Genomic DNA, 57,671 nt, shown 5'->3' with positions numbered 1-57,671 from the left:
GCCTGGCCGACGGGCGGCAGCTTCAGGCGCTTCGCGCAGGCCGCGGCGAGTTCCGCGTCCAGCGGCGCGGCCGCGCTGATGACGTACTGCAGGGACGACAGGTCGTAGAGGGCGACCGCCGGGTGCTTGGCGAGGGCGAGGACGATCGGCGGGGCCACGTACAGGCCGGTGATGCGGTGGTTCTGGATGGCCGCGAGGAACGTCTCCAGGTCGAAGCGGGGCAGCACGACGACCGTGGCGCCCTGCCGCAGCGGCGCGTTCATCAGCGCGGTCAGGCCGTAGATGTGGAAGAAGGGCAGCACGGCGAGGATGCGGTCGCCGGGGCCCGCCCGCATCGCCGACCGGAGTTGGTCGAGGTTGGTGGCGATCTGCCGGTGGGTGAGCATCACGCCCTTGGGCACGCCGGTGGTACCGGAGGAGTACGGCAGGGCGGCCACATCGGCCACCGGGTCGATGTCCACCTGAGGCTCGGGGGCCGCCGAGGCGAGCATGTCGATCAGCGAGCGGTGCCCGGCCGCGCTGTCGCAGACGAAGATCTCCTCGATGCCGCCCGCGAGTTCGGCGGCCCGCCGGGCCGTCTGAAGCAGCGGGGAGACGGTGACGATCCAGCGGGCGGCCGAGTCGTCGAGCTGCTTGGCGAACTCCTCGGGCGTGGCCAGCGGATGCACGGTGGTGACGGTGGCCCCCGCACGCGTGGCCGCGTAGAACGCGATCGGGAACGCCACGGTGTTGGGGCTGTGCAGGGCCAGGACGTCGCCCTTGCGGACCCCGGCCTCGGCGAGCGCGGCGGCGACGCTCCGGTGGAACCGGTCCACCTGGTCGTACGTGAGGGTGGTGCCGTCCGTGCCGTCGATGAGCGCGGGCAGCTCGCCGAACTCCGCGGCACGGCCCAGGACGGCCTCGTGGATGGGAAGTTCGACTGGCGGGACGTCTGCGTACTCGCTGCGGAACATCGTTCCTCCAAGGCGGATCAGTACGACTTGGGCAGGCCCAGGGTCTGGTGGGAGACGTAGTTCAGAATCATCTCCCGGCTCACCGGGGCGATACGAGCCACGCGTGACGCCGTGATCAGCTTGGCGATCTTGAACTCGGTCGTGAGACCGTTGCCGCCGAGGGTGTGCACCGCCTGGTCGACGGCCCGCACACAGGCCTCCCCCGCCGCGTACTTCGCCATGTTGGCGGCCTCGCCCGCGCCCGTGTCGTCCCCCGCGTCGTACAGATGGGCCGCCTTCTGCATCATCAGGCGGGCCAGTTCGAGCTCGATGTGCGCCTGTGCGAGGGGGTGCGCGATGGCCTGGTGGGCGCCGATCGGGGTCTTCCAGACGGTGCGGTCCCGGGCGTACTCGATCGCGCGGGACAGCGCGTAGCGGCCCATGCCGATCGCGAACGCGGCCGTCATGATCCGCTCGGGGTTGAGGCCGGCGAAGAGCTGGAGCAGACCCGCGTCCTCGTCCCCGACGAGCGCCTCCGCCGGGAGCCGTACGTCGTCCAGGACCAGCTCGAACTGCTTCTCCGCGCCGTGCAGTTCCATGTCGATCCGGCGGCGGGTGAAGCCGGGCGCATCGCGCGGGACGATGAAGAGGCTGGGCCTGAGGCTGCCCGTGCGGGCGTCCTCGGTGCGGCCGACGATGAGGGTCGCGTCCGCGATGTCCACGCCGGAGACGAAGACCTTGCGGCCGGTCAGCAGCCAGTCGCCGGTTGCGCTGTCGCGGCGGGCGGTGGTGGTGATGCGGTGGCTGTTGGAGCCGGCGTCGGGCTCGGTGATGCCGAAGGCCATGAGGCGGCTGCCGTCCGCGAGCGCGGGGAGCCACTCCTGCTTCTGGGCCTCCGTGCCGAAGCGGGCGATCACCGTGCCGCAGATCGCCGGGGAGACGATCATCATGAGGAGCGGGTTGCCCGCGGCGCCGAGCTCTTCGAGGACGAGGCAGAGTTCGGTGATGCCGCCGCCGCCACCTCCGTAGGCCTCCGGGAGGTTGACGCCGATGTAGCCCAGCTTGGCGGCTTCCTGCCAGAGGCCCTCGGTGTCTGTGCGGCTCTTGGCGAAGGAGGAGACCGCTTCGCGGAGGGCCTTGTGCTCGTCGGATTCGATGAGGGTGGTCATTGTGCTCCTTCGGGTGCGGGTTCGTTGTGGCTGGTCGCGCTCACGCGGCGGAGCCGCATATCGATGCAGTCCCGCGCCCCTAAGGTCGGTCGGCCTTCACGACCGCCAAGACCTCGCCCATCTCCACTTGCTGTCCCTCCGTCACCGGCAACGCCGTCACCGTCCCCGTGGCCGGCGCGGAAATGCGGTGTTGCATCTTCATCGCTTCGAGCCACACGAGCGGTTCTCCCGCCTGGACACTCGATCCGGTGATGAGGCCGTCCGCGAGCTTGACGACCGTGCCGGGCATCGGGGCCAGCAGGGAGCCGGGGGCGTGCTGGATCTCGGGGGCGGGGAAGCGGGGCAGCGCCGTGAGGGTCGTCGCGCCCACATGGACTCGGTCGCCGTACCGGGCGACCTCGAAGCGACGGCGTACCCCGTCGATCTCCAGGACGACCAGGTGCGCGTCGGCGTGCACCACCCGGACGCCCTCGGCGGTCAGGCCGGTCCGTCCGTGCGCGTACCCGACCTCGATCTCCTCGCCGCCCGCCGCGTACCGCCTCGTCTGCGGCTGGGAGGGCAGGTTGCGCCAGCCGCCCCAGCGGGAGCCGGTGCGGGTCGCGTCCGCGAGGGCCGCGGCCAGGGGGGCGAGCGGATCGGCGGCCGGGGCGGTCAGCTCGGGCAGATGGCGGTCGTAGAAACCGGTGTCCATGCGGGCCGACGTGAACTCCTCGTGGCGCAGGGAGCGCACGAGGAGGTCCCGGTTGGTGGTCGGGCCGTGGACGGTCGCCTGTTCCAGCGCGCCCGCGAGTCTGCGGATCGCCTCCGCGCGCGTGGGGGCGTGGGCGACGACCTTGGCGAGCAGGGGGTCGTAGTGGACGCCGATCGGGTCGCCGTCCTCGAAGCCCGTGTCCAGGCGGACGCTCGTCGGGACGGTCAGTCGGTGCAGAACACCGGTCTGGGGGGTCCACTCCTTCGCCGGGTCCTCCGCGTAGAGGCGGGCCTCGACGGCGTGTCCACGCGCGTGTGGGGGTTCGGCGCCGAGCGCCCTGCCCTCCGCCACACGGATCTGCTCGGCCACCAGGTCCAGGCCGAAGACCGCCTCCGTGACGGGGTGTTCGACCTGGAGCCGGGTGTTCATCTCCAGGAAGTGCGCCCGGCCGTCGGCGACCAGGAACTCGACCGTGCCCGCGCCGACGTAGTCCACGGCGCGGGCGGCGCGTACGGCCAGCGTGCGCAGTTCGGAGTCCAGCTGCGGCGACAGACCGGGGGCCGGGGCCTCCTCGATCACCTTCTGGTGGCGGCGCTGCAGGGAGCAGTCGCGGGTGCCCAGCGCCCACACCGTGCCGTGGGCGTCGGCGAGGATCTGGACCTCGACATGGCGGCCGTCCTCGATGTACGGCTCGACGAACACCTCGCCGTCGCCGAAGGCGCTCGCCGCCTCCGCGCGGGCGGCCTCCAGGGCGGCGGCCAGGTCCTCCGGTCGGCGGACGACGCGCATGCCGCGCCCGCCGCCGCCCGCCGCCGCCTTCACCAGGACCGGCAGGTCGGCCTGTGTCACCGCATCCGGGGCCAGGGGCGCGAGGCCCATCAGCTCCTTCGCGCGCGTCTTGGACGCCATCGCCTCGATCGCCGCCGGCGGCGGGCCGATCCAGACCAGTCCCGCGTCCAGGACGGCGCGCGCGAACTCGGCGTTCTCGGAGAGGAAGCCGTAGCCGGGGTGCACGGCGTCCGCGCCCGCCTCGACGGCCGCCTTCACGATCAGGTCGCCGCGCAGGTAGGTGTCGGCGGAGGCCGCCCCCGGGAGTCGTACCGCCAGGTCGGCCACGCGCGCGTGGAGCGCGTTCTCGTCCGCGTCCGAGTGCACGGCGACCGTCCGGATGCCCGACTCGCCGCAGGTGCGGAAGATGCGGCAGGCGATCTCGCCGCGATTCGCCACCAGAACCGAAGTAATCATGAGCCTCACATCCGGAAGACGCCGAAGCCGCCGCGCGCACCTTCGTACGGCGCCGTGTGGATGGCTGACAGGCACAGTCCCAGGACCGTGCGGGTGTCGCGCGGGTCGATGACGCCGTCGTCGTAGAGCCGTCCCGACAGGAACATGGGCAGCGACTCCGACTCGATCTGCTGCTCCACCATGGCGCGCAGGGCGGCGTCGGCGTCCTCGTCGTAGGGCCGGCCCTTCGCCGCCGCCGACTGGCGGGCGACGATCGACAGGACGCCGGCGAGCTGCTGCGGGCCCATCACGGCCGACTTGGCGCTCGGCCAGGCGAAGAGGAAGCGCGGGTCGTAGGCGCGGCCGCACATGCCGTAGTGGCCGGCGCCGTACGACGCGCCCATGAGCACGGACAGATGCGGGACCCTCGAGTTGGAGACCGCGTTGATCATCATCGCGCCGTGCTTGATGATGCCGCCCTGCTCGTACTCCCTGCCGACCATGTAGCCGGTGGTGTTGTGCAGGAAGAGCAGCGGGATGTCGCGCTGGTTGGCGAGCTGGATGAACTGGGCGGCCTTCTGGGACTCCGCGGAGAAGAGCACTCCCTGGGCGTTCGCCAGGATGCCCACCGGATAGCCGTGCAGGGCCGCCCAGCCGGTCACCAGGCTGCTGCCGTACAGCGGCTTGAACTCGTCGAAGTCGGAGGCGTCGACGATCCGGGCGATGACCTCGCGCGGGTCGAAGGGAGTGCGCAGATCTCCGGGGACGATCCCCAGAAGCTCCTCCTCGTCATACTTGGGAGCTACGGCCGGGCCCGGATCCCGGTACGCCTTGCGGTGGTTGAGGCGGGCCACCACCCGCCGGGCCTGCCGCAGCGCGTCCCGCTCGTCGACGGCGAAGTAGTCGGCGAGACCCGACACACGCGCGTGCATCTCCGCGCCGCCCAGCGACTCGTCGTCGCTCTCCTCGCCGGTGGCCATCTTGACCAGCGGGGGCCCGCCGAGGAACACCTTCGCCCGCTCCTTGACCATGATCACGTGGTCGGACATGCCGGGGATGTACGCGCCGCCTGCGGTGGAGTTGCCGAAGACGACGGCGACGGTCGGGATGCCGGCGGCGGAGAGCCGGGTCAGGTCGCGGAAGACTGCGCCGCCCGGGATGAAGATCTCCTTCTGGGAGGGCAGGTCCGCGCCGCCCGACTCCACCAGGCTGATGAGGGGCAGCCGGTTGGCGAGGGCGATGTCGTTCGCGCGCAGGGCCTTCTTCAGGGACCAGGGGTTGCTGGCGCCGCCGCGCACGGTCGGGTCGTTGGCGGTGATCAGGCACTCGACGCCCTCGACGACCCCGATGCCGGTGACGAGGGACGCGCCCACCGTGTACTCGCTGCCCCAGGCCGCCAGCGGCGACAGCTCCAGGAACGGCGTGTCGGGGTCGAGGAGCAGCTCGATGCGCTCGCGCGCGAGGAGCTTGCCGCGTGCGCGGTGCCGGGCGACGTACTTCTCGCCGCCCCCCGCCAGCGCCTTCGCGTGTTCGGCGGTCAGGTCGGCGAGCTTGGCGAGCATGGCCTCGCGGTGCGCGCGGTGGTCGGGGCCGTGGGTGTCCAGGGTGGACGTGATGACCGTCACAGGAGGGCCTCCGGGATGTCCAGGCAGCGGGAGCGCAGCCATTCGCCGAGCGCCTTGGCCTGCGGGTCGAAGCGGTGCTGGGCGGCGACGCCGGCGCCGAGGACGCCCTCGACGACGAAGTTGAGGGCGCGCAGGTTCGGGAGGGCGTGGCGGGTGACGGTCAGCCCCTGGCTCTCAGGTATGAGCTGCTGGAACCTGGCGGCCGTCAGCTCGTGCGCGAGCCAGCGCCAGGCCTCGTCCGTGCGGACCCACACCCCCACGTTGGCGTTCCCGCCCTTGTCGCCGCTGCGGGCGCCGGCGACGAGCCCGAGGGGCGCGCGCCGCACGGGCCCCGGCGGCAGCGGATCCGGCAGTTCCGGTTCCGCCGCCGCTTCGAGCTCGCGGGTCTCGGCGGCCGGGGGCGCGGGGACGGGTTCCCGGCGCCCGTCGTCATGGACGGCGATGTGCTCGACGGCGTCCTGGGGGACGTACGCGGCCTCGAACACCCCGTAGGGGGAACCCTTCCCGGGCGGCGCGAGCACATGGAACCCGGGGTAGCTCGCAAGAGCCAGCTCCACGGCGGCTCCGCTCAACGCCCGCCCCACCATGGCCTGTTCCGGGTCCCGTACGACGAGGCGGAGCAGCGCGCTCGCCGTCTCCTCGGTGTCGGCGTCGGGTCGATCGGTGCGGACCAGCTCCCAACGCACCTCCTGTGGCCGGGACTTGGCGAACGCGTCCGCCATCTGCTCCCGCGCGAGGGCCGCCTTGGCCTCGATGTCGAGTCCGGTGAGCACGAAGACGACCTCGTTGCGGAAGCCGCCGAGGCGGGTGCGGCCGACCTTGAGGGTCGGGGGCGGGGCCTCGCCGCGCACGCCGTCGATCCGTACGCGGTCCGGGCCGTCCTGGGTGAGTCGTACGGTGTCCAGGCGGGCGGTGACGTCGGGGCCCGCGTACCGGGCGCCGCCCGTCTCGTACAGGAGCTGTGCGGTCACCGTGCCGACGTCGACGAAGCCGCCGGTGCCGGGGTGCTTGGCGATGACGCAGCTGCCGTCCTCATGGATCTCGGCGAGGGGGAAGCCGGGCCGCCGGAGGTCATGGCCGCCCGGCCGGTCTTCGGCGAAGAAGGCGTAGTTGCCGCCGGTGGCCTGTGTCCCGCACTCCAGGACGTGCCCGGCGACGACGGCCCCCGCGAGCCGGTCGTGGTCGCCCGGCCGCCAGCCGAAGTGGGCGGCGGCCGGCCCCATGACCAGCGCCGCGTCGGTGACACGTCCGGTGACGACGATGTCCGCGCCCTCCTGCAGACAGGCCGCGATACCGAAGCCGCCGAGGTAGGCGTGGGCGGTGAGACTGCCGGGGTGGCCGGGGCCGAGGTCGTCGCCCTCGACGTGTGCGACGCGCACGGGGACGCCGAGCCGGTCCGCCAACTGCCGTACGGCGTCGGCGAGTCCGGCCGGATTGAGGCCGCCCGCGTTGGTGACGATCCGGACGCGGCGGTCGTGGGCGAGGCCGAGGGACTCCTCCAGCTGCCGCAGAAAGGTGCGGGCGTATCCGGCGGACGGGTCCTTGAGCCGGTCCCGTCCCAGGATCAGCATGGTCAGTTCGGCGAGGTAGTCGCCGGTGAGGACGTCGAGTTCGCCGCCGGTGAGCATCTCGCGGACCGCGTCGAAGCGGTCGCCGTAGAAGCCGGAGGCGTTGCCGATGCGCAGGGGCGTCGCCGCAGGAGGGGCAGCCGGGGCCGTCACCGGGCGGTGCCCTTCGGCGGACGGCCCGCGCCGGGCGGGCCCGCGAAGGCCTGGGCGACGTCCAGCCAGCGGTCGGCGTCGGGGCCTTCGGCGTGCAGGGCGAGGTCGGCGCGGTGGGCGCGCCGGGTGACCAGGAGGCAGAAGTCGAGGGCGGGGCCGGTGACGCGGTCGTCGGCGTCCTCGGGCCCGTACACCCACGCATCGCCGGAGGGGCCGGTCAGTTCGACCCGGAACTCCTCGAACGGCACGGGCTGTCCGTGCAGGCCGAACGCGTAGTCGCGGGTGCGGACGCCGAGCCGGACGATGTGCCGCAGCCGGTCGGTGGGCGCGGGCGACGCGCCCAGCGCGTCCGCGACGTCCAGGCCGTGCGCCCAGGTCTCCATGAGCCGGGCGGTGGCCATCGAGGCGGCGGACATGGGCGGGCCGTACCAGGGGAAACGCGCTCCTGCGGGGGCCGCCCGCAGGGCGTTCTGCAGGGCCTCGCGCCCGGCCCGCCAGCCGCCGAGCAGCCGCACCGGCGGCTTCGCGGCGCCCTGCTCGGCTCCGTTGTCCACGAAGTCCCCGGGCTCGGCCAGCGCCTTCTCGACCTCACGGGCGAAGGCGACCTGGTCGGTCACGGCCAGCAGGGAGGAGTGGTCGGTCCAGGTGAGATGCGCGATCTGGTGCGCGACGGTCCAGCCGTCGGCCGGGGTCGGAAGCGCCCACTGATCCGGCCCCAACTCGGCGACGAGCCGGTCCAGTTCGTCGCTTTCGGCGCGGAGATCATCGAGCACGGGGGTCGGGTCGGCCATGGGGCGAGCTTGGCACCGACCCCAGAAACAATCAAGCATGCTTGCATTAATTTGGCCAAGCCGCTCAGCGGCCCAGGCGTTCACCGGCCTGAGCGGTCATCGGCCGAGGCGGTCACCGACCCAGGCGGTCATCGGCCCAGGCAGCCATCGGCAGAGGCGTTCATCGGCCCAGGCGCTCATCCCCGTCAGGCTTCCGGAACCGCCGCCCGCACGCGCTTCCCGCGCCCCACCTGCGTGCGCACCGCGCCCATGCTCGCCCCGACGACCAGGGCGATCGCCGCCGCCTGGGTGGTGGTCAGGGCCTGGTCGAGGATGAGGAAGCCCGCCGCCGCCGCGACGGCCGGTTCCAGGCTCATCAGGATCGCGAAGGTGGAGGCGGGCAGGCGGCGCAGGGCGAGGAGTTCGAGCGTGTACGGGAGGACCGAGGAGAGGACGGCCACCGCCGCGCCCAGGCCCAGCGTCACGGGGTCGGCCAGCTTCGTGCCCGACTCCGCGAGGCCCAGCGGGAGGAACAGCAGCGCGCCCACCGCCATCGCCAGGGCCAGACCGTCCGCCTGCGGGAAACGGCGGCCGGTGCGGGCGCTGAACACGATGTACGCGGCCCACATGGCCCCCGCACCCAGCGCGAACGCCACGCCCGTCGGGTCGAGGGCGCCGAAGCCCCCGCCTCCGTCGCCCCCGTGCCCCTCGCCGCCCCCTCCGGCGCTGAGCAGGAAGACGCCCGCGAGGGCCAGGCCCGCCCAGACCAGGTTCAGCGCGCGGCGCGAGGCGAAGACCGACAGCGCCAGCGGGCCCAGCACCTCCAGCGTCACCGCCGGGCCCAGCGGGATGCGGTCCACGGCCTGGTAGAAGAGGCCGTTCATCGCGGCCATCGTGACGCCGAAGGCGACGACCGTCCCCCAGTCCGTGCGCGAGTGTCCGCGCAGCCGCGGCCGGCAGACGACCAGCAGCACCACCGCCGCCACCAGCAGCCGCAGCGCCACCACGCCGAGCGCGCCCGCCCTCGGCATCAGCGTCACCGCCAGCGCGCCGCCGAACTGCACCGAGATCCCGCCGGCCAGCACCAGGCCGACCGGGCCGAGGGAGCCGAACCGGCCCGGGGCCGCCGAGAGCTGCGGTGAGGTGACGGCGGCGGTCGCGGCTGCTGTGTCGGGGGGTGTCACGGGCGGTCCAGGTGCTCGGCTCGGTTCGTTCATCACGATGTACTACCGAGTCCAGATTAATGGACTCCGTCAGGTGTGTGAACCGTTATTGCCGCTGTCTCGGGCTGTGAGACGCCTGCCGCCCCTCGGATCCCGGGCCAGGGCGTCCGGCGGCGCAGACGGGGAAGGGCTATCGGCGAGCCATGTACAGGTCCAGCGCCTTCTGCAGCACCCGGTTGAGCGGGAAGTCCCACTCGCCCACGTACTCCACGGCCTGACCGCCCGTGCCGACCTTGAAGCGCAGCAGGCCGAGCAGGTGGTTGGACTCCTCCAGGGTGTCCGTGATCCCCCGCAGGTCGTAGACGGCCGCGCCGAGTTCATGGGCGTCGGCCATCATGCGCCACTGCATGGCGTTGTTGGGCTGGACCTCGCGCTTGCGGCTGGTGGAGGCGCCGTAGGAGTACCAGACGTGCTCGCCGACGGTCAGCATGGTGGCGGCGGCGAGGATCTCGCCGTCGTGGTGGGCGAGGTACAGCCGCATACGGTCGGGGTGTTCGGCGTTCAGCGCGTTCCACATGCGCTGGAAGTAAGGCAGCGGGCGCGGGATGAAGCGGTCCCGCTCGGCGGTCTCGGTGTAGAGGCCGTAGAACGCCGGCAGGTCCTCGTAGCCGCCCCGGACGACCTTCACGCCCGCCTTCTCCGCCTTCTTGATGTTGCGCCGCCACTGCTGGTTGAGGCCGCCGTGCACCTCCTCCAGGGACCGGCCGGCGAACGGGACCTGGAAGACGTAGCGCGGCTGGCCGGCCGCGAACCCCTCCTCCCCCTCCGACTCGGTCTGCTGCCAGCCGGAGCGGCGCAGCCGGTCGACGACCTCGAAGGCGCGCGGATCGTACGAGCTCGGCTCCGCGTCCCGCAGCCGGTGGGCGGCGGGGTGGGCGATGGCCGCCTTGACGGCGTCGGCGCTCCAGCGTCGTACGGCGACGGGCGGGCCCAGCTTCACCGAGAACGCGCCCAGCGCCTGCAGATGCGCGAGCAGCGGATCCAGCCAGCGCTCGACCAGATCGGGCGCGTACCAGTCGATGACCGGCCCCTCGGGCAGATAGGCCAGGTACTTCTTCAGCTTCAGCCGGGGCAGCGGCCGCAGCAGCGCCAGCCCGGCCCCCACGAGCACCCCCGCCTCGTCGATCCACCCCAGGCTCTCCGCCCGCCAGTCCGGCTTGACCTCGCCCCACGAGGGGATCTGCATATGGCTGGCGGAGGGGCGGGCCGCGATGAACGCCAGGTGCTCGGCGCGACTGATGGACTGGACACGCAGGCTCGTACGACTCATACGCGGGGGCTCCTTCGAACGGTTGTGCAGACGAGCCAGCCTAGGAGTCGACCGCGGTCATCCCCGGGACCGAGGCCGTCGACCACCGCCGTGTCGGCCACACACGCGTGCAGATGGCCGACGCGCGTCACCCGTCCCGCAATCCCCCGTCCCGAAAGTCACCGTCCCGAAAGTCACCGTCCCGCAATTCCCGTCCCGCAAGTCACCCGTCCCGAAAGTCACCCATCCGGTCAGTCACCCGTCCGGTCAGTCACCCGCTTCCAACCCCTCCGCCAGCACCTCCGCAAGATGCCGCCCCCGCACCCCCGCCAGCTGCTCCAGCTGTGTCCGGCAGGAGAACCCGTCCGCGAGGACCACGGCCCCCTCCGGGGCGTCCCGCACGGCCGGCAGCAGCTGCTCCTCCGCGCACGCCGTGGACACCTCGAAGTGGCCTTTCTCGAAACCGAAGTTGCCGGCGAGGCCGCAGCACCCCCCGCTCAGCGCACCGGTGAGCCCCGCGGCCTCGCGGAGCCGCCGCTCGGCCGCGTCGCCCAGAACCGCATGCTGGTGGCAGTGGGTCTGACCGACCGCCGGACGGTCCAGCCGGGGCGGCGTCCAGCCGGGGGCATGGCGCTCCAGGGTCTCCGCGAAGGTGAGGACACGGGCGGCGAGACGGGCCGCGCGCGGGTCGTCGTGCAGCAGCTCGGGCAGGTCGGTGCGCAGGGCGGCCGCGCAGCTCGGCTCCAGGACGACGACCGGTGCGCCGCTCTCCAGCACCGGTTCCATCAGGTCGAGCGTGCGGCGCAGCACCACGCGCGCGTGGTCGAGCTGGCCGGTGGAGACGTAGGTCAGCCCGCAGCAGACCCGGCCCCGGCGGGCGGTCAGCAGCGCGGCCGCGTTCCTCGACCGGCCGTCGCCCACCGGCCGTCCCCGCAGCAGCAGGGTCGGCGGCAGCGCCACCCGCAGCCCCGCCGCCTCCAGGACGCGGACGGCGGCCCGGCCCACGGACGGCGCGAGGTGCTCGGTGAAGGTGTCGGGCCACAGGACGACCAGCTCACCGCCGTCTGCGTCGGCCCGGGGCTTTCGGCGTCGCCACCACGCGCCGAACGTCTCCCGCGCCAGCCGCGGAATCTCCCGCTCCGGTGCGATCCCGCCCAGCCGCTTGGCGGCGCCCGCGAGCAGACCGACGGCGGCGAGCGCGTTGAGCAGCGGGGCCGCCCGCACCCGGCTCGCCCACCGCAGCCAGACCGGCAGCCACCCCATGCTGTAGTGCGCGGCCGGGCGTCGCCGCCCCTCGTAGTGGTGGTGCAGGAACTCCGCCTTGTAGGTGGCCATGTCGACCTCGACCGGGCAGTCGGAGCGGCAGCCCTTGCAGGACAGGCACAGGTCGAGCGCGTCCCGCACCTCCGTGGAGCGCCAGCCGTCGGTCACCAGCTCACCGGCCAGCATCTCGTGCAGCAGCCGGGCACGCCCGCGCGTGGAGTGCTCCTCCCGCCCGGTCGCACGGAACGACGGACACATCACCCCCGCCCCGGCCGCGGACGTCGTCCGGCACTTGGCGACGCCCACACAGCGGCGCACCGCCGCCGAGAAGTCGCCGCCGTCGGACGGGTATCCGAAGGCCACGTCGACCGGCTCGCGCGGGAGGACGGCGAAGCGGAGATTGCCGTCGAGCGGCGCGGGACGGACCAGCATCCCCGGGTTGAGCAGATCGTCCGGGTCCCAGACGCCCTTCGCCCGCTCGAACAGCGCGACCATGTCGGACCCGTACATCCTGGGCAGCAGTTCGGCCCGGGCCTGCCCGTCGCCGTGCTCCCCGGACAGCGAGCCGCCGTGGGCCACGACCAGGTCGGCCAGCTCCTCGGAGAACCGCCGGAAGCGGGCGACCCCGGCCTGCGTCAGCAGATCGAAGTCGATCCGGACATGGATGCAGCCGTCCCCGAAGTGCCCGTAAGGGGTGCCGCGCAGGCCGTGCTGCCCGAGCAGCCCGCGGAACTCGCGCAGGTAGGCGCCGAGCCGGGCGGGCGGCACCGCGCAGTCCTCCCAGCCGGGCCAGGCCTCGGAGCCGTCCGGCATCCGGGTCGCCGTGCCGCTCGCGTCCTCGCGGATGCGCCACAGCGCCCGCTGCCCGGCGGGGTCGCGCACGATCCGCGCGTCCAGGACGTCCGCCGCGCGGACGATCGTCTCCGCACGCGCGTGTGCCTCGCTCGCCGACTCGCCGCCCGTCTCGACGAACAGCCAGGCCCCGCCCCGCGGCAGCCCCGCCCGGTCCCCGGCCGCAACCAGGTCGGCCGCCATGCCCTCCACGGTCAGCGGCCCGTACGGCAGCAGCCCGGCCGCGGCCTCGGCGGCGGCGCCCTCGTCGGCGTAGCCGAGAACCGCGAGCACACACGCGCGTGGAGCCTCGACGAGCTCGACGACAGCCTCCGTCACCACACCCAGGGTGCCCTCGCTGCCGCAGAAGGAGCGGGCGACGTCGACGCCGTTCTCCGGCAGCAGCGCGTCCAGCGCATACCCGGAGATACGGCGGGGCAGCTCGGGAAAGCCGGTCCGCAGCCGGGCCAGCTCGCCCTCCACGAGGTCCCGCAGCCCGTCCGGCGCGCCGGCCCACCCCTGGCCGAGCCGCAGCCGCCGCCCGCGCGCGGTGACGACGTCCAGCTCGCGCACGCTGTCCGCCGTCGTCCCCCACGCCACCGAGTGGGAGCCGCACGAGTTGTTGCCGATCATCCCGCCGAGCGTGCACCGGCTGTGCGTGGACGGATCCGGGCCGAAGCGCAGCCCGTGCGGAGCGGCGGCCTCCTGGAGCCGGTCGAGCACGAGCCCCGGCTGCACGACGGCGGTCCGCGCCTCGGGATCGAGAGAGACCACCCGGTTCATGTACCGGGTGAAGTCCAGCACGACCCCCGTCCCGGTCGCCTGCCCCGCGATCGAGGTCCCCCCGCCGCGCGCCACGACCGGCGTCCCCCGCCCCCGGCACACCTCCAGGACGGCCGCCACGTCGTCCGCGTCCCGAGGTGCGACGACCCCCAGGGGGACCCGCCGGTAGTTGGACGCGTCCATGGTCACCAGAGCCCGGTCCGTCACCCCGAACCCCACGTCCCCCCGGACGACCCGCCGCAGCGCACGTTCAAGACCGTCAGGACCGTCGGAGCTCTCGCCATGCGTCATACGTCCCAGCAAACCAAATACCTCGTCTCACCCGACGGACGATGTTGCGGCCAGGTTTCCTCCACCGGATACCCTCCCCTCGTGGCTGAGATCCAGATTCCTGCTGACATCAAGCCCGCCGACGGTCGTTTCGGCGCGGGCCCCTCCAAGGTGCGGGTGGAGGCGCTGGACGCCCTGGCCGCCACCGGTACGTCCCTCCTCGGCACCTCCCACCGCCAGGCCCCGGTCAAGAACCTGGTCGGCAAGGTGCGCGAGGGCATCTCCGAGCTGTTCTCCCTCCCCGAGGGCTACGAGGTCATCCTCGGCAACGGCGGGTCGACGGCCTTCTGGGACGTCGCGACGCACGGCCTGATCGAGAACAAGTCGCAGCACCTCACGTTCGGTGAGTTCAGCTCGAAGTTCGCGAAGGCCGCGAGGCTCGCCCCCTGGCTGGCCGAGCCGACCGTCATCTCCTCCGACCCGGGCACCCACCCCGAGGCGGCGGCCGAGGCGGGCGTCGACGTCTACGCGTTCACCCACAACGAGACCTCGACCGGTGTCGCCGCCCCGCTGAAGCGGGTCGCGGGCGCGGACGCCGGTTCGCTGGTCCTGGTGGACGCCACCTCCGGCGCCGGCGGCCTCCCGGTCGACATCGCCGAGACGGACGTCTACTACTTCGCCCCGCAGAAGTCCTTCGCCTCCGACGGCGGCCTGTGGATCGGCGTGTTCTCCCCGGCGGCGATCGAGCGCGCGGAACGCATCCACGCGAGCGGCCGCCACATCCCGGAGTTCTTCAGCCTCCCCACGGCGATCGACAACTCCCGCAAGAACCAGACGTACAACACCCCGGCGCTCGCCACCCTCTTCCTGCTGAACGAGCAGCTGGAGTGGATCAACGGCCAGGGCGGTCTGTCCTTCTCCGCCGGCCGCACCAAGGACTCGTCGACGCGCCTGTACACCTGGGCCGAGGAGTCGAAGCACGCCACGCCGTTCGTCACCGACCCGGCCAAGCGCTCCCAGGTCATCGGCACGATCGACTTCGCGGACGAGATCGACGCCGCCGCGATCGCCAAGGTGCTGCGCGCCAACGGCATCGTCGACACCGAGCCCTACCGCAAGCTCGGCCGCAACCAGCTGCGCGTGGCGATGTTCCCGGCGATCGACCCGGCGGACGTCGAGGCGCTCACGAACTGCATCGACTACGTGATCGAGAAGCTCTGATCACTGCGGTACGACGATGAAGGGCGCCCGACGCGACACCGCGTCGGGCGCCTTCGTCGTCCGAGGGGGGCGGGGGGTCAGGGGGTCCGGAGGTACCCGGCCGGCTTGCCGCGGAGGCGGGGTCGGCGAAGGCGAAGTCCCTCGTCCGCCACAGCAAGGCCCCTCACGGCACATGGGGACGGCCCCGGGAGCGGTATCCGGCTCCCGAGGCCTGTTGTGCCACCCATTTGCGCACACCGGCGGCGTTTAAGAGTCGCGGATCATTCTGAGGTCGACGCGTTCTGCCTTTGAACTACCGTGCCACGGAAGGAAATGAAGAGGTGGAGAGAAGGAGAGGCACAGAGGGGACTTGAACCCCTATTCGTCGACGATCGTCCGCGCTCGGTCGATCCGGCGTTCGGTGGCGAATACTGAGACTGGAGCGAGAATCTGAGATTCATGGGGCCGCCTCTGCCATTTGGGCCACCCCGGCCTGTGTGCCGGGGGAGGGATTCGAACCCCCAACTGTCACCCCTGGTTCAGCTTCAACATCAGTTTCAGCTTGCGCTCTTCGCGCACCCCTCGCTCGCACGAGGGGCATTCAGGGGGCTACCGGAACAGGTAGCCGAACACCGCGTCACCCACCCTCTGTTCGGTGACCTCGATGCCGTTGGCCTCCTCGCGGGCGTACTTCACGGCCTGCTGCAGCTTCTCGACCCGGTCGATCAGCTCGTTGACCCTGCGGGCCGGCAGCGCGCCGGAGAACTTGACCGTGGTCCAGTAACCCACGGGCACATCCTCGTAGTACACCTCGACCTGGGCCGGATGCTTCTCCGTGGCCTCGGCCTTCACATGGTTGCGCGGGACCTTCTTCGTACGGATGGTCCGTACCGCCTCCGTCTTCCACCCGTCCGTCGACGGATCGAACGTCCACGACTCGGAGGCGTCCAGCACCGGCAGCTTGCGCACGAAGGTGTTCAGATCCGTGAGCTGCTTCTCCAGGAACAGGAGATACGGCACCGGGACGGCGGACAGCAGCACGGTGCCGTCGACGACCACGTCGGCGACCGCCGTACGGTTCGCCCAGTCCTTCGCCGCCGTCACGTCGAACAGCCGGGTGAGCGTCGCGGCCGCGGACCGCAGCACGTCCTCCGCCTTGACCTGGACCCGCGTGGACTCCGGCGGCAACTGCTCGCCCTCTTCGTCCTTCGCCTGGTACGTGCGGGAGATTCCCGCCAGCAACGCGGGCTTCTGCACATCGTGATGGGCCTGCGTGAGTTCCTGCAGGGACTTCGACTTGACGCCCTTTTCCACGGCGATGATCTGGTTCAGCTTCGGCACGCGAGGAAGCTACCAAAACGCCACACCGACACGCATTCGATTTACGAGAGACGGCCCGGCGCAGCGCCTCGATCGCTTTCGAACGGCTCGCCCACGACCGGGTCTCGTACGCGCGCTCGTGAGTGAAGCGCCCGGCACCGACGCCAGGCGCTCCTCCTCCACCAGCCGGAAACCTCACGCCGCCGTGCAGCTCACCGCCGGCACACCCCCGCCCCCCGGCGCGCCCCCGAACCCGAAGCTCGCCGAACCGCCCGCCGGCACCGCCCCGTTGTGGGAGGCGTTCACGGCGGTCACCGTGGCGCCGCTCTGGGTGTACGAGGCGTTCCACATGCTCGTCACCTGCTGTGCGCCGCTCCAGGTCCAGGTGACCTTCCAGGACGAGAGGGCCGTCGTCCCGCTGTTGGTGACCTTGACCTCCGCGTTGAAGCCGCCGCCCCAGTCGCTGCTGACGGCGTAGGCGGCCGTGCAGGACGCCGTGGTCCCGCCGCCGCCCCCGCCCCCGCCCCCGCCGCCCGTGCTCGGGAAGCCCGGAGCCTTGACGCTCGCCAGATACCCGTCCTTCACCGTGTCCACCGTCACCCAGTCGTCCTTCAGGATCCCGCCCGTGTCACCGGAGTTGGGGTTCCAGGACCAGAAGGTCCAGTGGAAGGAGTCCGCGCCGTACGTCGAGGTCGGCCGGAGGTAGCTCACCAGCGCCGCCAGCCACTTCTGGTCCACCGTCGAGGCGAGCGTCGTGCCGAACTCGCCCACCCACACGGGCGCGATGTTCTGCTTGAAGATGTAGCCCCAGTACTTGTCCCAGATCCCCGGCATGTTGGCGGGGAAGGTCGGGTCGCTGAACCAGCTCTGTTGCGCGACGCTGGTGGCGTAGTCGTGGGCGGAGTACACCACCCGGTCGGCCACGCTCAGCTGCACCGGGTACTGGGCCACGCCCATCAGGTTGCCGCCCCACCATCCCGAGACGCCGTTGAAGGTCTGCACGCCCTCTACGAAGATCAGCAGCTCGGGGTTGACGGACAGGACCGCGTTGCCCGCGCGCTGGGCGGCCAGTCGCCAGTCCGTGGCCGTGTCGCCGCAGCCCCAACAGGCGGGATCGTGGGGCTCGTTGTGCAGGTCGATGCCGACGACCGTGGACTGGCCGACGTAACGGGCCGCCAGGGAGCGGAGGTTGGCGATCCACGTCGACTCGGGGACCGCGGCCGTGTACCAGAGCGCGGACTGGCCGCCGGCGTCCGGGCGGTGGCGGTCGAGGATGACCTTCAGGCCGTCCTGGCCCGCGTACGCGACGATCTTGTCCAACACGCCGAGCGGGCCGAGTCCCTGCAGGTCGGCGTTCTTGCCGCTGCTGAAGTCGATGCTGTTGGGGACCGTGGAGCTCTTGAAGATGTCGTCGCTGAACGGGATGCGGATCGTGTTGTAGCCCAGCGACTTCATCTGGTCGATCATGCTCTTGTAGTCCCGGGACCAGAGGCCGTGGACGACGTAGTTGCCGGTCTCGAAGCCGAACCAGTTGATCCCGGCGATCCGGACCGGCTGCCCGGCGGCGTCCAGGATCTGGCGGCCGCTGGTGTGCCAGTAGCCGGCTCCCGGCACCGCGGCGGCATCCGCCGCATTCGCCGCATCCGCCGTGTGGACTCCGGCCAGCGGTATCAGCAACGCGGCGGCAACCGTGCACAGCACTCTTCGCAAGCTGCGGAACATCTCGCTGCTTCCTCTCGGGTGGCGCGGGACCGGAACAGAATGGGAGCGCTCCCACACGCCGCGCACCACCCAGGAAACTGACACACCATGAACCCGTCAAGACGCGCGGCAACGGCGGCGCCGGAAAAGGGGTGCCGCCGCTGCGGAAAGACCCGGATGCCCGTCAGACGCTGACGTCGGGGCCCTCTTCGACTTCGAGACGTGCCACGGCCCGCACCGTGGCGCCGGAAGCGCCCCTCACCGGCCGAGCCGCTGGAACCTCCGTACGGCCAGCGGCAGGAAGACGGCCGTGAGCACCAGCGGCCACACCCCCGCCATCAGCAGCGCGTGCTGCTCCACCCATGAGTCGCCGCTCCCGACCGGCGTCCCGAACAGATCGCGGGCGGCCGCCGCGGTGGACGAGATCGGATTCCACGCGGCGACGAAGCCCAGCCAGTCGGGCATGAGTTGGGGGGCGACGAAGATGCTGGAGATCATCGTCAGCGGGAAGGCGACCGCGAACAGCCCGCCCGCCGCCTCCGGGTTGGGGACCAGCAGGCCCAGCCACACGCCGATCCAGATCAGCGCGAACCGCAGCCACAGCAGCAGCCCGAACGCGGCGAGGAAGCGCCAGCCGCCGTCCGGCCGCCAGCCCATGGCCAGCGCGGTGAGCATCATGATGCACAGCTCCGCGCAGGCGACGACCAGATCGTTCACCCCGCGGCCGGCGACCACGGCCGAGGATGCCATCGGCATGGACCGGAAGCGGTCGATGACGCCCTTGGTGGAGTCGTGGACCACGACCGTCGCCGTGTTGATGAAGCCGAACGCCATCGTCATCGCGAACATCCCCGGCATCAGGAAGTCCTTGTAGTCCCCGCCGCCGGGCACCTGCAGCGCGCTGCCGAAGACATAGCCGTACAGCAGCACGGACAGGATCGGGAAGCCCAACTGCCAGGCGATGTTGACGGGTTGGCGCTGGTAGTGGGTGAGCCCGCGGCGGACCACGTTCCAGCAGTCGGAGAGCAGCCAGTACGTCCGGCCGTGCCGCGCACCGATGTCCAGGGCGCTCATGCGGCAGCCTCCTTCGGCTCCGTGCGGTGTCCGGTCAGGCTCAGGAAGACGTCGTCGAGGCTGGGCCTGCGCAGCCCGATGTCCTCCACACGGACGCCCTCGTCCCGCAGGGTCCGGGTCACGTCCGTGAGCGCGGCGACCCGGTCGGTCACCGGGGCGTGCACGCGCAGCTCCGCCTCGTCCGCCTCGGGTTCGCCGTCCGAGACCCGGGCGACGGCCTTCACCACGCGGGGGATCTCGGACCGCTCGGCGACCACGACCTCGATGCGGTCGCCGCCGATGCGGTTCTTCAGCCCGTCCGGGGTGTCGTCGGCGATGGCGCGCCCCTGGTCGATGACGGTGATCCGCGCGGCGAGCCGGTCGGCCTCCTCCAGATACTGCGTGGTCAGCAGCACGGTCGTGCCGCCCGCCACCAACGCCCGTACGGAGTCCCAGACTTCGCCGCGACTGCGCGGGTCGAGCCCGGTCGTGGGCTCGTCCAGGAAGAGGACCGCCGGAGCCAGGATCATCGACGCGGCGAGGTCGAGGCGGCGGCGCATCCCGCCGCTGTAGCCGCCGACGCCCAGGTCGGCGGCGTCGGCGAGGTCGAAGCGGTCGAGCAGTTCGGCGGCGCGCACCTTGGCCCGCCGGCCGCCCAGATGGAACAGGCGCCCGAACATCTCCAGGTTCTGCCGGCCGGTGAGCACCTCGTCCACGGCCGCGTACTGCCCGGTGAGGCCGATCCGCGCCCGCACCTCGCGCGGGCGCAGGCCCACGTCCAGCCCCGCCACCGTCGCCCGGCCGCCGTCCAGCCGGACGAGTGTGGACAGGATGCGCACGGCGGTGGTCTTGCCGGCCCCGTTCGGCCCCAGCAGTCCGTGCACGGTGCCCTCCCGGACGGCCAGATCGAAGCCGTCGAGGGCGTGCTTGTCGCCGTAGCGCTTCTCCAGCCCCTCGGCGAGCACGGCATGTCCGTCGCTCATCGGGTCCCCCTTCCCCAAATGGTCTCCCCAGGGCCGTCTCCCCGGGTCACCCCATTAACCGAGTACACCGTACCCGATTACGCGTACGGTGTACTCGGTTTTTCGGCGGCGAACTAAGCTGCGCCCATGACGAGCAGCACGGAGACCAGCGGCAGCGGCGACATCACCCGCACCCTCGAACTGCTGTGGGACACCGGCAAGCGCCCGAGCCGCGGACCCAAGCCGGGCCTGACGCTGGACCTGATCGTGGAGCGAGCCGTCGAGATCGCGGACCGGGACGGACTCCCCGGGGTCTCGATGCGCCGGATCGCCACGGAGCTGGGAACGGGCGCGATGTCCCTCTACCGCTACGTCCCCGGCAAGGCCGAGCTGCTCGACCTGATGCTGGACCGCGTCCAGCGCCCCTCCGAGAACCCGGCCGACCTCGGCGACGGCACCTGGCGCTCCGCCCTGGAGGCCATGGCCCACGCCACCCTCGCCCTCTACCGCGGCCACCCCTGGCTACTGGAGGTCAACCAGACCCGCCCGCTGCTGGGCCCGAGCGCGCTGGACGGCATGGAGAAGGTGCTCACCCTCATCCGGCCGATGGGCCTGACCGACCCCGAACTCGTCTCGGCGATCATCATGGTCGACGGCTATGTCGTCGGTGCCGCGCGCACACAGGTCTACCAGGAGGCGGCCGAGCGCACGTCGGGCATGACGACCGCCGACTTCTACTCGGCCCAGGCGCCGTTCCTCGAAAGGGTCATGGCCACCGGCCGCTACCCCGTCCTCGCCACCTTGGCCGAGGACACCTGGGGCCCCGGCTTCGACCACTTCACGTTCGGCCTGCAACGGATCCTGGACGGGCTGGAGCTCCTGGTCGCCCAGCGAAAGCCATGAGCGTGACGCTCAGTGCGGTCGGTGCGGTCGGTGCGCTCAATGCGCTGGTCGGTGCGGTCGGTGCGCTCAGCCGCGGCGCCGCAGTCGGCGGAGGCCGAAGAAGACGGCGCAGACCGCGGCGACGGCCAGCGCGCCGAACTTGACGCTGCCGGAGGCCGAGGAGCCGTCGCCGCCGTCGCCCGACGCGCTCGAACCACCGCCGCCCGAGGGAGACTTGGAGCCGGAAGCCGCCGCACCGTCGGGCGCGTCCTCCGCCTCCACCTCGCTCCCGGACCCCTCGGTCCCGTACATGAGCTTGGTGCCGTCGGCGGAGTAGCTGACGGACTCCCCCTGCCGCTGCAGGGGCACGTCGAGCCGCCCCTTGCGCTCGATCTTCCCGCCGTTCCAGTCGTAGTAGATGCCCCCGAAGTAGCCGCGGACGGCGAGCTGGGAACCGTCCGGGGAGAAAGCGGCGTCGGTGGCCCACAGCTCCACGGGGACGGTGGGCTTGAAGACGTTCTCGCCGGACGTGGAGAGCTTCGCGGGCCCCTCGTACAGATGCCCCCCGTCCTCGTGCTTGTCGATGATGTACACGCGGCCGGTCTTGGGATGGACGATCAGGGACTCGGCGTCGCGGGTGCCGTCCGTGTACTTCACGACGTACTGCTTGGCCCGGACGCTCTGGTCCTTGAGCTCCTTGGGCTCGGGGAGCTGATAGATCCAGACGTAGGGCCAGGTCACCCCGTCGTTGTCGCCGATGTCACCGACCCAGAGCTGGTTGTCGGGACCCATCGCGATGGCCTCTACGTCACGCGGGGTGCCCACGCCGGTCAGGGTGATCGTGGCGACGGTCTTTCCGGTGCCGCTGTCCACGGCGTAGAGGCAGGCGCAGGTGTCCTGGTCGTTGTGCGTCCAGTAGACGCCCGGGTGCTGACGGGACGCCGCCAGGCCGCTGGACTCGGTGATCCGGGGGTCGGTGATGGTGAACCCCTTGTCGCCGTCGGCGGCGGTCGCGGGCGCGGCGAGCACCCCCGTGAGGAGGACCGCGGCAAGGAACGCAAGCAAGCGACGCATGCGCCAAGCCTGCCATCCCGGCCGAGGTTTCACGGCGCGTGGCCCGTCTCACACCCCCGCCCGTCCCCTCCCTCCCGCCGATCCCCGATGATGAGCGGATGCTCAGGTTCATGCCCGTCGGCGATTCCCAGACGATCGGAAGCGCCGGCGAACACACATGGCGCTATCGGATGTGGCAACACCTGCGCACGACGTACGGCGGCCCGTTCGCCGTCGTCGGACCGCGCGAGACGCTGTACGACAAGGCGACGGAAGCGCCCACCTCCTACGAGTACGCCGATCCGGACTTCCCCCGCGCCCATCTGGCCGGCTGGGGCGAGGGCTGGCTGCACATGGCCCCCCTGATCGGCGGGGCGGTCCGCGCGCACCGGGCCGATGTGCTGCTGGTCGCCCTCGGCCTCATCGACCTGGGCTTCTACACGAACGCGGGGCAAACCGCCGCCAATGTACGGACGTTCGTGGCCGAGGCACGGGCGGCCAACCCCCGGGTGGGGATCGTCGCCCTGCCGGTGATCCCGAACGTCCGCGCGCAGACCGAGCCCGACTTCGCCGCCGAGGTCGCCGCCTTCAACGAACTCCTCGCCAAGGCCCTCGCCGACCTCGACGAGCCCCGCTCACCCCTCCTGCTGGCGTCACCCCCGCCCGGCTACGAGACGCACCTCGACACCTACGACGGCACGCACCCCAACGCGAGCGGCGAACACAAGATCGCGGAGGCCTTCGCGGAGGCGCTGTACCAGGGCTGGGAGCTGGGCGGGGAGTACGAACGCTCGGCGTGAGGTCGCCCGTGACATGGTCACCGTGCGTATCGTTGTACTGCGCGGCGGCACTCGTGCATGGGGTCGCCGGGGAGGAGCGCCACGATGACCGTCACTGAGGACAGGATCACGATGGCCGAGGAGAGCGGCGAGCTGTCTCTGGACGTCATGTTCGAGTTGCTCGAGAAGATGCCCATCCCCGAGGGAACGAAGGTTGAGATCGTCGGGGGAAACATCTTCATGTCACCGCAACGGCAGAATCACTGGGAGATCATCTCGGCCGTCTTCGAGCAGTTGCGGAGCAAGTATCCCCGCAAGCGGCTCGCATCCGACGTACGCATCGACTTCCCTGGTCATCTGAACGGCTTCGCATGCGACATGGCGGCCATGGCAGACCGCTCGGTGAAAGACAGCAAGGGGCGCTGGCGCTACCAGGACGTCGAGTTCGTGGCCGAGGTCATCTCCAAGGACACGGCAGCGAACGACTACGGGCCGAAGAAGCTCGCCTACGCCACCGCCGAGGTCCCGGTCTACCTCATCGCCGACCCCTACAAGGGCCGCTGCTACCTCTACACCCACCCCAAAGAAGGCGACTACGCCACGCGGACGAAGATCGACTTCGGCGACGACATCGACCTCACCGGCACCGTCGTCGACCTGACCCTCAAGACCGACGACTTCCCCCGCGACTGACCGAACCCCCCTTGCCTGGAGCGCACTCGAAGCCGTTGGCTTGAGTTCCATGGAGTACACGCAGCTCGGACGCACCGGACTCAAGGTCAGCCGCCTCGTCCTCGGCACCATGAACTTCGGCCCGCAGACGGACGAAGCCGACAGCCACGCGATCATGGACGCGGCGCTCGGCGCGGGCATCAACTTCTTCGACACCGCGAACGTGTACGGCTGGGGTGAGAACAAGGGCCGTACCGAGGAGATCATCGGCAACTGGTTCGCGAAGGGCGGCGAGCGCCGCGACAAGGTCGTCCTCGCCACCAAGGTGTACGGGAACATGGCCGGCGACGGCCCCTCATGGCCGAACCACGACAAGCTCTCCGCCCTCAACATCCGACGGGCCGTCGACGCGTCGCTGAAGCGGCTGCAGACCGACTACATCGATGTCTACCAGTTCCATCACGTCGACCGCAGCACTCCCTTCGAGGAGATCTGGCAGGCGATCGACGTCCTCGTCCAGCAGGGCAAGATCCTCTACGTGGGGTCCAGCAACTTCCCCGGCTACAAGATCGCCCAGGCGAACGAGATCGCGGCCCGCCGCTCCGGGACCATCGGCCTCGTCAGCGAGCAGTGCCTCTACAACCTCGCCGAGCGGCGCGCCGAGATGGAGGTCATCCCGGCCGCGCAGGAGTACGGGCTCGGGGTCATCCCGTGGTCCCCGCTGCAGGGCGGTCTGCTGGGCGGGGTCATCAAGAAGCAGGTCGAGGGCGGTCGCCGGGCGAGTGGCCGGGCCGCCGACACGCTCGCCGACCCCACCGCACGCGCCCAGATCCAGGCCTACGAGGACCTGCTCGACAAGCACGGCCTGGAGCCTGGCGAGGCCGCGCTGGCCTGGCTGCTCACCCGTCCCGGCGTGACCGGCCCGATCGTCGGTCCGCGCACCGCCGAGCAGCTCGACTCCGCACTGCGCGCGGTCGAGCTGGAGCTGAGCGAGGAGCTGCTGACGGGGCTCGACGAGATCTTCCCGGGTCCGGGCCCGTCGCCGGAGGCATTCGCCTGGTAAGGCCGCCGACAACGCCCATGGGCGGGCATGGCACGGCGGCGGCCGTCGTCGCGTCGGCTACTTTCCGACGGCCGCCGCCACCGCCACCACGACGAACATCAGCACAAGCGCACCGGCCATGATCCGGTTCCGGGTCTTCGGGTCCACGCGTCGAGCCTAACCGGCCCCGCCGAGCGGCCAACGCCCGACCGGCTCGTAACGGGGCTGCGCCCCGGGAACGCCGGACTTCGGCAGGTTGCTGCACACCAGCACCAGCTCCCCCACCGTCCAGGTACGGCCCACGAAGGTGTCCAGCGCCTCGACGTACGGCCGGACGTCCAGCGCGTCCCGGCTGCGGGCCAGCGTCAGGTGGGCCTTGTAGCGGCGGTGTTCGTCCATCTCCACGCCCGCCTTGCGGGCCGCGGCCTCCGCCCGGCCGGCCAGCAGTCGCAGCGCCGGCACGTCCTCGGCCGCGCCCGCCCACAGGGCCCGCCCGCGCCCGAACTGTCCTCCGCCGCGCACCGCCAGGGCAAAGGGCGCGCTGCGGTGCGCGGCCCGCTCCAGCCGTGCCGACAGGTCCGGGACGAGGTCGTCGTCGACCTCGCCGTAGAAGGCGAGGGTGAAGTGCCAGCCGGGGCGGCCCGTCCAGCGCAGTCCCTCCGCACCGGGCAGTGCGCGCAACCGGGCCACCTCGGCGGCGAGTTCGTCGGCGACGTCGTCCGGGGGCAGCACTGCGGCGAAGAGTCTCATGCCCCGATTGTCCCGGCTCCGGGGAGCGCGCGCCGGGCATGATGGACGTCATGCAGATCACCATCAGAGAAGGCGGCCCCGACGACGTCCCCGTGATACTCGGCATGCTGGACAGCAGCGTGGAGTGGCTGGTCTCACAGGGGCGCACCGGTCAGTGGGGTACGAAGCCCCTGTCGGAGAGTCCGAGCGTGCTGGAGTCGGTCGTCCGGTACATGGAGGACGGCGAGGTGTTCATCGCCGAGGCCGACGGGGTGCCGGCCGGGACCCTCACCCTCAACGGCGCGCCCGGCGCCTACCTCTCCCATCTCCCGCCGCCGGGCGAGCCCGAGCGATACATCCACTGGCTGGCGTCCGACCGCCGCTTCAAGGGCCACGGGGTGGGCAGCGCCCTCCTGGCGCACGCCGCCGAGGCGACCCGCCGCGCAGGCGTCGCGCTGCTCCGGGTGGACTGCTACGCCGGTGACGACGGAGCCCTCGTCGCCTACTACGAACGCAACGGCTTCACCGCGACGCAGGCGTTCACCGTCGGCGACAACGACTGGCCGGGCCAGTTGCTGGCCCGGCGCGTGTAGCGACAGGCGTCACGACACCGGGGTGAGTTCCCGGGTCTCTCGGGGTACGAGTCGGACCGTCGGGTGGCCGGCGGTCCAGCCGAGGGAGAGGCGGAGGTTGCCCACCCGGGCCAGGACCAGGCCGATGGCGAGGGCGGCGGTGGCCGCGATCACGCCGCCGACCGCCAGGCCGGCCCGGACGCCGTACGCGTCCGTGATCCAGCCCGCTATCGGCGCGCCCACGGGCGAGCCGCCCAGGAAGACCATCATGTAGAGGGCCATGACCCGGCCCCGCATGGCCGGGTCGGTGCCCATCTGGATGCTGGTGTTCGCGGTGACGTTGACCGTCATCCCGAACATCCCGATCGGGACCATGAGCAGGGCGAACAGCCAGAGCGAGGGAGCGCCGGCGGCGACTGTCTCCATGACGCCGAAGGCGACCGCCGCCGCGATCATCACGCGCATCTTGGCCGTGCCGCGCCGGGCGGCGAGGAGGGCGCCGGCGAGCGAGCCGACCGCCATCAGCGTGTTGAAGAGGCTGTAGGAGCCGGCGCCCGCGTGGAAGACGTCGTCGGCGAAGGCCGAGAGGTAGACGGGGAAGTTGAAGCCGAAGGTGCCGATGAACCCGACCAGGGTGATCGTCCAGATCAGGTCGGGGCGGCCGGCCACGTAGTGCAGGCCCTCGCGCAGCTGGCCCTTGGCGCGCGGGGCGCGCTCGACGGCGTGCAGTTCGCGCGCCCGCATCAGCAGCAGGCCGGTGATGGGCGCGACGAAGGACAGGCCGTTGGCGAGGAACGCCCAGCCGGTGCCCACGCCGGTGATCATCAGACCGGCGACGGCGGGGCCGACGAGGCGCGCGGACTGGAAGTTCGCGGAGTTGAGACTGACCGCGTTCTGCAGCTGGTCGGGGCCTACCATCTCGGAGACGAAGGACTGGCGGGCCGGGTTGTCGACGACGGTCGCGAGACCGACGGAGAAGGCCGCCACGTAGACGTGCCAGACCTCGACGTGTCCGGAGAGGGTGAGCAGGGCCAGTGCGATGCCGGTGACGGCCATCGCGGACTGGGTGAACAGCAGTGCGCGGCGCTTGGGCAGGCGGTCGACGAGGACGCCGCCGTAGAGGCCGAAGAGAAGCATCGGCAGGAACTGCAGGGCCGTCGTGAAGCCGACGGCCGTGGCGGAGCCGGTGAGGCTGAGGACCAGCCAGTCCTGGGCGATGCGCTGCATCCAGGTGCCGATGTTCGAGACGACCTGGCCCATGAAGAACAGGCGGTAGTTCCTGATTCTCAGGGAGCTGAACATCGACGACGTACGAGCGGGGGCGGAGTCTGCTCCGGGTCCCGTACTCAAAAGGGTTCGCCTCCTCGAATGCTGCCTACAGGTGCGCGAGGCACCGATGCGCGAGTTGCCGGTGCGCAGGATGCCGGTGCGCAGGATGCCGATGCGCAAATTACAGGTGCGCGAGCCTCTCCAGCACCGGAGCCGCGGCGCGCAGCTTCGCCCACTCGTCCTCGTCGAGGCCGTCGACCAGGGTGGCGAGGAAGGCGTTCCGCTTGGCGCGGCTCTCCTCGAGCATGGCCTCGGCCTGCTCGGTCTTCGTGACGACCTTCTGGCGGCGGTCGTCGGGGTGCGGCTCGAGCCGGACCAGTCCCTTGGCCTCCAGGAGCGCCACGATGCGGGTCATCGAGGGCGGCTGGACGTGCTCCTTGCGGGCGAGTTCGCCCGGGGTGGCACTGCCGTAGAGGGAGAGGGTGCCGAGCACCGACATCTCGGTGGGGCTCAGGGACTCGTCGACCCGCTGGTGCTTGAGCCGACGGGACAGTCGCATCACGGCGGAGCGCAGGGAGTTCACGGCGGCAGCGTCGTCGCCATGGGTGAGGTCAGGCATCTCTTTAGGGTAACTCATTACTCTGGCTAAACAAGCTGGGGCGCGCCGGGATTCCCGTGACACCGGCCACGGAAACCCCTTCATCACTCGAACGAGTGAGTCCGCAGCGGAAAGTGACCGAAGTGCGGTACGCGCCCGCGACCCTCGTCTCATGGGGACCAGTGTGCTCAGCCTGCGCATAGACGGGGAGCTGCTCGAACGGCTCCGGCAGCATGCCGCCAAAAGGGGAATGAGCGTCCAGGACTACGTAGTCCAGACGCTCATTCGCGACGACTTCGACGAGCGGTTCCAGACCGCCGTCGAGGAGACGGAGAAGTTCTACGGGCTCACGTAGGGCCTGCCCTGGCGCGGACAGACCCCAGGGCCGTCAGGGCTCACGTGAGGCCGAGGGCCGGCATCAGGTAGTAGAAGACGAACACGGCGGAGACCACGTACATCGGCACCGGCACGTCCTTGCCGCGCCCGACCGCCAGGCGCAACAGGACGAAGGCGATGAAGCCCATGCCGATGCCGTTGGTGATCGAGTAGGTGAACGGCATCATCACCATGGTGATGAAGGCCGGGATGGCGATGGTGTGGTCGGCCCAGTCGATCTCCTTGACCGAGCCGGCCAGGATCAGATAGCCGACCGCGAGCAGGGCGGGCGTCGCGGCCTGGGACGGGACCATCGTGGCGACCGGCGTGAGGAACAGCGCGACCGTGAAGAGGCCGCCGGTGACGAGGTTCGCGAAGCCCGTGCGCGCGCCCTCGCCGACGCCGGCCGTGGACTCCACGAAGGCGGTGGTGGCGGAGGAGGAGCTGGCGCCGCCCGCGGCGACCGCGAGGCCGTCCACGAAGAGGACCTTGTTGATGCCGGGCATCTCGCCGTGGGCGTCGGTCAGCTTGGCCTCGTCGCTGACGCCCATGATCGTGCCCATCGCGTCGAAGAAGCACGACAGCAGGACCGTGAAGACGAAGAGGATGCCGGTCAGCACGCCGACCTCGTCGAAGCCGCCGAACAGGCTGACCTCGCCGATCAGCCCGAAGTCGGGGCTGGCGACGGGGTTGCCGGGCCACTCGGGGGTGGTGAGACCCCAGGAGGGGACGGTCGCGACGGCGTCGATGATCAGCGCGAGGACGGTCATCGCGACGATCGAGATCAGGATCGCGCCGGGCACCTTGCGGGTGATCAGGGCCAGCGTGAGCAGCGCGCCCAGGATGAAGACGAGAACCGGCCAGCCGTTCAGGTGACCGTCGCCGCCGAGCTGGAGCGGGACGGTGGTCTGGGCGGCGTCCGGGATGCGGCTGACGAAGCCGGCGTCGACGAGCCCGATCAGCATGATGAACAGGCCGATGCCGATGCTGATCGCCTTGCGCAGGCCGAAGGGGACCGCGTTCATGACGCGCTCGCGCAGACCGGTGGCGACCAGCAGCATGACGACGAAGCCCGCGAGGACCACCATGCCCATCGCGTCCGGCCAGGACATCCGGGGCGCGAGCTGGAGCGCGACCACCGAGTTCACGCCGAGGCCGGCGGCCAGCGCGATGGGCACGTTGCCGATCACGCCCATGAGGAGCGTGGTGAACGCGGCCGTCACACAGGTGGCGGTGACCAGCTGGCCGTTGTCGAGCTGATGCCCGTACATGTCCTTCGCGCTGCCGAGGATGATCGGGTTCAGCACGATGATGTACGCCATCGCGAAGAAGGTGGCGAAACCGCCACGGATCTCCCGGGGCAGGGTGCTGCCCCGCTCAGAGATCTTGAAGTAGCGGTCGATCATTAGAGGTTCCTACGATCAGAAGTAGCCAAGATGCGGACAAGATGGGGACGAACGCAAAACGGGTTCAGTATGAACATATAAAGCCGCGGACGCTATCTCCGCGCGTAGATGTCTTCCTCTCGTAAGCTGAGCCCATGGCGAAGTGGACCCCTACGCACGAGGCGCCGGAGCCCCTGGAGGGCCCCGTGGTCGCCACCATCACCGGCGGCACGATCCTCTGGTTCGTCCTCTTCCTCGTCCAGCTCCCGTTCTACGGCTGGTTCGACGACCAGGGCCATCTGTGGTGGCTGTGGACGTGCCTGGCCGGCGCCGGGCTCGGCCTCATCGGCATCTGGTACGTCCGCAAGCGGGACGCGGCGATCAAGCGCGCGGCGACGACGGCCGAGCAGGCTCCCGCGGAGTAGGGGAACACGCTCCGGTGGCACTAGGGGAACATCCCTACACCCGGCGTACTACCCCTGTCCTCCCCAGGTCGGATCTTCCGCCCCCTCGGGGGGTGAACCCCCAAATCCGCACGTACCGTCGATGCCATGACCCATATCGACGCGCCCGCCACTGTGCCGACGGCGACCGGTCTCACCGCCGCCGAGGTCGCGCAGCGCGTCGCGCGCGGTCAGGTCAACGACGTGCCCGTCCGCAGCAGCCGCTCGGTCGGCGAGATCGTCCGGGGAAACGTCTTCACCCGCTTCAACGCCATCATCGGCGTCCTGTGGCTGATCATGCTCGCCGTCGCGCCCATCCAGGACGGCCTCTTCGGCTTCGTGATCCTCGCCAACACCGGCATCGGCATCATCCAGGAGTGGCGGGCGAAGCAGACCCTGGACTCCCTCGCGGTCGTCGGCGAGGCCCGGCCCACCGTCCGCCGCGACGGCGCCGCGACCGAGGTCTCCACCTCCGAACTCGTCCTGGACGACCTCATCGAGATCGGACCCGGCGACAAGGTCGCCGTGGACGGGGTGTGCGTCGAGGCGGACGGGCTGGAGATCGACGAGTCCCTGCTCACCGGCGAGGCCGACCCCGTCGTGAAGCGACCGGGCGACCCGGTCATGTCGGGCAGCTTCGTGGTGGCCGGCGGCGGCGCGTTCCAGGCCACCAAGGTCGGCCGCGAGGCCTATGCCGCCCAGCTCGCCGAGGAGGCCTCCCGCTTCACGCTCGTCCACTCCGAGCTGCGCTCCGGCATCTCCACGATCCTGAAGTACGTGACGTGGATGATGGTCCCGGCCGCGCTCGGGCTGATCGTCACCCAGCTCGTCGTCAAGGAGAACGACCTCTCGGACTCCGTCGCCCGTACCGTCGGCGGCATCGTCCCGATGGTCCCGGAGGGGCTCGTCCTGCTCACCTCGGTCGCCTTCGCGATCGGCGTCATCCGGCTCGGCCGGCAGCAGTGCCTGGTGCAGGAGCTGCCGGCCATCGAGGGCCTCGCCCGCGTCGACACCGTCTGCCTGGACAAGACCGGCACCCTCACCGAGGGCGGGATGGACGTCACCGAGCTGCGCACCCTCGACGGCGGCGACGAGAGCTACGTACGGCGGGTGCTCGGCGCGCTCGGGGAGTCCGACCCGCGGCCGAACGCCTCCCTCCAGGCGATCATCGACGCCTACCCGGACGCCGAGGACTGGCGCTGCACCGAGTCCCTGCCGTTTTCCTCCGCGCGCAAGTACAGCGGCGCCAGCTTCAGCGAGGGCAACGGGGAGAGCAGCACCTGGCTGCTGGGCGCGCCGGACGTGCTGCTGGCCGAGGACGATCCCGCCCTCGCCGAGACCGAGCGGCTCAACGAGCAGGGCCTGCGGGTGCTGCTGCTGGCCCGCACCGCCCGCGACCTCGACGCCCCCGAGCCCGCGCACGGGGCCCGGCCCGCCGCCCTCGTCGTCCTCGAACAGCGGCTGCGGCCGGACGCCGCGGACACCCTGCGCTACTTCGCCGAGCAGAACGTCCACGCCAAGGTCATCTCCGGCGACAACGCGGTGTCGGTGGGGGCGGTGGCGGCGAAGCTCGGGCTGGACGGCGCCACGGTGGACGCCCGCCGGCTGCCCGCCGACCGGGCCGGCATGGGGCAGGCCCTGGACGAGGGCACGGTGTTCGGCCGGGTCACCCCGCAGCAGAAGCGGGACATGGTCGGCGCGCTGCAGTCACGCGGGCACACCGTGGCGATGACCGGGGACGGCGTCAACGACGTCCTCGCGCTGAAGGACGCGGACATCGGCGTCGCGATGGGGTCGGGCTCCGAGGCCACCCGGGCGGTCGCGCAGATCGTGCTGCTGAACAACAGCTTCGCGACCCTGCCGTCGGTGGTGGCCGAGGGCCGGCGGGTCATCGGCAACATCACCCGCGTGGCGACCCTCTTCCTGGTGAAGACGGTCTACTCCGTGCTGCTGGCCCTGCTGGTGGTCTGCTGGCAGGTCGAATACCCCTTCCTGCCACGCCACCTGACCCTGCTCTCCACCCTCACGATCGGCATCCCGGCCTTCTTCCTGGCCCTCGCCCCCAACACGGAACGGGCCCGCCCGCACTTCGTCAGACGCGTGATGCGGTACTCGGTGCCGGGCGGGCTGACGGCAGGCGTCGCGACCTTCTTGACCTATCTGATCGCCCGTCACTACTACACCGGCGAGGGCTCGTTGGAGGCGGAGACCAGCGCGGCGACGCTCACGCTGTTCCTGATCTCGATGTGGGTGCTGGCGATCATCGCCCGCCCGTACACCTGGTGGCGGCTGCTGCTGGTGGCCTCGATGGGCGCGGCGTTCCTGCTCGTGCTGGTGGTCCCGTGGCTGCAGCACTTCTTCGCGCTGAAGCTGGTCGGGATGACGATGCCGTGGATCGCCGTGGGCATCGCGGCGGTGGCGGCGGTCGCCCTGGAGTTCTCCTGGAAGTGGGTCGACCGCCGTTTCCCGGCGTAGCTGAACCGTTTACTCTGCCGAACCGTCCACTGGACGGAACCGTTTACTTCACGTCGACGAAGTCGCCCGCCGCGCTGACCGCCGGGGTCGTCGAGTTGCCGGCGAAGGTGTAGCGGTAGTAGCCGTCGACGGTCGCCTTGACCGTGGTCTTCAGCGTGCCGGTCGAGCTGGTCCTGATGGTCTTGACCGTGCTGTAGACCGTGCTGCCCTTCTTCTTGAACTGCAGCTTCACCGACTGGGTCGCGTAGCCGCCGTACTTGTTGGTGTCCCAGTTGGCGCGGGTCAGCTTGCCCGTGATGGTGAGCGTCTTGCCCTTCTTCACCGGCTCGGGCGTGGCGTCGGTCGTCAGCGCCGACTTGCGCTGGACGTTGATGGCGCCCAGGTTGCTCTGCCACTTGAAGTCGTCGAGGCTGGTGGCGTCGTTGGGGACGGCGAGCGCGCCCACCTTCCAGGCGCCGGCCTCGCTGTTGCCCAGGTCGGTGGAGGGCCGGAACTGGATCTTGGCCGTGCAGTGCAGGACCGTCGTGGAGGCCGCGGTGCAGGTGCCCGGGTTGTCGCCGGCGATGGTGTCGGAGTCGGCGTTGAGCGTGGTGCCCCGGTAGAGCAGCGGGCCGCTCACGAACGAGCTCGCGCTGAGGGTCGCGGGCTTCGTCACGGTGTAGGTGGCGTTGACGACGACCTGGGCCGAGGGGCCGACCACGACGGCCTTGCCCGCGTTGACCTTCACCTGGGAGAAGGTCACGGCGGGCGCCGCCGTCGGCGCGGCCTGCGCGGCCGGGACGGCGAGGGCGGAGAGAGCGAGGGCGCCGGAAGCGGCGACCACGATGGCGCGTATGCGCATGTGCGTTCCTCGGATGGAGCGAAGTGAAAGGGAGAGGGTGGGACAGAGAGAGGTGAGACGGCGAGGGGTGAAGGAAAGAGGGGTGAAGGAAAGAGGCGTGCAAGAAGGCGGCGTGAGAACGGTGAGAAGTCGCCGAGCCGCGGACGGCCGGCCCCGGAGACCGGGGCCGGCCGTCTGCACGTGCCGCGTTCTGCCTACTTCACGTCGGCTTACTTCACGTCGGCTTACTTCACGTCGATGAAGTCGCCCGCCGCGTTGACCGCCGGGGTCGTCGCGTTGCCGGCGAAGGTGAAGCGGTAGTAGCCGTCCACGGTCGCCTTGACCGTGGTCTTCAGGCCACCGGTGGTGCTGCTCTTGATGGTCTTGACCGTGGTGTAGGTGCTGCTGCCCTTCTTGCGGAACTGCAGCTTCACCGACTGGGTGGAGACGCCGCCGTACAGGCCGGTGTCCCAGTTGGCGCGGGACAGCTTGCCCGTGACGGTGATGGTCTTGCCCTTCTTCACCGGCTCCGGGGCGGCGTTGACCGTCAGCGCCGACTTGCGCTGGAGCTTGGTGGTGCCCAGGGCGTCGTTCTCGACGTAGCCGACCTTGGTCAGGTCGATCTCGTCGTCGGTGTACGGGTCGACGTCGTTCCAGTCGACGATGTAGCCGAGCGCCTTCCAGGTGGTGGCGTCGGCGTTGTAGAGCTCCTCGGCCGGGAGGATGTCGATGGTGCCCTTGCAGGTGGCGACCGTGGCCGAGGTGTTGGTGCAGCTCGGGTAGTCGTCGCCGAGGAGGAAGTTGGCCGGGTCGGCGGACGAGCCGCGGTAGATGACCAGGTCCAGCTCGGTGTCTTCCGCGGTGACGTCGACGTCCGCGCCGTGCGTGACCTTGAAAGTGACCGGGACGGTGACCTTGCCGCCGGTGCTCGCGACGATCGGAAAGCCGTTGTTGATCTTCACGTTGGTGAACTGGGCGTTCAGCGCGTACGGGGTGCCGGTGTCGGCGGCGGTCTCGCCGACGTAGGCGCTCTTGCCGGAGACGGCCGCGCGGAGGGCCTTCAGGGTGTCGATCGAGTTGTGCGAGTCGCTGCCGGTGGCCTGTGCGGCCGGCACGGCGAAGGCAGACAGGACCAGGGCGCCGGAGACGGCGACCACGGTGGCGCGTTTGCGCATTCGTTTCCCCCTGAGGAGAGGGGCCCGGACGGTTGCCGTTCGCACGGCTCGCATCACATCCGGGGCCCACATTGATCATGGAGTCTGTTGACTCACCCCATCAGATGTCCGACGGGGGGTCATGGTTGTACGAGCAGTGAGAAATTCGTGCAGAAAATTCGTACGACGGGCTCTCCGGCCGATCGGACGGGTTCCTTCGTCCGATCAGTCGAACCAGCGGTCGCGGGCCAGTTCCCCGGTCCGTGACGGGTCCTCCAGCAGGGCCGCGACCTCGAACCGGCGCGGCCACTGCCGCGCCGCCCAGGCGAGCCCGGCGGCGACGCCCTCCACGGTGGCCGCGTGCAGGACGCCGTCACCGGTCAGCCGCCAGTCGATCTCCACGCCGTCGACGACGAGCTCGTCGTGCTCGACGTAGGTGTCGGGCGTGCGCGGCCCGAGCAGCACCCGCACCGACTCGGGCACGTCGTGCTCGACGCCGTCGGAGTCGACGCCTCCCGTCACGGACTCGCTCAGCCGCCGCACCTGGAACAGCTCGGCCAGTTCGGCGGCCCGGGACGGCGGCACGGGCAGCAGCGGGACGCCGTCCGTGAACGGCAGCAGGTCGGGTGAGTCGACGACGACGGCGTCCGCCGCGTCCACCACCTCGGCCCGCCCGTCGACGACGGCCCGCAGCTCGTCCGGCAGGGTCACCTGATCGGGGTCCAGCTCGGCCAACGCGCCGTACAGACCGTGCAGTTGGGCGGTGCCGACGGGCCGGTCGGGGTCGGCGAGCCGGTCGAGGAGTTCGGCGGCGCCGCCGGGCTCGTCGAGGAGCGCGGCGACGGAGGTCCGCACGCCGAGGGCGCGCAGCACCTGCTCGTCGTCGAAGCCGGTGGCGTCGGCCTCCTCGTACAGGCCGTGCAGGAGCGGGTCGCCGCCGGCGGCCAGCAGACCGGCGGGGCGGCGGCCGTCGAGGACCGGGTTCCCGCGCAGCCACCAGGCCGTGTACGGCCGGACGATCTCGTGGGTGCCGTCGGGGAGGAGGATGCGGACGGGCTGGGTGAGGGCGTCGCGCAGCGGCGGCCGGGCGAGCAGCGCGAGGGCCTGCGGCCAGCGGTCCTCGTCGACGAGGTCGAGATCGCGGACGGCGACCAGCTCGGTGGCGACGGGCGGCACCGGGCTGTCGGGGAAGCGGTCGAGGATGTCCTCGCACCACACGTCGACGGCGTCCAGCAGCCCCGCGTCGTCCGGCTCGGCGAAGTCCCCGTCCCGCGGCTCCAGTTCGTCCGGGTCGAGGACGACGTCCGTGGCGCGGACGAGCGCGAAGTTGGCGAGAACACCGCAGGCCGCCAGCGGCCGTTCGCCCCATTTGTCCGCCAACTCGGCGTCGACGAAGGCGAGTTCGTCTTCCCGGATGACGGAGGCGAACGGGCTGCCGGGCAGGACCAGTTCCCCGGCCGGGACCAGCTCGCCCTCCTCGTCGGGCAGGGCGAGCGCGCCCAGCCACGGCTCGTCGCCGGGCTCCAGGGCCGCGCCGCGGACGAGCGCGAGCACGGTGTCGGCGAGTTCCTCGGCGTCCGGCGCGTCCTGGTCGTCCCAGGCCCCGCGGTCGTCGTCCAGGGAGGCCGCGACGGCGGCCCGCACCTGCGGGGTGGTCAGGACCGCGCGGGGGGTGGCGGGCAGCGCGCCGAGCTTCTCCAGCAGGGGGTGCGCGGCGTCCTGGTGGGCGACCTTGAGGCCGAGGCGGGCCAGGATCTCCGGGTCGAGGCCGGCCGCGTCCGGGGTGGGCAGCAGCACCTGGCGCGGACCGATGGTGGTCCGCCCGTCGGCGAGCGGCACCGGCAGCCCGGAGAGCCGGTCGGGGTCGACCCCGGCCAGGCTGTCGTAGAGCCGGTACCACCAGTTGGGGTCCTTCTCCAGACCGGCCAGCCGGTCCACGGCGTCCGCGAGCGGGATCCGGGCGACGCCCAGCGTGCGCAGCTCGACGCGCCGCTCCAGCCCGGCGGGCAGCAGCGTCGGCAGCACCTCGGCCAGCACCCGCACGGTGTCGGCGCCCGCGCCCTCGACGACCTCGGCGTCACGCGGCCGGAGCGCCTCGGGCAGCTCGACGCCCTCGTCGCCCGCGTCCTCGTCCTTGACGGGCTCGACGGCGGGCGGCAGGAAGGCGGTGCGCGGCAGCCGCTCCAGGATCGCCTGCCGCAGCGACCCGTCCAGCTCGCCCTTCCCCAGCGGTCCGGGCACCAGGTCGATGATCCCGGGGCCCACCGGCCGCCAGTCGGCGAGGAGTTGGGCGTAGGCGTCCGCCGCGCGCTGCACCAGATGGTCGGTCAGCGGCCCGGGGGCGGCGTGCCGGCGGGTGGTGTCGAGCGGGAAGGAGCCGATGAGCAGCGCGGGCACGCCGAGCGGCTCGTCGCTGGGGGTGGGGGCGTGCACGACGGGCGTGGTGCGGGGCCGGGCGGGCGAGCCGTCGTCGTCGACGGGCACGGCCCAGGTGACCGACCAGTGCGGCCGCAGCCGCTCCTCCACCGGCCGGTCGGCCAGCAGCTCGGGGGCGAGAGCCCCGTGGGCGGCGACCGTCCGCCAGCGGGTGGTCCCCTCCCGGGTGTCCGCGACGACGGTCAGCGGGCCGTCGGCGAAGCGGCTCAGGGTACGGGGAGCGTCGTCGCCGATCTCGATCACGACCTCCTCCAGGCCCGGCAGGGCGAGGAGAAGGGCGTCGTCCACGGCGCCGAGGAGCCGCTCCGCGAGGTCGGCGGCCGCGGTGTCGCGCAGGGGCAGGATGACGGCCGTGTCGTACGGGTCGGGGGCGGTGCCCTGGGCGGCGAAGGGCAGCCGGAGCAGGGGCACATGCCCGTCCCGCCGCCGGATCTCGTCGCCGAGGCCGGGGCTGTGCCGGGCGGTGTCGGAGGCGAGATCGCGGGCCTCCGCCAGGTCCCAGCGGACGCCGCCGTGCCGTCCGACGACGGCCGGCTCGTCGGTGACGGCGATGACGGCGGCGAACCCGACGCCGAACCGTCCGACGGCCACCGCCGGCTGCTCGCCGTCGCGCTGCCGGCTCTCCCGCTTGGCGGAGGCGCGGAGCGTGGCGAGGGACTCGACGCCGGCGGCGTCCAGCGGCGCGCCGGTGTTGGCGGCGACCAGGACTCCGTCGCGGAGGGTGAGCCGCAGCCGCCCCGGCACCCCGCCCCTGGCCGCGGCGTCGGCGGCGTTCTGCGCGAGCTCGACGACGAGCCGGTCCCGGTACCCCCCGAGGACCAGGTCCTCCTCGGCGTTGGCGTCCTCCCGGAACCGGGCGGGGCTCGTGGCCCAGGCGTCCAGGACCCCGCGGCGCAGGCGGGCCGTGCCGAAGGGGTCCGCGCCCTCAGGCGCCGGCCGCACGAACTTGCTCACGTTCACTCTCCTCATCGGCGTGAGGACGAAGGTACCCCTCACGGAAGAGTGCCGTGTTCCAGGAGCCCTGGGCGCCTGATGCCGCCACGATGCACAGCGGGCACGGACCGAACCGCGACGAAACAGCGCAGTTCGAATCCCGTTCAGTCGAGTGCTGCGTAGTTAGGGACCGCGCCCCGCACCGCGCGCCACGGGTCCGCGACGCTTGGTGATCGTTTTTCGCGGCCATAACGACTGTGCAGCCGGCACTCAGGCGACCCAGCGGCAGAAGGCATGCAAGTGGCAGAATACTCCCATGTCCAACTCGTATGCGCAGCCCATCCTTAGAACAGCGGATCTCTCGGAGGGGTTGCGAATTGTCGAGCGGTTGCTCGGGATCGCCGACCTCGAAGAACTCGAAGTCGATTTCGAGGCACAAGTCTCCTCGACGCAAACTCTTTCAGCACTGCTGGAATTGCTGCCGGATATTGATTGGGGGGTACCAGGAGACGTAGGAGGCTCATCCACGAAGGGAGACGATCCGTCGGAGCACCTCCCCATCTGGCTGCGGGCCTGGGCCATGCCACCGGAGACCGTGACGCCGTTTCTCAACGCGGTGGGCGACAGCCCAGCCACGGTGCGGTGGGACTTCGCGGGCTGGCCCGAGGCCCCTGAGGTGGGCCTGGGCGAGGGCGGCACCAGGGGCGCATTCGTGACGCTATGCGTGAATGTCCGCGATCTCGAACTGAAGGAGCCCTCGACCGATCACACGGTTTTTGTCCATGTCAAACAGATCGAGGCCGAACGCGCACCGTGGCTCGCGGCTCAGGTCGGCCTCACGGTGATCGGCGATCTGGTGATGGCTCCGTACTGAGCGCCTGCCGTGCACACAGGCGTGCCCCCGCGGAATCTACTGTTCCGCGGGGGCGCACTCGAGGTTCAGGAATGCTCTGGCGCGGTCTAGATCGGCGGGTTCACCTTGTCCGAAGGTTCCACGGCCTCATGGAAGCCGAAGGGATCGAAGAAGTCCTTACCCATCTCCAACAATCCGCCCCCGAAGCCGAAGCTACGGACGTAACTGTTGCTCTGCGCGAAGGGCATCAGTGATCCTGCGACGCCGAAGATGCGGCCACGAATCCTCGGACTGACTCGCGATGCGTTCACCTTGCCGGTCACAGCACTGAACACCCTGCCCGAGTCGAAACCGCTGCCTGGATGAATCACCCGGACACGAGGGTCGTTGGCGTACTTGTTGGCGACCATATTGGCTTGGGCCTCACTTGCGGTGACATAGATAACGTTATTTGTTTGCCCCTTCCTGCTCGGATCCATCTTGCCCTCGATATCTCCTTTGATTTTACCGAGTTCCTTCTTCGGGTCCTCGGTACCCGTCGCATCCATGTCGATCACATCTACGATCTTTCCGTTCTCGTAAGTTACCTTGATGAAGTCGGACGTCGTTCCGTTGAACCGTAGCTTTCCGTCCTTGTCCGTGAACGTCCCCTTACCCACAAGCAAGGTCCTCCGGTCGTCGTTCTGCGACAGCCAAATCTCACCGGTCCCGTTGTTGGAACCGTCGGTGTAGAGACCTGCCGCCCTGAGGTCGTCGTTCAGGTACTTCAGAGCGAGCTTCGCGCGGTCGTTGTCGCCCGTACCACCGATGACGTGCCCGATCCCGTATTCGTCGTAGATCACCGTGTTGCCGCCGACCTTCCCCTGCGTCAGCTTGGGAGTGGGGGTGGAACTACCCCCTCCGCCACCACCGCCGATGGCTTTGCCCGGGATCAGGATCGGGGCGAGACCGGTCGGGTCGGACTTGCTGACCGGGCTGTTGTTGGCGTACGCGTACCCGTTCATCTGAAGCGGGTCGGCGATGTCGGTGATCGGGTCGGCGGAGAGGAAGCGGCCGGATGCCTGGTCGTACTCGCGGGCGCCGATGTGGGTCAGGCCGGTCGCCGCGTCGTCGATGCCGACGCCGAGGTAGCCGCGCTTGTTCGGCCAGCTGGACGGCTTCGTGCCGCGGATCTCGCCGTACGGCTTGTAGGCGCGGCGTGCCACCGGCTGGGTGCCGGCGAGTTCGACCGCGGTGTCGGCCGTGCCGAGGTGGTCGGCGAGCATGACGTAGAGCTTGTGGCCGGTGGTCGCGCCGTTGGCCGTGCTGCGGATCACCGTCGGGGCGCCGGACTGGGCGTAGGCCCGGGAGGCCTTGGTGATCGCCCCGCTCGCGTTCGTCGTCACCTCGGTCTCGCCGAGGTACAGGGTCGAGCCCGACGGGGAGTTCTCCAGAATCCGGTTGCCGTCGGCGTCGTAGACGTACGTCGTCTTCGTGCCGTCGTCCGTGATCGTGTCGAGTCGGTTCTCCTGGGTCCAGGTCAGGTCCTGCGTGGTGCCCGACAGGGAGCGGGCCTCGGTGTTGCCGGCCGCGTCGTAGGTGTAGGAGCTGCCCTTGCCGGTAGGGCTGGAGCTGATCCAGTCGACCGTGTGGGGCTGCTTGCTGTCGTAGCCGTAGCTGTAGCCGATGTTCTTGGCCGGGTCCGCGGGGTCGTGCTCCGTCATCGCGGCGCGGTTGCCGAGCCAGTCGAAGGTGAAGGACTGGCGGTAGGCGGTGGTGCCCGTGGCGACGGTGGCCGCATCGGGCGCGGCTGCGGTCAGGGTCGACGTCAGCGAGGTGTCCGGGCTCGAGACGTCCGTCGAGGCGTCGGGGGCGTCGGCCACCGGGCCGGTCGAGGTCTCGTAGTCGGTGCGGTGGCCCCACGTCGTGCCATTCGCCGCCTTGCAGCCGGTGGCCTTGCCGTCGGGGGTGATCTTCGACGTCCAGGCGTTCACCATCTCGCCCATGGCGTCGTAGGTGAAGCACTGGGTGTCCCAGGTCGTGCCCGAGGCCTCGGTCAGGCTACGGGCGTTCGACGTAATGGTGCCGGAGGGGTCGTACGAGTAGTAGCTGTCGCTGATGCGGTGCGGGCTCGCGGTCTCGCGGTCGGCGACCGTGCGCTGAAGGCGTCCGGTGTGCGGGTCGACGAAGTTGGTCGTCCACACCCGGGCAGGCTGGGAGCCGGAGACCGTGCGCAGCGGCTCGCCGAAGGGCGAGTAGGTGACGTCGGACGTGTACCAGGCTCTTCCTGAGGTGGACTCGGCGAGACCATCACTGTTGTAGCGGGTGACGACCTTCTCGGCGGCGAGTCCACCGACGGCGGGCATGGTGTACGACAGCGGCTGTCCGGTGACCGGAGTGTAGGTGTACGTGTAGGGGTAGGTGCCGGCGAAGCCCGTGGTCATGGTGTTGGCGGGGATGACCGTCTCCCGGCTGGTGACACGGTATTCGGTGTCGTAGCCGGTGACCCGGTTGATGTAGTCGCCGTTCGCGGTGTGCCGGAGGGAGGCCACCTGCTTGCCGAGTGCGCCGGGCAGGGAGTCGTAGGTGAACTCCTTGGTGGGGGTGGCTGTCTCGGATCCCTCGCGGATCTTGGTGGGCCGGCCCAGGTTGTCGTACTCGGTGTAGGTCGTCTTCCCTCGGGAGTTGGTCGTCTTGTTGGGGCGGTCGGCGGCGTCGTACCAGGTCTCCGTCTTGCCGGTGTCCGGGTCGGTGGCGGAGGTGAGGCGGCCGCGAGCGTCGTAGGTGTACGACCAGTTGTTGCCGGCCGGGTCGGTGACCTTGGTGCGGTTGCCGCGGGCGTCGTACTCGTAAGCCGTCGTGCGCCCGGCGTCGCTCGCGGAGTCGTCCCGGCTGTAGTGCTTGACCGAGGTGATCCGGCCGAGGGCGTCGGTGTAGGTCCGGGTTCGGGGGGCGGTCCCGCCGACCGGGTCCACGTAGGTACTGGTGTCGGAGTAGCTGGTGTACGTGGCGTACCGGTAGTCGCCGTCGAAGTAGATCGAGTTGCGGACGGGCCGCTCCAGACCGTCGTAGCGGGTCTTGGTCCAGCTCGGGATCGACGCGGTCGACTTCGGGGTGAACAGCTCCACCGCGGGATCGCCCTTGGCGAGGTACCCGGCGGTCTGCTCGTCGACGAGTCCGTGGTCGTCGTACGAGGTGTCGGTGACGATCCGGCCGGGGCCGTGGGCCTCTTCCTGGGTCTGGACCTGACGCATCAGGCCGTCGTAGATCGTGACGTGCTTGTTGTAGGTGCCGTCGTCCTTGAGGGTCCTGACGGTGACCGCCGCCGGACGCGTCTTCTCGGAGGTGGCGATGGCGCTCTGGTATTCGATCAGGACGTCCGCGGACTTTCCGCCGGACGACCGGGACGCCGACCAGCCCTTGACCGAACGTCCGAGCGCGTCGTACTCGGTCCTCAGGACTCGGCCGTTGGGGTCGGTGACCGTGAGTGCCAGGCTGCGGCCGGGGTCGAAGGTCGTGGTGGTGGCGTGCCCCATGGCGTTGATCGCCTTGATCGAGGTGACCGGGCCGCCGTCCGCCGGAACGTACTGGGTCTCGGTTGTGCCCTCACCGGGCGCGGTGACGTAGCGCTTGCGGCCCAGGTCGTCGTAGGTCGTCGTGACGACCTTCGAGTAAGAGGTGCCGGCGCCGTCGATCGTGGCTGTCGAGGTGACGTCGCCGTTCGTCGGGGTGGCCCCGTAGTCCAGCTTGTCGTAGCTGTACCGCACCGCGGACTTGAGCTGTGTGGCCGGGTCGGCGGAGTCGTAGTTCGCGCAGGAGGTGCCGGTGGTGCGCTGTTCCTTGGTCAGGCCGATGAGCCAGGCCGAGGTGTTGTGAACGTACGACTTCTTGGTGCAGGTCTGGTCCGAGAGTGTCTCGCCGCCGGAGCCGCTCGGCTTCACCACGGCCGTCTCGACCTGGTAGGGCAGTCCGTAGGTGTCCTCGAAGGAGGAGAGTGTGCGTACGGCACGCCAGCTCGTATCGACCGTCTGGATCTCGTCCGTGCGCTTGATGGCGGCGCGGTGGGCCAGCAGTGGTTCGAGGTCGGTGCCGGTCTCGGCTTCGCGGGCGCGGGAAGCGGTCTGCTTCGACCAGGGGTAGTACAGGACGCGCTTCTGGATCTTCTTGTCGGAATCGAGGTAGGTGATCGACTCGGCGGTCAGGCCCGTGTACTGCTGAGCGTCGTCGTCCACCAGCGTGTAGGTACCGGTGGAGTCCTTGACCGCACCGCCGACGCCCTGGAAGTAGCGCGTCACGGAGTACGACTGGGACTGCGGGTCGCCCTGCTGCGATGTGGACTTGCTGCCCTTGCTCACGGCCACCTGACGGTAGCCGCGCCAGTCGCTGTAGGTCTGCAGGGCGGGTCGGGTGAACTCGTCGACGCTCTTGGACCAGGCTGGGCCGGTATAGGCGTACTTGGTGACGACCGGCTTGCCGTGCGAGGTGACCTTGTCGGTCTCGGTCACGGAGTGGACGACGTATTTGTTGAACCAGGATTTCGCCGGTGTCTTCTCGTCACCGTCCGGGGACCAGCGGACCGGGTAGCAGGTGCTGTTGTTCTTGCCCTTGTCCTCGGCCGGTTCGGTGGCGCAGCCGCCCGTGTACTCGACCTCGATGTCGCCGCCGTACTCCGTGGCGACGGTACCGATGCGGGGCCGGGTGAAGGCGGGGCGCTGGTCGTTCGGGCCTGCGAGGACCAGGTTCGGCAACTGGCGGTCCTGAAGGCGGGTGCGCAGCGGCGAGGTGGAGCCCACGGAGTATTCGGCGAAGCTGACGCCGTCCTTGTGCTGGAGTGTGCCGGTGGTGTCCCCGGGGGCGAAGCCGCGCCGGGTGATCGAGTTCAGCCACAGGCCCGGGGAGGTGTCGTACCAGTCCTCCGGGAACGACTGGTGCAGCTCATAGGTGTCCACTTTGCCGAGCCCCGTCTGGCCGGTGCGGGCGCCCTTCGTCGTCACTGTGTCCAGGCGCATCTGCGTCCAGAAGCTGGGAAAGGGCGGGCAGAGCTTCGAGGAGGATTTACAGTTCAGGTTCCCGGGTGTGTCCCACCAGGGGCGGTACGCGGCCGGGTCGTCGGTGTTGTTGAAGTTGTCCGCGTTACAGGCCGCTTCCGACTTCAGGCAGCGCTGCTTCACCCCGAACTCGATCGTCGCCGACGGCTTGGTGAGGTCCGAGCGCATGCCGTACTCGATAGTCGTTGGGTAGGCGAAGCGGTCGTACTGCTCCGGTGACTTGAACTTCTTCTTCACCGCGTAGTAATTCGACTCCTGCTTCCAGCTCACCACCATCGCATTGCCGTGTATATCGACGACCTTGTCCAGACCCCAGCGCCAGGCCTGCTTCTTGCCCGACCCGCAACGCGAGTCGGCGAACGCGTCAGCGTGGCAGGGCTCGCCCGGGTGGTTGCCGAAGACAGGGACGGCGGAGACGGAGTTCGTGTCGGCGTGACCACCGCCGACCTGGTTCAGGCCGTAGTAATACTTCGTGCCGTCCATGGTGGTGACGACCCAGTACTCGCCGTTGTTGTCGCCGTTGCTGCCGCCGGTCCTGCGCTCGACACGGGTGCCGTCGTCCTGGGTGGGACGGTAGATCTCGGTGTCGGTCTCAGGGTTGCTGCCGGCCGCCGCGTCCCGCACCAGTTCGGTGGTCTTGCCCATGAGGGACATCACCGCGTTGTAGGACGTCCAACACAGGTCGGACGTCTTGTCCTTCTTGGCGGTGTTGTTGGGCGTGCCGGAGTTCAGCTTCTTGCGGTCGTCCTGGCAGGTCCGGTAGCGGCGCTCGATGTGGCCAGGGTCGTAGTCCCAGCCCTCGCCGATCCAGGAGGACTGGGGCGAGGCGATGGCGGTACGCCCGTCCACCGACTGGGAGTTGTAGGTGAAGGCGACACCGGGAACCGGGCCGGCTGGGGCCGCCGGAATCGTCAGGGGGTACGACCAGGTGAACGCGCCGGAGGGACCGCCCGCCTCCCACTTGCCGTTGGAGACCAGAGGCGTCGCCTTGAAGGTTCCGCCCGCGCCGCCGCCCGAGTCCACTGCGCCGACGACCGCGCTGTCACCGGTCGCGGCGACCTGTGTGGCGGAAGAGGGCATCGACGTGCGGTACGCGGCCTGGGCGACGGTCGGACCGCCGGACCTGGCCACCTCGGCCGCCGCGGCCGGGGTCACCGTGCCGTCCGCCGCCGTGTCGACCGTCGCCGTGATCGACTGGGTCTTGGTGTCGTTGGTGGTCTCCAGTTCCTCGTACTCCTGGCACGCCTCGACGTCGGGCGTGGTCAGATAGCACTCGGGAAACTGGACGAAGCGCAGCCGGGAGGCCCAGTCGGCACCGTAGAGGTTCTTGAACTCGGCATAGTCGAGCTTGACCGAGATCGGTACGGAGCCGGTCGCAGGGGCCTGGACCTTGACGACGGCGCCGTCGACGCCCTGGGAAACGGCGGCGGCGCGGTCGTAGACCTGGACGCTCCAGGTACCGGTCGGGGCTGCCTGGTCCGGGGCCTGACCGAGGCTGACGGGGAGGTTTTCGACGGGAGTGACGGCGACCTGCCGGGCTGTCGCGCCCGCACGGTCCGAGGCCTGGGTCGCGCTCGTCGTCGAGTCGAAGCTGAGCGAGCCGGTAGCGGGGGCCGGGGCCGTCGCCGTACCTGCCGGGGCCTCTTGCAGATCCTCGGGGACCTCGGCCTTCAGAGACTCCAGGTCCCGCTCGAAGACCTCGCCCGTGACGGTCTTGTCCTGTTCGAGCATCTCCAGGTCGAGGGTCTCGCGTCCCTTCTCAGCGACGGACGGGTCGGGTGGCAAAGCCAGGGACTGCGCGGGCAGGAGGCCCACGAGCAGGACCGCGCCGATGGCGGGCACGACGACTCCGCGCAGGCGGCGACGGCGGACATTCGAGTAGCGACCGAACACGGCGAGGTCCCCCCGGACCACTCGAGGCGGGCCAGGAACGGACCACGCGTGATGACGTATCAGATGCCGGTGATTCTGTGACGGTCTTGTGAAGTTCCGCTAGATCGCCTGTATGGATGTGATGACAGTCACGGTGTGTAACGCTCGATAGTGGGTGGTGAAGCACAGACCCGCATCTACCGGAGGTACGGGAAAGTGGCGTCCATCCGCGATCAATCGCTTGATTCGCCGGTTCCCCTGGCAAATGGGCATCGAGTCAGAGGAGTTGAGGGATACTTTGCACCACTTCGCACTCAACTCCCCCGACGGGCGCGGCGATCACCGGCCGGACGACCCGACCTCCTTTACGGCCGAGCTGCTTGATCCGTTCATTCCACTCCATCGGCTGCGAAGCGTGACGACAGCCCGCTCATAGGTCATCATCGGCTCGCCCGGCGAGGCCTGTCCCGCCGGTTCCAAGGGGGGAAGGGGAACTCGCCCGATGACGCGCAAGGAGCGCAACTGGCATCGTGTGCCCGGCAGACGGACCACGGCCGCAGTACTCACCGCGGCACTTGCCGCCACCGGCATCACCTTCATCGGCCTCGGCCTGGATGAGCCCGGCTCGCGCGGCGGGTCGAGCGGGGACGGGAAGACGAAGCCGGTGAGTGAGGCCGCCGCGCTCACGCGGGCCGCCAAGACCGGGAAGTCCGTCGAGGTCACGGCGGCGCGCACGGCACGGTCCACCACGTGGGCACGGCCCGACGGCCAGATGGCGAAGAAGCTGTACTCCTCACCGATCCGGGCCAAGGTGGGCGGCGAGTGGAAGCCCATCGACTATGACCTGCACCGCACGGACAGAGGCTGGGAGCCCAATGCCACGAACGCGCGGATTGTGTTCTCGGCGGGCTCGAGGACGGGCGGGTCGAAGGCTGCCCATGACGGCGAGGAGCACGCCTCCCGCGCCGGCTTCGGTGTGCGCCGCGCCTCCCTCGTCAAGGGTGCGCGAACGGCCGCCGCGGACGCGAGCCCCCTGGTCACCCTCACCGTCGACGGCTACGACATTCAGCTGACCTGGCCGGGCGCGGTCCCCACCCCGATCATCGACGGGTCCCGGGCGCTGTACCCGGAGATATTCCCGGGTGCCGACCTGGTGCTGACGGCAGACGACGACGGCTTCGCCCAGCTACTCGTCCTCAAGAACCGACAGGCCGCGGCCGATCCACGCGCGCAGCAGCTGTCGTACGGCATCACGTCCGCGGACCTGACCTTCCGCCTGGACCCGGTCACGAGCGTACTCAGCGCGGAGAACGCGTACGGCAACGAGGTGGCGATCTCGCCGACCCCGCTGATGTGGGACAGCACTGGTTCCCCGGCGGTGACCGACGGCGAGGTCGGTGCCAGCGCTCAGCCGACGGCGTCGGAGAGCCCGGAGCCCAGCACGTCGGCGCCCGATTCGCCGAGCGACAGTCCGAGCACGACCGAGGAACTGATCGAGACCGACGAGCAGGGCGACACCCACCCCGAGACTCTTCCGCCGGCCGCCGACGGCCCCGCCCCGACGGTTTCGGAGTCGCCGTTGCCGTCCGCGCCGGCCGAGCCGACGCCCGCACCCTCGCAGACCGGTTCTTCGGCGACGTTCGGCCTGTCCGGGCTCGACGGCCCCTCGCCGGACTCGCGCGGTGAACTGGTCGAGGTCGACCTGTCCGGCGCGAACTGGCTACTCACGCCGAACCAGGAGTTCCTGAACGACCCGGCCACCAAGTACCCCGTCTTCGTCGACCCATCGGTGAAGAAGCACACTCAGAACTGGACCACCGCGTACAGCCGGCACCCCAACGCCACGTTCTACAACGGCAAGGGCTTCAACAAGGGCGGTACGCACGAGGCCCGCGTCGGCTTTGAGTCGGACACATGGGGCACCTCGCGCTCGTACTTCAACATCGCCTTCGACAAGGATCTCAAGGGCACGAAGATCACGAGTGCGAAGCTGCGCGTGCTGGAGACGTACTCCTGGTCGTGCGGCGCACGGTCGATGAGTGTGCACCTCACGGGATCGGTCGACGGGCACACCAACTGGAAGAACGCGCCCAAGCTGAGCGACGGCAACAAGTTCGCGACCAAGAGCTTCGCACACGGCTACAAGTCCGGGTGCCGGGACGCGTACGAGACCTTCGACGTGCGAGGGGCCGCGCAGAAGCGCGCCGACGAGGGAAAGGACAGCATCACCTTCGGCATGCGGGCCAGAGACGAGAACTCGCAGTACTCGTGGAAGAAGTTCCAGGCCAACGGCGACAACGCGCCCGTGCTGGAGCTGGTGTACAACCGCAAGCCGACCATCGACTCCAACTCGCTGGACCTCGGTCCCGAGGGCAAGTGCACCACCACCGAGCCGTACGCCCGCATGGGCTCGGGAAACCTGACGTTCAGCGCGCGGGGGTCCGACAAGGACAAGAACCTCGACTACCTCGACTTCGACCTGTGGGTGAACGGAAAGTGGGACACCACGGGTGACCTGCTGGGCTCCACCGGCAAGGTCTCGGTCGGCGGCGACAAGGACACCGCGCTGCGCACCACGGCCGGCTTCCCCACCAGCAAACTCACCAACGGCGCGATCTACTCGTGGCGCGTGCGGGCCGTCGACGACGCCGGTGCCTCCTCGTCGTACACACCGGTCAAGACACCCTGCCGTTTCATCCTCGACACCACGGCGCCCAAGCCACCGAAGGTCATCTCTTGGGACTTCCCCAACGCCGACGGCAGCGAGAACGGCTTCGGTAACGACGCCGAGGACGCCAACTGGTCCACCGTGAAGTTCGGCACGGGCGGAACATTCTTGTTCCGCGCTCTCAACACGGACGTCGTGCGGTACGAGTGGGGCTTCAACTCACCTACCTACACCGGAAGCATCCGCCGCCCCGAAGGGTCCGCGACCACCCGTACCACCGTTGTCCCCAGTCTCACACCGCCGTCTGCCGGGCCCAATGTGCTCTACATCCGGGCCGTCGACGCCGCGGGCAACCCGTCGCAGCCGACGAAGTACTTCTTCTACGTCAGCCCGCGCGACCAGGCCGACGCCCCTGGCGACTTCACCGGGGACAAGCTTGCCGACCTGATGGTGGTCACCGCGGAGGGCAACCTCGCCCTCTATCCCTCCCAGGCCACGACCGACCTCGCCAAGGGCACCGGCGACCTCGCCTACTCGATGCCCGGCGCCTATCGGGCCAACCCCGAGAAGGACCCGAACGGAGACGACCTGCCACCGTTCGTTGCCCCACCCTCCGGACACTTCAAGGGTGCGCTGATCGCTCACAACGGCGACATCTACGGCGGTGACGGCCTGCAGGACCTGGTCGTACGCCTCGGCGACAAGCTGTGGGTGTACCCGGGCGACGGCTACGGCGCGGTCAACATCGACAAGCGGGTGGAAATCCTGCTCCCGCCCAACGCGCCGAGCCCCGCCTCCCTCACCCAGATCGTCTCGGCGGGCGATGCCACCGGGGACGGGCGCACGGACTTCTTCGCCACCGCCGGTGACGCGCTGTGGGCCTTCACCGGGTACCACGGCGCCACCATCTACCAGGCGATCCGGCTGTCCAGTTCCGCCTGGACCGAGCGGGACATCGTCTTCGTAGGCGACTTCTCCGGCGACGGAGTGACGGACATGGTGTACCGCACCGACGTCTCTGGCCGGCTTCTCTCCCGCAAGGGCATCAAGGCGAGCGGCGGCGGCACCGACCTGAACTCCCTGGCCGCCGCCGCCAACTCCGCCGACGGCGCGGACGGCATCTACGGCGGCACGGGCTGGGGCAGCGGCAACATCTACCTGCTCATCGGCACGCCGGACGCCAACGGCGACTCCATCCCTGACATCTGGACCGTCCACACGAATGGCACCGTGCGGTTCTACGTCGGCAGCCGCACGGCCCTTTCGGGCTCGGGCACAGAGGTTATTGAGACAGCGAGCTACTGGAAAACCCGAATCGCCATCGGCTGAAACAGTCAAGGGGAACCAAGCAAGAGGGGCGGGCCAAGCCCGTCCCTCTTCGCGCGCCCCGGCGAATGCGTCCGACACGACCCACGGCGACGTCCCGACGCACAACCGAACGCTCAACTACCGCCCCGGACACACCCGACGCCCCTCCGAAACTGCGACGGCTGCGACCATGCCTTCAGGCCCCCTCAGCCCGGCATGTGCCCGGCTGCGCCTCGGCGGCGTCGTCAGAACGAGAGTCGCCCCAGGGAACATGACGCGACACTTTTGGTCGACGCATGTGCCAAACACGCGGTGCGCGACCGTCCGGGCTCGCGGCGACAGCAACGTCCACATCGGCTTTCCGTCAGCGCCTGGACTCCGTGGACGTCGTTCGGTCCACTCAGTACACATACCTTGGGCCAGTTGCGGAACAGCCTTCCCTTCCGCTGGAATCCTGAGCCTCGCGACGCTCACGCCTTGCCGACACACGGGGGCATCTCTCTTCCGGCAAGGCCCGCCAAAAAAATGAGACCTTCGTCACATCGAGCGGAAGCCTGCCCTAGGAGTGCCCCAGCTCCGCCGTGTCCTCGTCCGTCGCCGTCGGGACCGAGCCCGAGTCCGGGGCCGGGCGGAGCGGGAAGGGGTCCACGCGGGTCTCGTCGACCACCGGCGGGGCGGGCCGCGGGGGCGTCGGCATGATCGCCGCCTCCGAGTGGCCGCCGCAGCCGTACGACAGGGAGACCACACGGCCGTCGGCCGGCGAGAACTCGTTGGCGCAGACGCCGAAGGCCTGGCCCAGGGAGCCGCCGATGGGAGTGAGGAAGCCGCAGCTCACACAGGACGCCGGGGCCGCCTGGGCCATGGGCGTCTGGGAGCCGAAGCCCTCCTCCCAGCGGTCGGCGGCGGTGTGCAGGCCGTAGCGGGACAGGACCCGGGCTCTGCGCAGGCCCAGCTCCTGGGCCACCGCGGCGATCGTGCCCCGGACCGGCGAGGCCGCGAGCTCGGCCGGCGCGGCCGGGGTCACCTCCGCGTCCTCCGCCTCCGCGAGCTCGGCCATCTCCGCGGAGACGAGCGAGTTCGGCGGCGGCTCGTCCTCACCGGTGTAGCCGGGCTCCAGGCGGAGATCCTCCGCGTCCGTGGGGAGCAGGTCGCCCGGGCCCATGTCGCCGGGGCGCAGCCGCTCGCTCCACGGGACCCACTCGGGCGCCAGGACCGCGTCGGGACCGGGGAGCAGGACCACCTCGTCCAGCGTGACGATCTTCGCGCGGGAGGCCCGCGCCACCGTCGCCGCCCAGCGCCAGCCCCGGTAGCCCAGTTCCTTGCACTCGAAGTAGTGGGTGACCACGCGGTCGCCCTCGGAGAGCAGGCCTACGTGCTCGCCGACCACACCGGGGGCGGCTGCCTCCTCGGCTGCGGTACGTGCGAGGTCGACGGCCTCGGCGCACAGGCGGTCGGGGGTGCGGCTTCGCGTGGTCGCTGCGCTCACAGGTATCGCTTCTCTCCTACGCCGTCTCTCGGTGCGCCGGCCTGAAGGCGGCGGGTGCGGACGGAGCGGACCGTTGGGCCGCGTCGACGTCCGCGCCCGATCGCGCTCGGGCGCACCTGCTGTCATCCATTCTGCGGGATGGCCGGGAGGCGCGCGGCCGAGAACGATCGCCACGGCGCGCTACGCACGCTACCTGCTCGCGGACGCTCGGCCTACACCGACGGGACGTTTAGCGCCCACCAGAAGTCCGCGAGCGGCCCGCGGGAGCCCGGGAAAGCCTGCCCGCAGGCCCCCGAACTCCCTGCGAACCGGCCCGGCGCGCCGACGATCACACGGCCATACGCGCGGTAACCGCACTACGCACAGCTTTCTCGGGGCACTATGACGGGGTGGCAGCCGCAAGGACACCCCAGGGCGCCACCGGGATCGGTGCGACGAAGGGGAACAAGGGGAGGAGCCGGGTGAGCGGTTCGGGCCGGATGAGCGGGTCCGTCCGCGCGGTCGGACGCGCCCTGCACCTCCCGTTCACCGGCACCGCCCGCGGGATCCGCAAGGCCACCCATGCGCACGGCGCCGGCGAGTCCGGCCTCGGCAAGCTGATCGAGCTGCACGGTGTGAACGGCGCGGGCGATGTGATGATCACGGTCGCCCTCGCCTCGACGGTGTTCTTCTCCGTGCCCACCGACGAGGCCCGCGGCCGCGTCGCGCTCTACCTCGCCATCACCATGGCCCCCTTCACCGTCCTCGCCCCCGTGATCGGCCCCCTGCTCGACCGGCTCCCGCACGGGCGGCGCGCCGCCATGGCCGGGTCGATGCTCGCCCGGGCGCTGCTGGCGCTGATCCTGTCGGGCGCGGTCGCCACGGGCAGCATCGAGCTGTATCCGGCCGCGCTGGGCGTGCTCGTCGCCTCCAAGGCGTACGGGGTGGTCAGAAGCGCCGTCGTGCCCCGGCTGCTGCCGACCGGGTTCTCCCTCGTCAAGGCCAACTCACGGGTCACGCTCGGCGGCCTCCTCGCCACCGGCGTCGCCGCGCCCATCGGGGCCGGACTGCAGGCACTCGGCCCGCGCTATCCGCTCTACGGCGCCTTCGTGATCTTCATGGCCGGTGCGTTCCTGTCGTTCTCGCTGCCGGGCAAGGTCGACTCCGCCAAGGGCGAGGACGTGGCGCTGCTCGCCGCCGACGAGCAGCATCTGCACGGCCCGCACCGCCGGCCGGTGAAGCGGCCGGGCCTGCGGACCGTCGGCATCGCCGTCACCCACGCGCTGGGCGCCAACGCCGCCCTGCGCTGGTTGTCCGGGTTCCTGACGTTCTTCCTGGCGTTCCTGCTGCGCGAGCACCCGCTGACCGGGCAGAGCGCGGCGGTGTCGCTGGGCATGGTGGCCGTCTCGGCGGGCGTGGGCAACGCGCTGGGCACCTCGGTGGGCGCCTGGCTGCGCTCCAAGGCCCCGGAGCTGATCATCGTGACGGTGGTGGCGGTCGTGCTGGGCGCCGTGCTCATAGCCGCCGTCTTCTTCGGGGCGTTCCTGGTGGCGTGCATGGCGGCGATCGCCGGGTTCTCGCAGGCGCTGGCCAAGCTGTCCCTGGACGCGCTGATCCAGCGGGACGTGCCGGAGCTGGTGCGCACCTCGGCGTTCGCCCGCTCGGAGACGATTCTGCAGGTGTGCTGGGTGTTCGGCGGCGCGGTCGGCATCGTCATGCCGCTGAACGGCACGCTGGGCCTGTCGGTGGCCGCCGCGGTGGTCGCGCTGGGCTGGCTGTCCACGGTCCGCGGGCTGCTGTCCTCGGTACGGCACGGGGGCGGCGCGAAATCCCGGGTGGTGTGAGCGCATCGCGGAGCACTCGGCGTAGCTCTTGGCGTAGCTCTTGGCGCGGCGCTCGGCGTAGCACTCGGCGTGGCGCGTGGCGTAACACACAGCCACGCCGCACCCCACGTAAAGAGCCGACCGCGGGCGCCCGATAGCCTTCGGCCATGACCTCGATGCTGCCCCGCGGCGGAGCCGCCGATGTACACGGCGTTGTACGACGCCGCCGCGCCGTCGCCGCCGCCGGCGCCGTCTCCGCCGGCCTGCTCGTCCTGTCGGCCTGCGACAAGCCGACCCCCCTGTCCACGATCACCGTCGGCCGCTCCTCGGTCAGCTCCGAGGCCACCTGCGGCGGCGAGGGCGAGGCGCTGCAGGCCGCGGCGCTGACCAAGTGCCTCGCGGACAAGGACATCAAGTCCATCAGCGTCGACCCGGACGAGACCGTCCGCTTCGGCGTCGACCCCGACGTGGCCGACAAGCGCTGGACGATCCTGATGAACGGTCAGCCGCTCACCGAGGACAGCGACAAGACGTACCGGACGATCCCGGGCAGCGTCTTCTTCAACGCCCAGTACGGCGCGCAGGGCGACTCCACGCTCGTCACCATCAAGGCGGGCGACGGCAAGAAGGACAGCCAGGCGGCGACCGGCCTGTGGTCCTTCAAGCTCAAGAAGGACGACTGACCACGTCCCGCATCCGCGTGACACGCATCCTCGTGGCCACCGCGGTCCCCGCCGAGCGGGACGCGGTGGCACGGGCGTGCCCGCAGGAACCGGTGACGGAGACCCGGCTGCCGGGCGTGACGCTGCACCGCGCCGGGGAGACGTACGACCTGCTCGCCGCGGGAGTCGGCCCGGCCCTGGCCGCCGCCTCCGTCTCCGCCGCCCTGACGGCCGCCGCGCTGGCGGGCGCCCCCTACGACCTCGTCGTCTCGGCGGGCATCGCGGGCGGCTTCGCGCCCGACGCCCCCGTCGGCTCCCTGGTCGTGGCCGACGAGATCACCGCAGCCGACCTGGGCGCCGAGACCGCCGACGGCTTCCTGCCGGTCACCGAGCTGGGCTTCGGCGCCGTCACCCATCGTCCGCCCGAGTCCCTCGTACGGGAGTCCGCGGCCGCTGCCGGGGCCCGCGCCGGGGTCGTCCTGACCGTCTCCACGGTCACCGGCACCGCCGCCCGGGCCGCCGCCCTGCGCGAGCGGCATCCGCGCGCCCTGGCCGAGGCGATGGAGGGCTTCGGGGTCGCCGAGGCGGCCGCCGCGCACGGGGTGCCCGTGCTGGAGATCCGCGCGGTCTCCAACCCCGTCGGCCCGCGCGACCGCGCCGCCTGGCGCATCGGCGAGGCGCTGACGGCCCTGACGACCGGTTTCGGGAAGCTCACGCCCGTCTTCACGAGTTGGAACCCACATGGCCCAGATGACCCGGATGAGCGCTGAGACCGTGCAGATCGCGTACTCCCCCTGCCCGAACGACACCTTCGTCTTCGACGCCCTCGCCCATGGCCGCGTCCCGGACGCGCCCGCGCTGGAGGTGACCTTCGCGGACATCGACATCACCAACGGCATGGCCCAGCGAGGCGAGTCCGACGCGCTGAAGGTGTCGTACGCCGTGCTGCCGTACGTCCTCGACGAGTACGCGCTGCTGCCGTGCGGGGGCGCGCTGGGCCGGGGCTGCGGCCCGCTGGTGCTCACCCGGGAGGCCGGGGTCGACCTCACCGGCCGCACGGTCGCCGTGCCGAGCGAGACGTCGACCGCGTACCTGCTGTTCCGCCTCTGGGCGGCGGACACCCTCCCCGGCGGGTTCGGCGAGATCGTCGTCCTGCCGTTCCACGAGATCATGCCGGCCGTACGGGACGGCAAGGTCGACGCGGGGCTGGTCATCCACGAGGCCCGCTTCACCTACGGCGGCTACGGGCTGCACAAGCTCGCGGACATGGGCGAGCACTGGGAGTCCACGACCGGACTGCCGATCCCGCTGGGCGCGATCATCGCGAAGCGCTCGCTGGGCACGGAGTCCCTGACCCGGCTCGCCGACTCGATCCGCGCCTCGGTGCGCGCCGCCTGGGACGACCCCGAGGCGTCCCGCCCGTATGTGATGGCGCACGCCCAGGAAATGGACCCGGCCGTCGCCGACCAGCACATCGGCCTGTACGTCAACGAGTTCACGGCCGACCTGGGCGAGGACGGCTATGCGGCGGTACGCGGACTGCTGACTCGCGCGGCGGCCGAGGGACTGTTGCCGCCCCTCGGCCCCGGCGCACTCGATTTCCCGTAGGAGTTTCCGGCTCAGACGTCCAACTGGTCGGCGACCGCGCGCAGTAGACCGGCGATCTTCTTGCCGGAGTTCTTCTCCGGGTAGCGGCCCTTCTCGAGCATCGGCGTGATGTTCTCGAGGAGGGTGGTCAGATCCTGGACGATGGAGGCCAGTTCGTCGGGCTTCTTGCGCTGGGCGGCGGCGACCGACGGGGTCGGGTCCAGAATGACGACGGAGAGCGCCTGGTCACCGCGCTGTCCGGCGACGACGCCGAACTCCACTCGCTGGCCCGGCTTCAGTGCCTCGACTCCGGCAGGGAGGACCGAGGAATGTACGAAGACGTCACCGCCGTCGTCGCGGGAGAGAAAGCCGAAGCCCTTCTCGCTGTTGAACCACTTGACCTTGCCGGTAGGCACGTCTGTCCTCGTCCTCGTACTCGTCGGAAAACTGCTTCGGATACTTCGGATGCTTCAAAAACAGCACTGGAACGGCTGTTGACAGCACTTGGGCGGGTCGTCCATGACCCGCCGGTACCAAGGCTAATGGTCTTCGGGCCGGTGACAAGACGTCCCCCGGTTGTTCCTCAGGGCTGGGAACTACCCTGGTCCGGTGCGTGACAAAACCCAAACGAATTCCGCCGCTCCCGGTGACCGACTGATCCGTGCCGGTGCCATCGTCTTCTTCGTCGGCGCCGTGGCCACACTCGTCACGGTCGCCCCGCTGTTCTTCGGCACGACGCCTTTTCCGACGTACATGTTCGGACTGAGCATGCTCATGGGCGTCGGTTTCCTGATCGCGGGCGCGGGCGTCCTGCGTTCGATCGCCGCCGGCCGACGTCAGGCGAGGGGTGCCATGGGTTAGTCAACCGGGCGCTCCGCGAGGTGGGCGTGGAGCCAGGCGGGGAATTCGGTGAGGTCGGTGAGCACGACATCCGCACCTTCCGTCCGCAGTTCCTCCGCGTCGCACGGCCCGGTCGGCACGGTGACCGACAGCGCCCCGGCGGCGCGGGCGCCGCGGACGTCCCCCACGTGGTCGCCGACGTAGACGCTCGCGGCGTGCTCGCGCAGGGCCTGCGCCTTCTGCTCGGCCCACAGGTCGCCGATGACCTCGTCGGCGCCGAGGCGCACATGCTCCACCTGCAGCTTCGCGTTGGGCTGGTGCTTGGCGGTGACGACGATGGCCCGCCCGCCGACCGCCTGCACGGCCGCGATCGCCTCCCGGGCGCCGGGCAGCGCGGTCGCGCCGGTGACGCCGTGCTCCGGGTACAGCGAGCGGTAGAGGTCGGCCATGGCCGCGACCTGATCGGCCGGATACCAGTACGCCAGTTCGGTCTCCGGCGGCGGACCGAGCCGGGTGACGACCGCATCGGCGTCGATGTACGTCCCCGTCCGCTCGGCCAGCGCCAGATAGGTGGCGCGGATGCCGGGCCGGGAGTCGATCAGGGTCATGTCGAGGTCGAAGCCGACGGTGAGCACGGGTGACGTCATGCACCCATTCTGCCCATCGCCGATCCGGTGACCCCGCCGCCCGTCGCCGCCGGCTGTCGCCGCTATCGCTGCTTCTGCGAGCGCCAGACCAGGAACAGCGCCGACGCCACGGCCGCGCCCCGGATCACCCACGGCCAGGTCTGGGCGACCGCGTCGTTCATCCGCCCCTCGGCGATGGGGTCGCCCCAGCGTCCGTCGGAGCGCCCCCACAGCCAGACGAGCCCGGCCGTGAGCGAGAGCCCCGGCAGCCACATGACCGCCAGCTTCGTCTCCCGCTCGGTCAGCCGACGTGAGGCGTAGGCGATGAGCCACCCCAGGATCAGCCCGTACCAGTTCCCGAACACCGCGCCGAAGACGAGACAGCCGGCGGCGAGCAGGAGCAGGGGATTGCTCCAGCTCCGCCCTTCGCCGCCGGACTCCCCCGAGCCCCACGGCAACCGGAGCCGCCGACGGGGGCGGCCTGCTTCCTCGTCACCCGCGTCCCCGTCCCCGTCCCCGGCGACGACCGAGTCCGCGTCCTCTGCCCCGTCCCCCTCTTCCTCTTCGTCCTCCTCGGGCCTTCTGCGCGGGGGAGGTTTGAGGAGGTCGGGGATCTCCACGCCGCCGACGAACCCGTGCACGTCCTCGCCGGGGCCGAACGGGATCGGCTCGTGCAGCCACCAGTCGGGCGACTCCCGGGAGTCGCCCAGCTCGTGCGCGGGGGCGCGGTGCGGCGAGGACGCCGCGTCGGAGGGGGCGGCGGGCGGCGGTGTGCCGGAGCGGGGCCGCGGCACGACCCGCCGGATCCCCTTCGGCCGCGGCGCCTCCTCCGCACGGTCCCGCTGTACGGGCACGGAGGGCGCCGGGCCCTCCGGCGCGCCGGGGCCCCGCTCGGCCGCGGCGGCGACGATGTCGTCCGGGCTGCCGAGCCGGTCGATGATCCGGCGGACGGCCGCGGGAGAGTCGACGGCCGCCTTCGCCCGACGCCGGTCGATCTCGTTGCGCAGCTCGGAGACGAGCCGCATCCGCGTGGCCGAGGACAACTGCCGCTGCTGCGCGACATCCCCGACACGGCTCAGATACTCGTAGACGACTTGGTCGCTCTCGATCCCCACGGGAAGACGCTATCGCTTCTTCACTTTGCGGCACCGGCCACGGCACCACGGCCCGTCCGGCGTCACCTCTCAAGGACCGGTCAGGACAACTCAGCCCGTCCGGCGTCACCTCTCAAGGACCGGCCAGGACAACTCAGCCCGTCCGGCGTCACCTCTCAAGGACCGGCCAGGACAACTCAGCCCGTCCGGCGTCACCTCTCAAGGACCGGCCAGGACAACTC

The 57,671-nt window shown here is 70.6% G+C and carries 42 protein-coding genes (1 of these 42 only partly in view); 16 read left to right on the top strand and 26 right to left on the bottom strand.

Annotation, left to right across the window (positions count from 1 at the left end):
* The 9 genes from ACWD4O_RS15300 to ACWD4O_RS15260 all read right to left on the bottom strand — a co-directional run.
* Positions 1 to 953, bottom strand: the 5' portion of a protein-coding gene (locus tag ACWD4O_RS15300) for a 4-coumarate--CoA ligase family protein (RefSeq protein WP_451280158.1). Its footprint begins 616 nt before the window's first position; 953 of the gene's 1,569 nt are visible here — the first part of the coding sequence; its start codon is at positions 951 to 953; the stop codon falls past the left edge of the window.
* A gap of 17 nt (positions 954 to 970) precedes the next feature.
* Entirely contained in the window at positions 971 to 2,101 is a 1,131-nt protein-coding gene (locus ACWD4O_RS15295) for an acyl-CoA dehydrogenase family protein (RefSeq protein ID WP_451280157.1), read from the bottom strand.
* 79 nt (positions 2,102 to 2,180) lie between these two features.
* Positions 2,181 to 4,037 (bottom strand): ATP-binding protein, encoded by a 1,857-nt coding sequence (locus tag ACWD4O_RS15290; RefSeq protein ID WP_451280156.1) that lies wholly within the window; start codon positions 4,035 to 4,037, stop codon positions 2,181 to 2,183.
* A gap of 5 nt (positions 4,038 to 4,042) precedes the next feature.
* Entirely contained in the window at positions 4,043 to 5,683 is a 1,641-nt protein-coding gene (locus ACWD4O_RS15285; RefSeq protein ID WP_451280155.1) for an acyl-CoA carboxylase subunit beta, read from the bottom strand.
* Positions 5,638 to 7,362, bottom strand: a complete 1,725-nt coding sequence (locus ACWD4O_RS15280; protein ID WP_451280154.1) for an acyclic terpene utilization AtuA family protein — start codon at positions 7,360 to 7,362, stop codon at positions 5,638 to 5,640. The genes ACWD4O_RS15285 and ACWD4O_RS15280 overlap by 46 nt, the downstream gene beginning before the upstream one ends.
* A complete protein-coding gene (locus tag ACWD4O_RS15275; RefSeq protein ID WP_451280153.1) occupies positions 7,359 to 8,153 on the bottom strand; it encodes a TIGR03084 family metal-binding protein in 795 nt (264 codons plus the stop codon). Before ACWD4O_RS15275 ends, ACWD4O_RS15280 begins: the two co-directional genes overlap by 4 nt.
* Before the next feature lie 185 nt (positions 8,154 to 8,338).
* Entirely contained in the window at positions 8,339 to 9,349 is a 1,011-nt protein-coding gene (locus ACWD4O_RS15270) for an EamA family transporter (RefSeq protein ID WP_451280152.1), read from the bottom strand.
* A gap of 136 nt (positions 9,350 to 9,485) precedes the next feature.
* On the bottom strand, positions 9,486 to 10,625 hold the full coding sequence (locus tag ACWD4O_RS15265) for a lipid II:glycine glycyltransferase FemX (RefSeq protein WP_451280151.1): 1,140 nt from the start codon (positions 10,623 to 10,625) through the stop codon (positions 9,486 to 9,488).
* A gap of 246 nt (positions 10,626 to 10,871) precedes the next feature.
* On the bottom strand, positions 10,872 to 13,772 hold the full coding sequence (locus ACWD4O_RS15260; RefSeq protein WP_451280150.1) for an FAD-binding and (Fe-S)-binding domain-containing protein: 2,901 nt from the start codon (positions 13,770 to 13,772) through the stop codon (positions 10,872 to 10,874).
* A gap of 81 nt (positions 13,773 to 13,853) precedes the next feature.
* On the opposite strand from ACWD4O_RS15260, the gene serC reads away from it, so the two are divergent.
* Entirely contained in the window at positions 13,854 to 14,972 is a 1,119-nt protein-coding gene (serC, locus tag ACWD4O_RS15255; RefSeq protein ID WP_451280149.1) for a phosphoserine transaminase, read from the top strand.
* A 588-nt stretch (positions 14,973 to 15,560) separates the two neighbouring features.
* Here the strand turns inward: serC and ACWD4O_RS15250 are convergent.
* The 4 genes from ACWD4O_RS15250 to ACWD4O_RS15235 all read right to left on the bottom strand — a co-directional run bounded on the left by ACWD4O_RS15250 (position 15,561) and on the right by ACWD4O_RS15235 (position 20,008).
* Positions 15,561 to 16,292, bottom strand: coding sequence for a DUF7873 family protein (locus ACWD4O_RS15250; RefSeq protein ID WP_266399268.1), 732 nt, complete (start codon positions 16,290 to 16,292; stop codon positions 15,561 to 15,563).
* A 174-nt stretch (positions 16,293 to 16,466) separates the two neighbouring features.
* Positions 16,467 to 17,993: a cellulase family glycosylhydrolase gene (locus ACWD4O_RS15245; protein WP_451280148.1), complete on the bottom strand. Its 1,527-nt coding sequence runs from the start codon at positions 17,991 to 17,993 to the stop codon at positions 16,467 to 16,469.
* 237 nt (positions 17,994 to 18,230) lie between these two features.
* Positions 18,231 to 19,046, bottom strand: a complete 816-nt coding sequence (locus ACWD4O_RS15240) for an ABC transporter permease (RefSeq protein WP_451280147.1) — start codon at positions 19,044 to 19,046, stop codon at positions 18,231 to 18,233.
* Positions 19,043 to 20,008, bottom strand: coding sequence for an ATP-binding cassette domain-containing protein (locus tag ACWD4O_RS15235; RefSeq protein WP_451280146.1), 966 nt, complete (start codon positions 20,006 to 20,008; stop codon positions 19,043 to 19,045). Before ACWD4O_RS15235 ends, ACWD4O_RS15240 begins: the two co-directional genes overlap by 4 nt.
* A gap of 126 nt (positions 20,009 to 20,134) precedes the next feature.
* On the opposite strand from ACWD4O_RS15235, the gene ACWD4O_RS15230 reads away from it, so the two are divergent.
* Complete coding sequence (locus tag ACWD4O_RS15230; protein WP_451280145.1) at positions 20,135 to 20,890, top strand: TetR/AcrR family transcriptional regulator; 756 nt, start codon at positions 20,135 to 20,137, stop codon at positions 20,888 to 20,890.
* A gap of 66 nt (positions 20,891 to 20,956) precedes the next feature.
* Here the strand turns inward: ACWD4O_RS15230 and ACWD4O_RS15225 are convergent, their stop codons facing one another.
* A complete protein-coding gene (locus tag ACWD4O_RS15225; RefSeq protein WP_451280144.1) occupies positions 20,957 to 21,943 on the bottom strand; it encodes a WD40 repeat domain-containing protein in 987 nt (328 codons plus the stop codon).
* A 98-nt stretch (positions 21,944 to 22,041) separates the two neighbouring features.
* Between ACWD4O_RS15225 and ACWD4O_RS15220 the strand changes: the two genes are divergently transcribed.
* From ACWD4O_RS15220 to ACWD4O_RS15210, 3 genes are all read left to right on the top strand, one after another.
* Complete coding sequence (locus ACWD4O_RS15220; protein WP_451280143.1) at positions 22,042 to 22,722, top strand: SGNH/GDSL hydrolase family protein; 681 nt, start codon at positions 22,042 to 22,044, stop codon at positions 22,720 to 22,722.
* 84 nt (positions 22,723 to 22,806) lie between these two features.
* Entirely contained in the window at positions 22,807 to 23,394 is a 588-nt protein-coding gene (locus ACWD4O_RS15215; protein WP_358803577.1) for a Uma2 family endonuclease, read from the top strand.
* 49 nt (positions 23,395 to 23,443) lie between these two features.
* On the top strand, positions 23,444 to 24,436 hold the full coding sequence (locus ACWD4O_RS15210; protein ID WP_451280142.1) for an aldo/keto reductase: 993 nt from the start codon (positions 23,444 to 23,446) through the stop codon (positions 24,434 to 24,436).
* Positions 24,437 to 24,592: 156 nt separating this feature from the next.
* Here ACWD4O_RS15210 and thpR read toward each other — a convergent pair whose 3' ends face one another.
* Positions 24,593 to 25,165: an RNA 2',3'-cyclic phosphodiesterase gene (gene thpR / locus ACWD4O_RS15205; RefSeq protein ID WP_451280141.1), complete on the bottom strand. Its 573-nt coding sequence runs from the start codon at positions 25,163 to 25,165 to the stop codon at positions 24,593 to 24,595.
* A 50-nt stretch (positions 25,166 to 25,215) separates the two neighbouring features.
* Between thpR and ACWD4O_RS15200 the strand changes: the two genes are divergently transcribed.
* Positions 25,216 to 25,737, top strand: coding sequence for a GNAT family N-acetyltransferase (locus ACWD4O_RS15200; protein WP_451280140.1), 522 nt, complete (start codon positions 25,216 to 25,218; stop codon positions 25,735 to 25,737).
* 9 nt (positions 25,738 to 25,746) lie between these two features.
* Here ACWD4O_RS15200 and ACWD4O_RS15195 read toward each other — a convergent pair whose 3' ends face one another.
* Both ACWD4O_RS15195 and ACWD4O_RS15190 read right to left on the bottom strand, forming a co-directional pair.
* Positions 25,747 to 27,018 carry an MFS transporter gene (locus ACWD4O_RS15195; protein ID WP_451280318.1) on the bottom strand — a complete coding sequence of 424 codons (1,272 nt, stop codon included), beginning with the start codon at positions 27,016 to 27,018 and terminating at the stop codon, positions 25,747 to 25,749.
* Positions 27,019 to 27,166: 148 nt separating this feature from the next.
* Positions 27,167 to 27,604 carry a MarR family winged helix-turn-helix transcriptional regulator gene (locus ACWD4O_RS15190; RefSeq protein ID WP_351904569.1) on the bottom strand — a complete coding sequence of 146 codons (438 nt, stop codon included), beginning with the start codon at positions 27,602 to 27,604 and terminating at the stop codon, positions 27,167 to 27,169.
* Positions 27,605 to 27,755: 151 nt separating this feature from the next.
* Between ACWD4O_RS15190 and ACWD4O_RS15185 the strand changes: the two genes are divergently transcribed.
* Positions 27,756 to 27,938, top strand: coding sequence for a ribbon-helix-helix protein, CopG family (locus tag ACWD4O_RS15185; RefSeq protein ID WP_057600791.1), 183 nt, complete (start codon positions 27,756 to 27,758; stop codon positions 27,936 to 27,938).
* Positions 27,939 to 27,978: 40 nt separating this feature from the next.
* Here ACWD4O_RS15185 and ACWD4O_RS15180 read toward each other — a convergent pair whose 3' ends face one another.
* Positions 27,979 to 29,364: an NCS2 family permease gene (locus ACWD4O_RS15180; RefSeq protein ID WP_451280139.1), complete on the bottom strand. Its 1,386-nt coding sequence runs from the start codon at positions 29,362 to 29,364 to the stop codon at positions 27,979 to 27,981.
* Between the two features lie 134 nt (positions 29,365 to 29,498).
* On the opposite strand from ACWD4O_RS15180, the gene ACWD4O_RS15175 reads away from it, so the two are divergent.
* Together ACWD4O_RS15175 and ACWD4O_RS15170 are read left to right on the top strand one after the other, a co-directional pair.
* A complete protein-coding gene (locus ACWD4O_RS15175) occupies positions 29,499 to 29,768 on the top strand; it encodes a DUF2530 domain-containing protein (RefSeq protein WP_358803584.1) in 270 nt (89 codons plus the stop codon).
* A 126-nt stretch (positions 29,769 to 29,894) separates the two neighbouring features.
* Entirely contained in the window at positions 29,895 to 32,261 is a 2,367-nt protein-coding gene (locus ACWD4O_RS15170; RefSeq protein ID WP_451280138.1) for an HAD-IC family P-type ATPase, read from the top strand.
* A 43-nt stretch (positions 32,262 to 32,304) separates the two neighbouring features.
* On the opposite strand, the gene ACWD4O_RS15165 is transcribed toward ACWD4O_RS15170, so the two are convergent.
* The 3 genes from ACWD4O_RS15165 to ACWD4O_RS15155 all read right to left on the bottom strand — a co-directional run bounded on the left by ACWD4O_RS15165 (position 32,305) and on the right by ACWD4O_RS15155 (position 37,625).
* Positions 32,305 to 33,102 carry a hypothetical protein gene (locus ACWD4O_RS15165; RefSeq protein ID WP_451280137.1) on the bottom strand — a complete coding sequence of 266 codons (798 nt, stop codon included), beginning with the start codon at positions 33,100 to 33,102 and terminating at the stop codon, positions 32,305 to 32,307.
* Positions 33,103 to 33,326: 224 nt separating this feature from the next.
* The gene (locus ACWD4O_RS15160) at positions 33,327 to 34,256 is read right to left on the bottom strand and encodes a hypothetical protein (protein ID WP_451280136.1); all 930 of its coding nucleotides are present in this window, start codon (positions 34,254 to 34,256) and stop codon (positions 33,327 to 33,329) included.
* Between the two features lie 204 nt (positions 34,257 to 34,460).
* Entirely contained in the window at positions 34,461 to 37,625 is a 3,165-nt protein-coding gene (locus ACWD4O_RS15155) for a sacsin N-terminal ATP-binding-like domain-containing protein (RefSeq protein ID WP_451280135.1), read from the bottom strand.
* 295 nt (positions 37,626 to 37,920) lie between these two features.
* On the opposite strand from ACWD4O_RS15155, the gene ACWD4O_RS15150 reads away from it, so the two are divergent.
* Positions 37,921 to 38,478: a hypothetical protein gene (locus ACWD4O_RS15150; protein ID WP_451280134.1), complete on the top strand. Its 558-nt coding sequence runs from the start codon at positions 37,921 to 37,923 to the stop codon at positions 38,476 to 38,478.
* Positions 38,479 to 38,564: 86 nt separating this feature from the next.
* Here ACWD4O_RS15150 and ACWD4O_RS15145 read toward each other — a convergent pair whose 3' ends face one another.
* Complete coding sequence (locus ACWD4O_RS15145; protein ID WP_451280133.1) at positions 38,565 to 45,377, bottom strand: RHS repeat-associated core domain-containing protein; 6,813 nt, start codon at positions 45,375 to 45,377, stop codon at positions 38,565 to 38,567.
* A gap of 481 nt (positions 45,378 to 45,858) precedes the next feature.
* Between ACWD4O_RS15145 and ACWD4O_RS15140 the strand changes: the two genes are divergently transcribed.
* On the top strand, positions 45,859 to 49,353 hold the full coding sequence (locus ACWD4O_RS15140; RefSeq protein ID WP_451280132.1) for a DNRLRE domain-containing protein: 3,495 nt from the start codon (positions 45,859 to 45,861) through the stop codon (positions 49,351 to 49,353).
* 538 nt (positions 49,354 to 49,891) lie between these two features.
* On the opposite strand, the gene ACWD4O_RS15135 is transcribed toward ACWD4O_RS15140, so the two are convergent.
* The gene (locus ACWD4O_RS15135; protein ID WP_451280131.1) at positions 49,892 to 50,818 is read right to left on the bottom strand and encodes a DUF3027 domain-containing protein; all 927 of its coding nucleotides are present in this window, start codon (positions 50,816 to 50,818) and stop codon (positions 49,892 to 49,894) included.
* A 389-nt stretch (positions 50,819 to 51,207) separates the two neighbouring features.
* Between ACWD4O_RS15135 and ACWD4O_RS15130 the strand changes: the two genes are divergently transcribed.
* From ACWD4O_RS15130 to ACWD4O_RS15115, 4 genes are all read left to right on the top strand, one after another.
* Positions 51,208 to 52,641 carry an MFS transporter gene (locus ACWD4O_RS15130; protein WP_451280130.1) on the top strand — a complete coding sequence of 478 codons (1,434 nt, stop codon included), beginning with the start codon at positions 51,208 to 51,210 and terminating at the stop codon, positions 52,639 to 52,641.
* Between the two features lie 146 nt (positions 52,642 to 52,787).
* Positions 52,788 to 53,303 (top strand): DUF2771 domain-containing protein, encoded by a 516-nt coding sequence (locus ACWD4O_RS15125; protein WP_450948331.1) that lies wholly within the window; start codon positions 52,788 to 52,790, stop codon positions 53,301 to 53,303.
* A gap of 26 nt (positions 53,304 to 53,329) precedes the next feature.
* Complete coding sequence (locus tag ACWD4O_RS15120) at positions 53,330 to 54,052, top strand: futalosine hydrolase (RefSeq protein ID WP_451280317.1); 723 nt, start codon at positions 53,330 to 53,332, stop codon at positions 54,050 to 54,052.
* Entirely contained in the window at positions 54,042 to 54,890 is an 849-nt protein-coding gene (locus ACWD4O_RS15115; protein WP_451280129.1) for a 1,4-dihydroxy-6-naphthoate synthase, read from the top strand. Before ACWD4O_RS15120 ends, ACWD4O_RS15115 begins: the two co-directional genes overlap by 11 nt.
* 11 nt (positions 54,891 to 54,901) lie before the next feature.
* On the opposite strand, the gene ACWD4O_RS15110 is transcribed toward ACWD4O_RS15115, so the two are convergent.
* A complete protein-coding gene (locus ACWD4O_RS15110) occupies positions 54,902 to 55,285 on the bottom strand; it encodes a cold-shock protein (RefSeq protein ID WP_358803592.1) in 384 nt (127 codons plus the stop codon).
* Between the two features lie 193 nt (positions 55,286 to 55,478).
* On the opposite strand from ACWD4O_RS15110, the gene ACWD4O_RS15105 reads away from it, so the two are divergent.
* The gene (locus ACWD4O_RS15105) at positions 55,479 to 55,730 is read left to right on the top strand and encodes a hypothetical protein (protein ID WP_451280128.1); all 252 of its coding nucleotides are present in this window, start codon (positions 55,479 to 55,481) and stop codon (positions 55,728 to 55,730) included.
* On the opposite strand, the gene ACWD4O_RS15100 is transcribed toward ACWD4O_RS15105, so the two are convergent.
* Both ACWD4O_RS15100 and ACWD4O_RS15095 read right to left on the bottom strand, forming a co-directional pair.
* Positions 55,727 to 56,356: an HAD family hydrolase gene (locus ACWD4O_RS15100; RefSeq protein WP_451280127.1), complete on the bottom strand. Its 630-nt coding sequence runs from the start codon at positions 56,354 to 56,356 to the stop codon at positions 55,727 to 55,729. The genes ACWD4O_RS15105 and ACWD4O_RS15100 overlap by 4 nt on opposite strands.
* A 62-nt stretch (positions 56,357 to 56,418) precedes the next feature.
* Positions 56,419 to 57,450: a hypothetical protein gene (locus tag ACWD4O_RS15095; RefSeq protein WP_451280126.1), complete on the bottom strand. Its 1,032-nt coding sequence runs from the start codon at positions 57,448 to 57,450 to the stop codon at positions 56,419 to 56,421.
* Between the last annotated feature and the right edge of the window lie 221 nt (positions 57,451 to 57,671).

The sequence above is a fragment of the Streptomyces sp. NPDC002623 genome, from assembly GCF_053592635.1.
This window is presented reverse-complemented; position numbering and strand designations above follow the sequence as displayed.

Coding starts and splice junctions, on each gene's coding strand:
- ACWD4O_RS15295 (WP_451280157.1), bottom strand. CDS start 2,101: ATGACCACCCTCATCGAATCCGACGAGCACAAGGCCCTCCGCGAAGCG.
- ACWD4O_RS15290 (WP_451280156.1), bottom strand. CDS start 4,037: ATGATTACTTCGGTTCTGGTGGCGAATCGCGGCGAGATCGCCTGCCGC.
- ACWD4O_RS15285 (WP_451280155.1), bottom strand. CDS start 5,683: ATGGCTGCGCTCCCGCTGCCTGGACATCCCGGAGGCCCTCCTGTGACG.
- ACWD4O_RS15275 (WP_451280153.1), bottom strand. CDS start 8,153: ATGGCCGACCCGACCCCCGTGCTCGATGATCTCCGCGCCGAAAGCGAC.
- ACWD4O_RS15270 (WP_451280152.1), bottom strand. CDS start 9,349: ATGAACGAACCGAGCCGAGCACCTGGACCGCCCGTGACACCCCCCGAC.
- ACWD4O_RS15265 (WP_451280151.1), bottom strand. CDS start 10,625: ATGAGTCGTACGAGCCTGCGTGTCCAGTCCATCAGTCGCGCCGAGCAC.
- ACWD4O_RS15260 (WP_451280150.1), bottom strand. CDS start 13,772: ATGACGCATGGCGAGAGCTCCGACGGTCCTGACGGTCTTGAACGTGCG.
- ACWD4O_RS15245 (WP_451280148.1), bottom strand. CDS start 17,993: ATGTTCCGCAGCTTGCGAAGAGTGCTGTGCACGGTTGCCGCCGCGTTG.
- ACWD4O_RS15240 (WP_451280147.1), bottom strand. CDS start 19,046: ATGAGCGCCCTGGACATCGGTGCGCGGCACGGCCGGACGTACTGGCTG.
- ACWD4O_RS15235 (WP_451280146.1), bottom strand. CDS start 20,008: ATGAGCGACGGACATGCCGTGCTCGCCGAGGGGCTGGAGAAGCGCTAC.
- ACWD4O_RS15230 (WP_451280145.1), top strand. CDS start 20,135: ATGACGAGCAGCACGGAGACCAGCGGCAGCGGCGACATCACCCGCACC.
- ACWD4O_RS15225 (WP_451280144.1), bottom strand. CDS start 21,943: ATGCGTCGCTTGCTTGCGTTCCTTGCCGCGGTCCTCCTCACGGGGGTG.
- ACWD4O_RS15220 (WP_451280143.1), top strand. CDS start 22,042: ATGCTCAGGTTCATGCCCGTCGGCGATTCCCAGACGATCGGAAGCGCC.
- ACWD4O_RS15215 (WP_358803577.1), top strand. CDS start 22,807: ATGACCGTCACTGAGGACAGGATCACGATGGCCGAGGAGAGCGGCGAG.
- ACWD4O_RS15210 (WP_451280142.1), top strand. CDS start 23,444: ATGGAGTACACGCAGCTCGGACGCACCGGACTCAAGGTCAGCCGCCTC.
- thpR (WP_451280141.1), bottom strand. CDS start 25,165: ATGAGACTCTTCGCCGCAGTGCTGCCCCCGGACGACGTCGCCGACGAA.
- ACWD4O_RS15200 (WP_451280140.1), top strand. CDS start 25,216: ATGCAGATCACCATCAGAGAAGGCGGCCCCGACGACGTCCCCGTGATA.
- ACWD4O_RS15195 (WP_451280318.1), bottom strand. CDS start 27,018: ATGTTCAGCTCCCTGAGAATCAGGAACTACCGCCTGTTCTTCATGGGC.
- ACWD4O_RS15190 (WP_351904569.1), bottom strand. CDS start 27,604: ATGCCTGACCTCACCCATGGCGACGACGCTGCCGCCGTGAACTCCCTG.
- ACWD4O_RS15185 (WP_057600791.1), top strand. CDS start 27,756: ATGGGGACCAGTGTGCTCAGCCTGCGCATAGACGGGGAGCTGCTCGAA.
- ACWD4O_RS15180 (WP_451280139.1), bottom strand. CDS start 29,364: ATGATCGACCGCTACTTCAAGATCTCTGAGCGGGGCAGCACCCTGCCC.
- ACWD4O_RS15175 (WP_358803584.1), top strand. CDS start 29,499: ATGGCGAAGTGGACCCCTACGCACGAGGCGCCGGAGCCCCTGGAGGGC.
- ACWD4O_RS15170 (WP_451280138.1), top strand. CDS start 29,895: ATGACCCATATCGACGCGCCCGCCACTGTGCCGACGGCGACCGGTCTC.
- ACWD4O_RS15165 (WP_451280137.1), bottom strand. CDS start 33,102: ATGCGCATACGCGCCATCGTGGTCGCCGCTTCCGGCGCCCTCGCTCTC.
- ACWD4O_RS15160 (WP_451280136.1), bottom strand. CDS start 34,256: ATGCGCAAACGCGCCACCGTGGTCGCCGTCTCCGGCGCCCTGGTCCTG.
- ACWD4O_RS15150 (WP_451280134.1), top strand. CDS start 37,921: ATGTCCAACTCGTATGCGCAGCCCATCCTTAGAACAGCGGATCTCTCG.
- ACWD4O_RS15140 (WP_451280132.1), top strand. CDS start 45,859: ATGACGCGCAAGGAGCGCAACTGGCATCGTGTGCCCGGCAGACGGACC.
- ACWD4O_RS15125 (WP_450948331.1), top strand. CDS start 52,788: ATGACCTCGATGCTGCCCCGCGGCGGAGCCGCCGATGTACACGGCGTT.
- ACWD4O_RS15115 (WP_451280129.1), top strand. CDS start 54,042: ATGAGCGCTGAGACCGTGCAGATCGCGTACTCCCCCTGCCCGAACGAC.
- ACWD4O_RS15100 (WP_451280127.1), bottom strand. CDS start 56,356: ATGACGTCACCCGTGCTCACCGTCGGCTTCGACCTCGACATGACCCTG.